At 36.1% G+C, this 57,671-nt stretch carries 53 protein-coding genes (1 of these 53 cut by a window edge); 26 read left to right on the top strand and 27 right to left on the bottom strand.

Features of this window, described 5'->3' with window-relative positions; translation table 11 throughout:
• Positions 1–87: 87 nt before the first annotated feature.
• The gene (locus J7604_RS26635; RefSeq protein ID WP_293903583.1) at positions 88–2,958 is read right to left on the bottom strand and encodes a T9SS type A sorting domain-containing protein; all 2,871 of its coding nucleotides are present in this window, start codon (positions 2,956–2,958) and stop codon (positions 88–90) included.
• Between the two features lie 463 nt (positions 2,959–3,421).
• Between J7604_RS26635 and J7604_RS26640 the strand changes: the two genes are divergently transcribed.
• A complete protein-coding gene (locus tag J7604_RS26640; RefSeq protein WP_293903586.1) occupies positions 3,422–3,907 on the top strand; it encodes a nucleoside 2-deoxyribosyltransferase in 486 nt (161 codons plus the stop codon).
• Here J7604_RS26640 and J7604_RS26645 read toward each other — a convergent pair whose 3' ends face one another.
• Positions 3,908–5,341: an MFS transporter gene (locus J7604_RS26645; protein ID WP_293903588.1), complete on the bottom strand. Its 1,434-nt coding sequence runs from the start codon at positions 5,339–5,341 to the stop codon at positions 3,908–3,910.
• A gap of 174 nt (positions 5,342–5,515) precedes the next feature.
• The gene (locus J7604_RS26650; RefSeq protein ID WP_293903590.1) at positions 5,516–5,776 is read right to left on the bottom strand and encodes a DUF493 family protein; all 261 of its coding nucleotides are present in this window, start codon (positions 5,774–5,776) and stop codon (positions 5,516–5,518) included.
• A gap of 67 nt (positions 5,777–5,843) precedes the next feature.
• On the opposite strand from J7604_RS26650, the gene J7604_RS26655 reads away from it, so the two are divergent.
• Both J7604_RS26655 and J7604_RS26660 read left to right on the top strand, forming a co-directional pair.
• A complete protein-coding gene (locus tag J7604_RS26655; RefSeq protein ID WP_293903593.1) occupies positions 5,844–6,824 on the top strand; it encodes a DUF2157 domain-containing protein in 981 nt (326 codons plus the stop codon).
• Entirely contained in the window at positions 6,821–8,020 is a 1,200-nt protein-coding gene (locus J7604_RS26660; RefSeq protein ID WP_293903596.1) for a hypothetical protein, read from the top strand. The genes J7604_RS26655 and J7604_RS26660 overlap by 4 nt, the downstream gene beginning before the upstream one ends.
• 85 nt (positions 8,021–8,105) lie before the next feature.
• Here the strand turns inward: J7604_RS26660 and J7604_RS26665 are convergent, their stop codons facing one another.
• On the bottom strand, positions 8,106–8,996 hold the full coding sequence (locus tag J7604_RS26665) for a HAMP domain-containing sensor histidine kinase (RefSeq protein WP_293903598.1): 891 nt from the start codon (positions 8,994–8,996) through the stop codon (positions 8,106–8,108).
• Positions 8,997–9,012: 16 nt separating this feature from the next.
• On the opposite strand from J7604_RS26665, the gene J7604_RS26670 reads away from it, so the two are divergent.
• Positions 9,013–9,153, top strand: coding sequence for a hypothetical protein (locus J7604_RS26670; protein WP_293903601.1), 141 nt, complete (start codon positions 9,013–9,015; stop codon positions 9,151–9,153).
• A 48-nt stretch (positions 9,154–9,201) separates the two neighbouring features.
• Entirely contained in the window at positions 9,202–10,662 is a 1,461-nt protein-coding gene (locus J7604_RS26675) for a cryptochrome/photolyase family protein (RefSeq protein ID WP_293903604.1), read from the top strand.
• 163 nt (positions 10,663–10,825) lie between these two features.
• On the opposite strand, the gene J7604_RS26680 is transcribed toward J7604_RS26675, so the two are convergent.
• A complete protein-coding gene (locus tag J7604_RS26680) occupies positions 10,826–11,515 on the bottom strand; it encodes a hypothetical protein (RefSeq protein ID WP_293903607.1) in 690 nt (229 codons plus the stop codon).
• A 42-nt stretch (positions 11,516–11,557) separates the two neighbouring features.
• Positions 11,558–13,255 carry an FAD-dependent oxidoreductase gene (locus J7604_RS26685; protein ID WP_293903610.1) on the bottom strand — a complete coding sequence of 566 codons (1,698 nt, stop codon included), beginning with the start codon at positions 13,253–13,255 and terminating at the stop codon, positions 11,558–11,560.
• A 630-nt stretch (positions 13,256–13,885) separates the two neighbouring features.
• On the opposite strand from J7604_RS26685, the gene J7604_RS26690 reads away from it, so the two are divergent.
• Positions 13,886–15,208, top strand: a complete 1,323-nt coding sequence (locus J7604_RS26690) for an ammonium transporter (protein WP_293903613.1) — start codon at positions 13,886–13,888, stop codon at positions 15,206–15,208.
• A gap of 104 nt (positions 15,209–15,312) precedes the next feature.
• On the opposite strand, the gene J7604_RS26695 is transcribed toward J7604_RS26690, so the two are convergent.
• Complete coding sequence (locus tag J7604_RS26695; protein WP_293903616.1) at positions 15,313–16,011, bottom strand: SIMPL domain-containing protein; 699 nt, start codon at positions 16,009–16,011, stop codon at positions 15,313–15,315.
• A 163-nt stretch (positions 16,012–16,174) separates the two neighbouring features.
• On the opposite strand from J7604_RS26695, the gene J7604_RS26700 reads away from it, so the two are divergent.
• From J7604_RS26700 to J7604_RS26715, 4 genes are all read left to right on the top strand, one after another.
• Positions 16,175–16,996, top strand: a complete 822-nt coding sequence (locus J7604_RS26700) for a M48 family metallopeptidase (RefSeq protein ID WP_293903619.1) — start codon at positions 16,175–16,177, stop codon at positions 16,994–16,996.
• An 83-nt stretch (positions 16,997–17,079) separates the two neighbouring features.
• Positions 17,080–18,135, top strand: coding sequence for a trypsin-like serine protease (locus J7604_RS26705; RefSeq protein ID WP_293903622.1), 1,056 nt, complete (start codon positions 17,080–17,082; stop codon positions 18,133–18,135).
• Positions 18,135–18,578 (top strand): hypothetical protein, encoded by a 444-nt coding sequence (locus tag J7604_RS26710; protein WP_293903625.1) that lies wholly within the window; start codon positions 18,135–18,137, stop codon positions 18,576–18,578. Before J7604_RS26705 ends, J7604_RS26710 begins: the two co-directional genes overlap by 1 nt.
• A 61-nt stretch (positions 18,579–18,639) precedes the next feature.
• A complete protein-coding gene (locus J7604_RS26715) occupies positions 18,640–18,990 on the top strand; it encodes a hypothetical protein (RefSeq protein ID WP_293903628.1) in 351 nt (116 codons plus the stop codon).
• Positions 18,991–19,022: 32 nt separating this feature from the next.
• Here J7604_RS26715 and J7604_RS26720 read toward each other — a convergent pair whose 3' ends face one another.
• Positions 19,023–20,930 carry a sensor histidine kinase gene (locus J7604_RS26720; protein ID WP_293903631.1) on the bottom strand — a complete coding sequence of 636 codons (1,908 nt, stop codon included), beginning with the start codon at positions 20,928–20,930 and terminating at the stop codon, positions 19,023–19,025.
• Positions 20,931–21,349: 419 nt separating this feature from the next.
• On the opposite strand from J7604_RS26720, the gene J7604_RS26725 reads away from it, so the two are divergent.
• The gene (locus J7604_RS26725) at positions 21,350–22,378 is read left to right on the top strand and encodes a rod shape-determining protein (RefSeq protein WP_293903635.1); all 1,029 of its coding nucleotides are present in this window, start codon (positions 21,350–21,352) and stop codon (positions 22,376–22,378) included.
• A 59-nt stretch (positions 22,379–22,437) separates the two neighbouring features.
• Positions 22,438–23,652, top strand: coding sequence for a polymer-forming cytoskeletal protein (locus J7604_RS26730; RefSeq protein ID WP_293903638.1), 1,215 nt, complete (start codon positions 22,438–22,440; stop codon positions 23,650–23,652).
• A gap of 101 nt (positions 23,653–23,753) precedes the next feature.
• Here J7604_RS26730 and J7604_RS26735 read toward each other — a convergent pair whose 3' ends face one another.
• A complete protein-coding gene (locus tag J7604_RS26735) occupies positions 23,754–24,299 on the bottom strand; it encodes an HdeD family acid-resistance protein (protein ID WP_293903641.1) in 546 nt (181 codons plus the stop codon).
• 287 nt (positions 24,300–24,586) lie between these two features.
• Here J7604_RS26735 and J7604_RS26740 point away from each other — a divergent pair, with 287 nt between their 5' ends.
• A complete protein-coding gene (locus J7604_RS26740) occupies positions 24,587–25,483 on the top strand; it encodes a hypothetical protein (protein ID WP_293903644.1) in 897 nt (298 codons plus the stop codon).
• A 74-nt stretch (positions 25,484–25,557) separates the two neighbouring features.
• Here the strand turns inward: J7604_RS26740 and J7604_RS26745 are convergent, their stop codons facing one another.
• Positions 25,558–26,058 (bottom strand): methionine-R-sulfoxide reductase, encoded by a 501-nt coding sequence (locus J7604_RS26745; protein WP_293903647.1) that lies wholly within the window; start codon positions 26,056–26,058, stop codon positions 25,558–25,560.
• A 139-nt stretch (positions 26,059–26,197) separates the two neighbouring features.
• On the opposite strand from J7604_RS26745, the gene hrpB reads away from it, so the two are divergent.
• The 4 genes from hrpB (at position 26,198) to J7604_RS26765 (ending at position 30,501) form a co-directional block, all read left to right on the top strand.
• Positions 26,198–28,693 (top strand): ATP-dependent helicase HrpB, encoded by a 2,496-nt coding sequence (hrpB, locus tag J7604_RS26750; RefSeq protein WP_293903650.1) that lies wholly within the window; start codon positions 26,198–26,200, stop codon positions 28,691–28,693.
• A 26-nt stretch (positions 28,694–28,719) separates the two neighbouring features.
• Complete coding sequence (locus J7604_RS26755; RefSeq protein WP_367113621.1) at positions 28,720–28,983, top strand: TraR/DksA C4-type zinc finger protein; 264 nt, start codon at positions 28,720–28,722, stop codon at positions 28,981–28,983.
• Positions 28,984–29,125: 142 nt separating this feature from the next.
• Positions 29,126–29,374, top strand: coding sequence for a hypothetical protein (locus tag J7604_RS26760; RefSeq protein ID WP_293903653.1), 249 nt, complete (start codon positions 29,126–29,128; stop codon positions 29,372–29,374).
• Between the two features lie 185 nt (positions 29,375–29,559).
• A complete protein-coding gene (locus J7604_RS26765) occupies positions 29,560–30,501 on the top strand; it encodes an SPFH domain-containing protein (RefSeq protein WP_293903656.1) in 942 nt (313 codons plus the stop codon).
• A gap of 94 nt (positions 30,502–30,595) precedes the next feature.
• Here J7604_RS26765 and J7604_RS26770 read toward each other — a convergent pair whose 3' ends face one another.
• From J7604_RS26770 to J7604_RS26780, 3 genes are all read right to left on the bottom strand, one after another.
• A complete protein-coding gene (locus tag J7604_RS26770; protein WP_293903659.1) occupies positions 30,596–31,522 on the bottom strand; it encodes an aspartyl/asparaginyl beta-hydroxylase domain-containing protein in 927 nt (308 codons plus the stop codon).
• A 282-nt stretch (positions 31,523–31,804) separates the two neighbouring features.
• Positions 31,805–33,832, bottom strand: coding sequence for a hypothetical protein (locus J7604_RS26775; protein ID WP_293903662.1), 2,028 nt, complete (start codon positions 33,830–33,832; stop codon positions 31,805–31,807).
• Positions 33,819–34,751, bottom strand: a complete 933-nt coding sequence (locus J7604_RS26780; RefSeq protein WP_293903665.1) for a type IX secretion system membrane protein PorP/SprF — start codon at positions 34,749–34,751, stop codon at positions 33,819–33,821. Before J7604_RS26780 ends, J7604_RS26775 begins: the two co-directional genes overlap by 14 nt.
• Positions 34,752–34,908: 157 nt before the next feature.
• On the opposite strand from J7604_RS26780, the gene J7604_RS26785 reads away from it, so the two are divergent.
• Together J7604_RS26785 and J7604_RS26790 are read left to right on the top strand one after the other, a co-directional pair.
• The gene (locus tag J7604_RS26785; RefSeq protein ID WP_293903668.1) at positions 34,909–35,508 is read left to right on the top strand and encodes a sigma-70 family RNA polymerase sigma factor; all 600 of its coding nucleotides are present in this window, start codon (positions 34,909–34,911) and stop codon (positions 35,506–35,508) included.
• Positions 35,483–36,613 (top strand): FlgD immunoglobulin-like domain containing protein, encoded by a 1,131-nt coding sequence (locus J7604_RS26790; RefSeq protein ID WP_293903671.1) that lies wholly within the window; start codon positions 35,483–35,485, stop codon positions 36,611–36,613. The genes J7604_RS26785 and J7604_RS26790 overlap by 26 nt, the downstream gene beginning before the upstream one ends.
• 2 nt (positions 36,614–36,615) lie before the next feature.
• Here the strand turns inward: J7604_RS26790 and J7604_RS26795 are convergent, their stop codons facing one another.
• Positions 36,616–36,855: a hypothetical protein gene (locus tag J7604_RS26795; protein WP_293903674.1), complete on the bottom strand. Its 240-nt coding sequence runs from the start codon at positions 36,853–36,855 to the stop codon at positions 36,616–36,618.
• Between the two features lie 129 nt (positions 36,856–36,984).
• On the opposite strand from J7604_RS26795, the gene J7604_RS26800 reads away from it, so the two are divergent.
• Positions 36,985–37,401: a hypothetical protein gene (locus J7604_RS26800; RefSeq protein WP_293903677.1), complete on the top strand. Its 417-nt coding sequence runs from the start codon at positions 36,985–36,987 to the stop codon at positions 37,399–37,401.
• 143 nt (positions 37,402–37,544) lie between these two features.
• Positions 37,545–37,790, top strand: a complete 246-nt coding sequence (locus J7604_RS26805; RefSeq protein ID WP_028979160.1) for a hypothetical protein — start codon at positions 37,545–37,547, stop codon at positions 37,788–37,790.
• A gap of 76 nt (positions 37,791–37,866) precedes the next feature.
• Here the strand turns inward: J7604_RS26805 and J7604_RS26810 are convergent, their stop codons facing one another.
• Positions 37,867–39,318 (bottom strand): potassium/proton antiporter, encoded by a 1,452-nt coding sequence (locus tag J7604_RS26810; RefSeq protein ID WP_293903681.1) that lies wholly within the window; start codon positions 39,316–39,318, stop codon positions 37,867–37,869.
• A 370-nt stretch (positions 39,319–39,688) separates the two neighbouring features.
• On the bottom strand, positions 39,689–39,862 hold the full coding sequence (locus J7604_RS26815; RefSeq protein ID WP_156026951.1) for a hypothetical protein: 174 nt from the start codon (positions 39,860–39,862) through the stop codon (positions 39,689–39,691).
• 441 nt (positions 39,863–40,303) lie between these two features.
• Here J7604_RS26815 and J7604_RS26820 point away from each other — a divergent pair, with 441 nt between their 5' ends.
• Positions 40,304–41,110 carry a LuxR C-terminal-related transcriptional regulator gene (locus J7604_RS26820; RefSeq protein WP_293903685.1) on the top strand — a complete coding sequence of 269 codons (807 nt, stop codon included), beginning with the start codon at positions 40,304–40,306 and terminating at the stop codon, positions 41,108–41,110.
• 9 nt (positions 41,111–41,119) lie between these two features.
• Here the strand turns inward: J7604_RS26820 and J7604_RS26825 are convergent, their stop codons facing one another.
• From J7604_RS26825 to J7604_RS26845, 5 genes are all read right to left on the bottom strand, one after another.
• On the bottom strand, positions 41,120–41,551 hold the full coding sequence (locus J7604_RS26825) for an energy transducer TonB (protein ID WP_293903688.1): 432 nt from the start codon (positions 41,549–41,551) through the stop codon (positions 41,120–41,122).
• A 9-nt stretch (positions 41,552–41,560) separates the two neighbouring features.
• A complete protein-coding gene (locus J7604_RS26830; RefSeq protein WP_293903691.1) occupies positions 41,561–42,022 on the bottom strand; it encodes an energy transducer TonB in 462 nt (153 codons plus the stop codon).
• Between the two features lie 30 nt (positions 42,023–42,052).
• Positions 42,053–42,442, bottom strand: a complete 390-nt coding sequence (locus J7604_RS26835; protein WP_293903694.1) for an energy transducer TonB — start codon at positions 42,440–42,442, stop codon at positions 42,053–42,055.
• Between the two features lie 105 nt (positions 42,443–42,547).
• Positions 42,548–43,117, bottom strand: coding sequence for a chalcone isomerase family protein (locus tag J7604_RS26840; protein WP_293903697.1), 570 nt, complete (start codon positions 43,115–43,117; stop codon positions 42,548–42,550).
• Between the two features lie 84 nt (positions 43,118–43,201).
• Positions 43,202–45,085: a 7TM diverse intracellular signaling domain-containing protein gene (locus J7604_RS26845; RefSeq protein WP_293903700.1), complete on the bottom strand. Its 1,884-nt coding sequence runs from the start codon at positions 45,083–45,085 to the stop codon at positions 43,202–43,204.
• 227 nt (positions 45,086–45,312) lie between these two features.
• Here J7604_RS26845 and J7604_RS26850 point away from each other — a divergent pair, with 227 nt between their 5' ends.
• Together J7604_RS26850 and J7604_RS26855 are read left to right on the top strand one after the other, a co-directional pair.
• The gene (locus J7604_RS26850) at positions 45,313–47,592 is read left to right on the top strand and encodes a glycoside hydrolase family 3 N-terminal domain-containing protein (protein ID WP_293903703.1); all 2,280 of its coding nucleotides are present in this window, start codon (positions 45,313–45,315) and stop codon (positions 47,590–47,592) included.
• A 188-nt stretch (positions 47,593–47,780) separates the two neighbouring features.
• Complete coding sequence (locus J7604_RS26855) at positions 47,781–48,170, top strand: hypothetical protein (RefSeq protein ID WP_293903706.1); 390 nt, start codon at positions 47,781–47,783, stop codon at positions 48,168–48,170.
• Positions 48,171–48,267: 97 nt separating this feature from the next.
• Here the strand turns inward: J7604_RS26855 and J7604_RS26860 are convergent, their stop codons facing one another.
• The 3 genes from J7604_RS26860 to J7604_RS26870 form a co-directional block, all read right to left on the bottom strand.
• Complete coding sequence (locus J7604_RS26860) at positions 48,268–48,582, bottom strand: 2Fe-2S iron-sulfur cluster-binding protein (protein WP_293903709.1); 315 nt, start codon at positions 48,580–48,582, stop codon at positions 48,268–48,270.
• 11 nt (positions 48,583–48,593) lie between these two features.
• Positions 48,594–49,598, bottom strand: coding sequence for an NAD(P)/FAD-dependent oxidoreductase (locus tag J7604_RS26865; RefSeq protein WP_293903712.1), 1,005 nt, complete (start codon positions 49,596–49,598; stop codon positions 48,594–48,596).
• Positions 49,599–49,704: 106 nt separating this feature from the next.
• Entirely contained in the window at positions 49,705–50,136 is a 432-nt protein-coding gene (locus J7604_RS26870) for a MarR family winged helix-turn-helix transcriptional regulator (RefSeq protein WP_293903715.1), read from the bottom strand.
• A 200-nt stretch (positions 50,137–50,336) separates the two neighbouring features.
• On the opposite strand from J7604_RS26870, the gene J7604_RS26875 reads away from it, so the two are divergent.
• Together J7604_RS26875 and J7604_RS26880 are read left to right on the top strand one after the other, a co-directional pair.
• A complete protein-coding gene (locus J7604_RS26875) occupies positions 50,337–51,014 on the top strand; it encodes a response regulator transcription factor (RefSeq protein ID WP_293903718.1) in 678 nt (225 codons plus the stop codon).
• On the top strand, positions 51,011–52,273 hold the full coding sequence (locus J7604_RS26880; protein ID WP_293903721.1) for a HAMP domain-containing sensor histidine kinase: 1,263 nt from the start codon (positions 51,011–51,013) through the stop codon (positions 52,271–52,273). The genes J7604_RS26875 and J7604_RS26880 overlap by 4 nt, the downstream gene beginning before the upstream one ends.
• 71 nt (positions 52,274–52,344) lie before the next feature.
• Here J7604_RS26880 and J7604_RS26885 read toward each other — a convergent pair whose 3' ends face one another.
• The 3 genes in view from J7604_RS26885 to J7604_RS26895 are tightly spaced (at most 21 nt apart) and all read right to left on the bottom strand, a layout consistent with a single transcriptional unit that may run on beyond the window.
• Entirely contained in the window at positions 52,345–53,478 is a 1,134-nt protein-coding gene (locus J7604_RS26885; protein ID WP_293903724.1) for an efflux RND transporter periplasmic adaptor subunit, read from the bottom strand.
• A complete protein-coding gene (locus J7604_RS26890) occupies positions 53,471–56,707 on the bottom strand; it encodes an efflux RND transporter permease subunit (protein WP_293903727.1) in 3,237 nt (1,078 codons plus the stop codon). The genes J7604_RS26885 and J7604_RS26890 overlap by 8 nt, the downstream gene beginning before the upstream one ends.
• Positions 56,708–56,728: 21 nt before the next feature.
• Positions 56,729–57,671 carry the 3' portion of a TolC family protein gene (locus tag J7604_RS26895; protein WP_293903730.1) on the bottom strand. The gene runs 440 nt beyond the window's last position, so 943 of the gene's 1,383 nt are visible here — the last part of the coding sequence; its start codon lies beyond the right edge, outside the window; it ends in the stop codon at positions 56,729–56,731.

Raw genomic sequence — 57,671 nt, forward strand, 5'->3', positions numbered from 1 at the left:
ATTAAGAATTATGTAATTCTAAACTTGCTTAAGTTGACGGCCATATCCTGAAGGAGAAGGACTTTAATTCCTCTAAGAATAACAGCTTTATCTCTTCTCAAACTTTCTAACTTCAATGCCTTCTGATGTTAATATGCTCAGAAAATAAACACCTATAGGTAATGAAGATACATTGATAGGAAGTGTATTAAGGCCTTTTTCTATAATATGATCTTTTGTTAAAATCTGTTTTCCTACAACATCTGATAATTCTATTAACACAGATGATTTTCCGTAAGTCACTATTTGGAGATACAATACCTCTGAAGCAGGATTTGGAAATAGGTTGATATAATCTTCATTGTCACCTTTCAGATGTATGATGAGACTATAAGTAAAAGTACCATCTTTTTCAACCATTTTAAGCCTATAATAAAAACTGCTACCTCCATTCACATCTTGAAACTGATAGTGGCCAAGGCCTGTTGCAGAAACAAACCCTTTTGAGTCAAAATTAAATCCATCACTACTGCTTTCAATTATAAAGCCTTCAACATTTTTTTCCAAAGCTGTGGACCAATACAAGTTTGCTACTCCATCCTGACTCACTCCTGAAAAAGATAAGAGCATTAATGGTAGCGGACAGCTCTTCTTAGCCCAGATAGGCATTCTTCCGCACGGAGCTCCATACTCAATCTCCCAATTAAAGAACGCTCCTGATTTCTTCTGATTTGGAAGAATGGTCATTACAACAGGAATGGAATAAGCTTCTTCTTCATCGCTGATTTTAAAAAAAGCTTTATCAATACCATCAATTCTTAATTCATAATTATTTCCTGGAGGAATATCAAAATTCAAGACAACTTTAGTCGGAACATCACATTGAATAGTGCCTGTTGCTGTTTGACCTGTTGCAACTCCATTCTGAAAAAGCTGAATGGTTATACTCCGAGTAAATGTATTGTTGTAACCGCAACCACCTGCATTCAATGCAGCTCTTACTTCCACTGACTTGAGTTTTATCGGAGCTAATACATTAAATTTCCTTAATTCCTCTTGAACGGTAATATCATTATTTCCTTCAGATATATAATATTCCTGGGCTGCTCCAGCTCCGGTAGGGCCCAAAACAGTAGTTACTTTAACAGTATCTACAACATAGAACACAGTATCCTTAGTGAGTCCCGAAACAGTATAGTTGGTTCCTACATGAATAAGTGTACCTCCGTTCTCCTCGGTAAACCAGCCATATTTCGCCGCAGCTTCAGGATTACCAACTTCAAGAGTGACAGTTGCAGGGCCAGCGTTATCACAGAAATATTGATTTACAGGAACTTCATTCCCGATTTTTTTAATCACCACTGTATCTGTTGAGGAACAATTGGCTGTAGTTACTTTTACTACAAAAGTTCCCGGAGCATTGGTTGTATAAACCGAATCTTTTTCTGCTGTTAACTCCACACCGTCTTTATACCAGATAAAGGAAGTTCCTGTCTTTTCTAATTTGGTATCAAGAACTGCTACCCCAGGATTACAAAGGGTTTGATCGCTACCAGCGGAAAACAGAATAACTTTGGGAGGTTGAGAAGAAATAGTAGAACAGGAAAAACCTGTTATGCCCGGAGATCCCGCTATAGCGCCATAACTAACAGAGTCTCCAGCTGTTAAACCCGGATTTCCGCCTTCTGAAACTACCTTTACTAAAGCGTTGCTAATAGAAGCAGCATTAAAACAAACGAGACCTCCACCGCCTCCACCGCCAGGACCATGTTCCGCGGCTGTAAGGCTTCCTCCGTTACCTCCTCGAGCTTGAATTGTAAGTGCTGAAGTACCGAAATCATTACATTCAATTTTAATAGAGCCACCGGCACCTCCACCGCCACCACCGTCATTTTCACCTTTTCCTCCTTGAATAAGATCGTAGTTAAAACCGATAAAACCATCAGAGATTATTTTGTTTCCATTGCCTTCAATCTTGTCAGCCTTTATCACAATGATACCACCGCCATCTCCACCTGAATTTCCTCTATGGTTATTCTCATGTCCTGCACCACCACCACCACCAAGGAATAGACGCAAGCCTCCCATCCTGTCAAGAGCGATACCACCAGACCCATTGGATATCACCCCACAAATTTCATTGGATATACCTATATAAGAGTTTCCTCCTCTTCCTCCGGCCCCCATATTGGAACCGCCACCTCCTCCTGCATTATGATTTAATCCACCGCCTCCTCCATTGGCAAGATTACCTGTACCTAATTCATACTGAGGATTTCTGAATTCAGTAATCCCTTCTCCTTTCCTCCCTGCCCATTGAAGGTTGGCACCATCAAGGAAAAATATACCATTTGCAAATTCATCACCTGGAGGCCCTCCCGTACCACATTCCGTAATATCTAGATTGCTGTTAGGATTCACCGCTCCTCTGAAGCCCATACCTGTAACATCTATACTTCCTGAAAGAGACAGAGTACCATTTACCTCCATAAACAAAACCCCACCCTTGTTTCCATCCCAGGGAGCGCATGTAATCCCTCCGGCAGGAACAGTATAATTTCCAGGAGCTATAAACTTCTTTACAAGCTGTACCTTTCCATCTACAAAATAATTTCCTCCAATGGTATTATCAAATGTAATGAGCTTTGTAGCCGCGTTGATCGCAGCAATTGAAAGGACTTCATGGAAACCTGTACTACCATAACTAATAATGTCTCCAAAAGTAGTATCCTGTGCCCAGCTTATATCAGCACCTTTCATCTGAATAAGAAGGACTTCATCCCCAACTGCAAATGATGTGACATCATCTACAATGACCTTATTACAAGGATTAAGACAGGGATTACAGGATGGAAAATCGACCACCTTAGCATATTGATTTAAAACCAATGGTTGAGCCGAAAGAGCTTGAATAAGCGATAGGGCTGATAGAAATATTAACAGACCGCAGTTTTTTAGAAAAGCAAAATGCTTGTTCATTAATCTTGAGCTTTATATATAAATGATTTTGATTGTGTATTCGAAGAAATGCGGCTTTTCTTCAATAAATACAAAATGATGAGATAATAAATAGATTAAATTATTCCTCTTTAATACTCTGAGGGGGGAAATAGTAATCAATTTACACACTAAAAATATTTAACTATTCTGATATTTAATATAACTATATCGAAAAATTTAAAATTTTTTTTCAACATTTTCCCTCGAACACTGTAACTATTTGATTAAAAGATTTTTTAATTATTAACCAAAGTAAGCTTTTCAAAGGTATAATTCAGGAATAGGGAATAATTAACCTCAAAGAATTCAGAGGAAGTTTGAATATTTATGCAGCATAGTTATACATGATAAATATTAACCTAAAAAAAATCCAGTTTTAATAAATCATAAAACATCAAAAAGATATTTGCATTATCTTGCTTCAACAATATAGATATACAGCATGAAAATTTACCTTGCCGGTCCTGACGTATTCAGGCAAAATGCAAAAGAACACTTCCATAAACTGGATACTTTTCTTTCTTCCAAAGGGCATAAAGCCTTGATTCCACTAGATAATCAGATTGACCCGACAAAAGCCGAACTTGAATGCGAACAAATCTTCAATGGAAATATCCAGATGATTGAAATGGCAGATGTTGTGGTAGCGAATATAGATCCATTTCGGGGAGCTTGCATGGATGATGGTACTGCATTTGAAATAGGGATGGCATTCGGTAAAAAGAAAAAGATTTATGCCTACTGTACCGAACCAGAATGTACAATTCCAGAAACGACAAAAAAGATGTTTGATATCTCCAAACAACCTGAATACAGCGAAGTAGAAGATTTTGGTCACTGTGTAAACCTAATGATTCATTATGCAATAGTACAATCAGGAGGTAAAATCTTCAGAACCTTTGAAGAATGTATTGAAGCTTTGAGTTAATTACACTTGCTCTCCTTCATTTTCAGGAATATTGAGGTAAGACAATATTGCAGCGCCAAGAACAAACAGTGTCAAAGCATAATAAACAAAATGCATTCCATAAACTTGAGCATGATTGCTTAACTCTTTAATACCTGATGAATGAGCAATTTGCTTTCTGAATGAATACCATATAGCCGCCGCTATTGAAACTCCCATCAGTAGCCCTAGATTTCTCATAAAAGCAAGTGCACTGCTTCCCACACCTCTAAGGTGGGCGGGAGCGGAATTTAAAGCTCTGGAGCTATTGGGAGATTGAAACAATCCAAAGCCAAGGCTAACCAAAGCGCTTCTCCATACAATCTGGTGCCAGTCCCAGTTTTCTGTAATAAATGTAAAGGAAAAATAACCTGCAGCTGTAATTATAAGACCAATTGTAGCTATAAAACGCGGACCGACTTTATCGGAAAGAAACCCTCCTATAGGAGCTATTATGCTGAGCGTCGCGGGACCTGCAAGCAAAATAAAGCCCGCCTTTTCAGGAGGGTAGTTCAAAATTTGCTGCAGGTAAAAAGGTAAAATAAAGAAGTTAGCTCCAGTGGATGTAAATGCCAGCCAGGCCGATATTATTGAATAACTATAATTTTTTCTTTTAAACAGGGCAAAGTTTAGCATAGGGACCGGGGCCTTTTTCTGCCAAAAGAAAAAACAGGTTAGAAGTATTACCCCTGCTATAAGATACATTATCACAGCCTTGTTGCTCCATCCATAAGCATCCAATGGCCCCAGATAAAGCCCAACCAGAAATAATATTGCTCCGCCAAGAAACAGTAGTGCTCCAGGATAATCGAAGTACTCCTTTTTCCTTTCAGCTCCTCCTGGAATATTTTTGAGCGTAAATATAATTGCGATGATCCCAAGTGGAACATTTACAAAAAAAATGCTTTTCCACCCTAATGATCCCAGTAAGATTCCACCCAAAACAGGACCAAGACTATTGCCAGTAGCGACTATCGTACCGATTAGACCTAAAGCCTTTCCACGGTCCTTGGGCTCAAAAACATTTGCAATGATCGCCGGCCCTACAGCAAACAACATGGAAGCACCTATCCCCTGAATTACCCTAAAGGCTGTCAAATACCATATACCTGGTGCAATTCCACAGAGCAAAGAACCAATAGTAAATATTGCAAATCCAGAGACATATACAGGCTTCGTTCCGATTATATCAGAGATCCTGCCCATGATCAGCAAGGTACTTGTAGTTGTAAGAAAATAAGATACCACAATCCACTGAACTGCATTACCAGCTTGAAGCTCTGTTTTAATTGTGGGAAGTGCAATATTTACAATACTTCCATCAAGTGTAGCCATTAACACACCAAATGAAACATTAGCGAGGATCAACCACTTATTTTTGTATTTATTTTCAGGTACTTTCCCGGTATCTATCATTTAAAAAGTATTCTACATATGATTATACACTATACTATAACTTCATAAATGGAGAAATAGCTAAACTAAAGGGAAAACCTAAAAAAAAACCTGATAAAAGCAAAAAACCGTCCCTTAATGGGACGGCTTTTTGCTTTTATGTTAAAGTCTTTCAAATAGTCAATGTTTTAAAATTTATAAGGCTACTACACCCTCAATTTTGGAAGCTTCTTTATAATAATGTATTACAGACTCTCCAGATTCAACAGCGAATGTAGATGTAACACTCACATAGTTTCCTTTTTGTGAATATTTTTTCTCTGTAATTCTTCCCTCAAAAATATCAACCAACTCTTTTTCTTTCTCGGTAGGAACAATAAACTTGAACATGTAAATGGATGGCCATGATAATTTTTCAAGCCTTTCCTGCAAACCTTTAAATTTCTTATCTTCCATAAATTTGGTAACTGGAACTATTAAAATTGCGTTCCAAAAAACATGCTAAAAATCGTAAAACTTTCTCATGCCTGAAAGAAAATTTATTTTAAATACTTTGCTCACAGATGGAATCATTTCCACCGAAAACAAAGAAAAGCTTGAAAACTATGAGCAAACCAAGCTTTTTTCACTCTTTTGGGAAGTAAAAACAGTTTTATACCTGGGAGTATTACTTTTCTCAGCAGGAGCTGGTTTAATTATTTATTTGAATATTGACTCCATCGGCCATATTTCAATTATTTCCCTTATAGGACTGGCATGCACGGCCTGCTTCTACATTACTTTCAAAAAAAGTGAGCCCTTTTCCTTTAATGAAATAATCAGTACCTCTCCATGGAATGATTATATATTGCTTCTCGGATGCTTGCTTTTTTTATCACTGGAAACATATCTGCAAGTCCAATACACCATATTCGGAACACAATATGGTACTGCCACTATTATCCCTACGCTCTTATTCTTCCTTCTTGCATACAGATTTGATCATAAGGGTGTTTTAAGTATGGCAGTTACCGGTCTTGCAGGTTGGGCAGGTATAGCAGTAACTCCAAGAGCAGTATTAGATGGCCTGGACAACTTCACTGACCATTCCTATATATGGACTGCTCTGGGTTTGGGTTGCTTTCTGAATGCCTTGGCAATTGGGTTTCAAAGGATCAATCTGAAGAATCATTTTGCATTTACTTATCTCAACTTCGCCATTCATATTCTTTTCATAGCAACATTGTCTGGTTTATTTTTAGAAACCAATCACCTTGTCTTTATACCAGTTTTATTTGTACTGGCAGGAGTTTATTATTTCCAGGCAAGAAAACTTGAATCTTATTATTTCCTGCTTTTCATTCTCATCTATTTATATATAGGTGTTACCTATATTATTTTTTATCTAATGTTTAAAACCGGAGCAGGCTTTGAATTAGTCTACTTTGGATTTTTCTATTTTATCGGCAGTTGTGCTATGGCAGTTTACCTAATCAAGAATCATAAAAGTCTGTTGAAAATATGATTATCTATAACAAAAAATCACTGGAAAATCTCAGACTTATTGAGCAGACTAAGATCTGGAAGGAAAAACAATTACTATCCGAATCATTATTTGAGAAGATAAAAGGTAAATATATAAATGATCTCTATACACCCAATTTCTTTATACGGACAGGCTTATTCCTCTTCACCGCAATACTGATTGGTGCAAGTCTTGGTCTTGTCACTCTTATAACATATGGTGATAGCGGCTCACAAACAGGCTTGTTGATCAGAATTTTGATTTATGCAATCATTACAGGATTCACCACCGAAATCGTAATTAAAGAAAAAAAGTTTTTCAGAGCAGGTGTTGATGATGCTTTGCAATATGCAACTGTTGGTCTTCTTATTTCTGTGATCGGAATTTTCTTTGATAATTTAAATCACAATAGTGAATCTTATTATGATAATACTGACTACACAATACAGATACTTGCATTTTCTTTACCCATCCTCATTTTCTTTGCAATACGCTATGTAGACCGCTTGCTCACAGCACTGGCATTCGGAATATTCATTTACATTGTCTTCTATATTGTATCTAATGCAGGAAATATAGGGAAAGCAATTTGTCCTTTTGTCATATGCATTATAAGTTTTCTAATATATCAGCTCGTTAAAAAATATGGTTATGTTGAAAGAAGGCTGCTTTGGAAAGATAATTTCAATATCCTAGAACTGCTCAGTTTACTTACCTTATATCTTTCTGTTAATTACTTCGTGGTAAGGGAACTTAATGCAATATTGAATAATGAATATTCAAGCACTCAAATACCACTTGCCTGGATATTCTACATTACTACAACTGTTATACCTTTGCTATACATTTATTTTGGTATAATAAAAAAAGACAGGCTACAACTTCAGCTAGGCATGATGCTGATTACATTGGCAGTATTTACATTTAAATATTATTTCAGTCTTGGCCATCATGAAATAACGATTACACTTGCCGGAATTATTATGATTGGTGTTGCATGGTTGGTAAATAAACTTTTGAAAACGCCTAAAGTGGGATTAACACTAGATAAGGATGTATTAGAAAAAGAATTCAACTTAACTGATGCAGAAGCTCTGGTAATTGCAGAGACAATGGGAAAAGACTCAGCGCAACAAGATGATTTTACATTTGGAGAAGGTAATTTCGGAGGTGGTGGTTCAGGAGGGAAGTTCTGATTAGGGAGCAACTTAAGATAAATTTAATATAATCCCTTTGCTTTACTCAAGGGGCATTATTCAGAAACAATTAACAGAATATAAATCAAAAAGTATTATTGGGGATAATAATCTTTACTGTTGTCCCATTTTTCTCTCCACTGGAAATAAAGAGTTCTCCCTGTAAATGCTCTACAGCGCTTTGTACAAGAAATAAGCCCATCCCACTACCTTCAGACTTTTCACTGCCTCTGAAAAACATTTCTGTAACAAGACTAAGCACTCCCTCTCTTATTCCATATCCATTATCTGTAATAGAAAAAGTAATATGGTCAAGTGTTATATCCATCACAAAGGTAATTTCTAACCTTTCATTTCTTCCGAAAACAATACTGTTTTCAAATATCTCTCTGAAGATGACATGCAAAATATCAGGATCTGAATTGAAATCCCTGTTTTCCGGAAGTTGAGTATGAATGACCGGAAAACGATGTGAGTGATTTTGGTAAAGTTTATCTTTAAACTCTGTGAAGAAAGTATCGAAATCTATTCTGGAGATAATGCTTTTCTCTGTTTTTAACCTCCCAAGGAATGAAAGTCCGTCCAGTAATCTGCTTAACTTGCGTAAAGTCAGTCTCATTAAATTGGACATTTCTTTAATCTCTTCCTGATCATTAGTAAGCTCTATAAGATTAAGTAGACCTTCAGAAGTGCTTACGGGACCTTTCATATCATGAGATGCCCGATATAACAATGCATTAAGTTGGTTATTGATTGCAAGCAGTTCTATTGTACGATCAGCAACTATCTTCTCCAAAAGAAGATTCTGTTCTTTAATTTTCTCTTTGGCAAACTTAAGTTCCTGATTAAGACCACCCATATTACGCAGCGTCATTCCGAACATATTCTCCTGAGTAGTGATATGTTCTTTAAGCCTTGCGTTTTCTTTTTGAATTTCTAAAAATTGCTGATAATCAAAAGTCTGGGTTTCCTTCATACATATCTTTAAACCAATGCTTCTAATTACTGGTTTTGTCAGGAAAAGGATTCAAAATAAATTAAAAAATGTGGATAAACTGGAGAAAAAAGAGGTGACGGACTCCCCCGTCACCAGTGTAAGCAGAGAGGAATATAATTCCGAATTGCAAAAGTAACGAATTAATCTGAATCCTATTGCCTCTTCACAACTTTTAAAAAACTCTATGAATCAAGCTTTTTTAATATTCCCACATCAGTTATTCGAAATTAATTTCAACAGAAAAAAGAACCAGTTATTTTGTTTAATTGAAGAGCCCTTACTTTTTACCCAATTTAAATTTCATAAGCAAAAACTTGTATTTCACAGGGCAAGTATGAAGGCTTATGAACAACAACTTATCTCAAAGGGATTCAAATGCATATATTTAGAACAGGTAAAATTTTCTGATACCGAAACACTATTTAAAGAATTGATTAAAAATGAAATTACTCAGATTACTTATATAGATCCCATAGACGACTGGCTTTCAATACGGATAGAAAAAAATGCAGCTATTTATAGTATCAAGACAGTTATAGAAAATTCTCCAATGTTTCTTAATACTACCAGAAATCTTGAAGACTATTTTTCCAATAATAGATTTCATATGGCCGATTTTTATTCTCATGAAAGAAAACGCCTGGACTTAATGATAGACAATGGAAAACCAAGAGGAGGTAAATGGAGCTATGACAATGAAAACAGAAAAAAACTTCCTAAAAACCATAGACCTCCGATAATTCATTTTCCTCACACGAATACATTTGTAAAAGAAGCTGTTGATTATGTAAAAAAAAATTTTGGCACCAATCCGGGAACTGCAACGCCCTTTTTATATCCCATTTCTCACGAAGAAGCTCAAACATGGCTGAACACCTTTATTAATCAAAGGTTAAATTTATTCGGCACTTACGAGGATGCAATCTCATCTAAATATCCATTTATTTATCATTCAGTCATTAGTCCACTTCTCAATTCAGGATTGCTAACTCCGGAAGATGTTTTGGCAAAAGTTATGGAACATCAAAATGAGATTCCGATAAATGCATTAGAAGGTTTCATTAGACAAATCATTGGTTGGCGTGAATACATGAGGGCTGTATATCTATTTAAAGGAAGACATATCCGGACAGAAAATTATTTTAATCATAAAAGAAAATTGCCCCCATCATTCTGGGATGCATCTACTGCGATCTTACCACTCGATCATACCATCTCAAATGTGCTTAGCAATTCTTATAATCATCATATAGAACGTCTTATGATAATGGGAAACTTCATGCTTCTTTGTGAAACAGATCCTGATGAAGTTTATAAATGGTTTATGGAGATGTATATTGATGCTTACGACTGGGTAATGGTACCAAATGTATATGGGATGAGCCAGTTTGCTGCTGGCCAGGTTATTACTACCAAACCATATATTTCTGGCTCAAACTACATATTAAAAATGAGCGATTATCCCCGGGGACCATGGACAGAAATCTGGGACAGTTTGTATTGGAGATTTATTGATTTACATAAAAAGAAATTTCAAAGTAATCCAAGAATGACTTTGATGTTAAGACTACTTGATAAAAAAGATAAACGAACTATTAAGGGGTATTATGATAAGGCTGATAAATTCTTAGAGGGCAAAGCTTAAAGCGGAAAGCGGAAAGCACAAAGCTTAAAGTAATTGCAAGGTCCCCCAATTAATAGATTTCCCTACTATATTAAGTTGTTTCAACCGGAAGTCCCCTTCCTTCAGATGAAGAATTTAACTAAATATACCTTTCGCTTTAAGCTTTCCGCTTTGTGCTTTACCCTCATGCTGGAACGAAGTTCATCTTCCCCTCACTGCTTCTCACACCCACCCGACTATACTGCAAATAAATGTACCATAAATCAAGGAATAAAGTAATTGCACATAAAGCCATCAACCCTTTATAACCGGGGATATTCCAGAAATGATTATAAATCATTGCTGAACATCCTGCAGTGCCAATCATTTTAAACCAGCCATTTGCATTGGAGATTCCAAATCCAGGTTGTCTTATAATCTGATAACAGTAAAATGCACTCATATATGTATTGATAAGATAAGCAGAAAAGGCACCAAAGCCGTCTGTGTCATGCTCAGGAATAAGGAAATATAAACCTATCATCCAAAAGGCAAGTCCGAAAGCTGTAATTACCACTGATTGCTTTTTAAATGGTTCAAGCTGAAATTGCTTATGACCATATTTGAAAATGCTGTAAATAATAAAGATGTCCATAAAGAACCATATCCTATACCCCCATTGGAATAGTTCACCTAGATTTGTATGAAAGCACCAACTCCAGAGCAACTCCCATGAAAAATTGGCAACCACCGCTGCTACCGGAATTTCGACCACTTTATGTTTAATGATATTTATAATTACAATGATGTAAACAAGAAACCAAAATATGCAGCACACCCCAAACAAGCCCAGGTCCAGAGGTGAGTACACTTCAAGATTTATTAGCTTTTCCATAATTATAAAAGATTTAAGTAGTTAATTAAACAACACATATAGTTATCGTCCTGATTTTTCATAAAACCAGAACCTTATTTTATGCAGTACTTTAATTATAAATGGCTGATGATGCGACCATGGCAATCCTTTTTTGTATCTCTGCAAATCTCTCCATCGAAGTATCGCAAATATTGCTGGTTCATGCAGGTCCCATATCTTGCACTTAGGAGCCTTTACACCGGAAGCATCCAGAATGCTATTAACTGCTCTCCTGGCAGCTTCATTAGCTCCCTCCATAGTAGCAAGATCTGTATTGGTTTTCACATAATCAGATGCAAGAAAAAAGTTGGGAATCTGAGTATATGCATATGGCCTCAAATCCCAGGTATTTGTGCAGTTGACCAACAACGGCTCTTCATTACGCATAGGGTTTTCAAACACAATATCCGGATCGATAAAAGAAGAATGCAGATAATCATCCTTTAACACTTCCTTACCATTTACATTCAGGCTTCTTTTTAACTGCTCCCAGATCTCTTTAATAATTTCCTCTTTTGTACATTCTTTGGCAGGCTTGTTATAAAGAATTCCTGGGGTATTCCAATCAGAAACATCTACGGATAATATACCTTTCACCTTTCCATCACCATGTTGTTTTATACTGAAGTTTTTCCAAAACTGACACTGATAAATGGAAGTAAGAGCCCATGGAGTATCTATATAAATAGAATGACCAGGAATTGATTCTATAGCGGTATTCAGGTAAAATTGGGTACCATTCATCCATGAAACATATTGACTGAGCGTTTTGAGGTAATTTAATGTAGGATCAATTTTTATAAGGTCCTGGTTAAGTAAGCTGGCCATTACCTCTACAGGCACTGCGGAAATGTAATAATCTGCAGTAAACTCTTGCTGCTTTCCATTGCAGGAAATGGTGACACTCTTAATTGCATTATCAGCACAATTAATGCTTTGAACCTTTGAATTGAATCTGTATTCAATGCCTTTCTTTTTCAGGTATTCAAGCCATGGATCTATCCAGACTTCATTGGTAGGACCACATAACACTCGGTCACAACTAATCCCCGGCTTCGCTATATCAAATAAAAGCTGGATAAAAATATCACCACCAGTTTTCGTACTTGCCTCTTCTGCTCTTGCCGCTACCAAGGTTCGAGTAAGGCCTTTGGCAAAAATACTTTGATAAGCAAGAGATTGCTGATCAGCATCAAGGTATTCCCACCAGCTTATCCTTTCATACTCATGTTTTCGTCTTTCTTTACAACTTGTCATTAGTTGCCAGACCTTTTTCGCAAAAAGAGCTTTTTCTTCTGTAGAGAGACCAAGGTTAAGATCCAGACCATCGGCAAGTATTTGAATAAACTCACCAAGAGATCGCGGAAATCTGGCTGGCATCAAAACAGGCTCCTTTCCAAACCTTGCCATTTGAATACGGGTGGTATCCACCAGATTATCAGCAACACCGTTTTTATTTTCACCATAGGGAATTTCCTTCATGGTAGCAACGATGTGCTTGTAAAACCGTGGAAAAAAGCGGAAACCATGTTCTCCTGGCAGATCTTTCCGTCCATCCGTTCCGGTGTTTAGCACAGAAAGACTTCGCGCCTTACCTCCGGGAATGTCCTTGGATTCAAATACTATAACATTAAATCCTCTATTGATTAATTCATGAGCAGCGCTCAACCCCCCAATTCCTCCTCCAAGAATGATGACACTTTTCTTTTTGGGATCCATAAAAATTCAGGTTTAAAATACTTCTAATACGATGGGCCCAATTGAAAAGGCAAGAGATTACTGGCATTCTCAATAAGAACTAGATGAAGAATTCGAATAAGTCGACAAGATTAAAAAGAATGACCTATTCCTAGACAATATTTCACATTATAATAAAAGCTAAAAAATACCCTATTTATATATACTAAGGAGTAAGAATAAGTTTAATGTATTTTAAATTATAATTCACTTTGACAAAACCGCTCCCAAAACAACTAATTGGATAAATTTTATACCTAAAACCCAAAAAATACACAAAACACAACAAACATACTTTCAAAAAATGGGTATGTCGTATATAAGAATTCAATTTTTCATCTTACCTACCTAAAAAAATGGCCAAATTGGCTAAAATTGGCATTTTTAATTAACAGAAGTTCAGTAATTTATTAATCTCAAAAAAATTCTACTTTAAAAAATTAGGTAGTAATATGGTTTTTTACTAGTTTTAATTAAAAGTAGGTCAAATTTTTGACACAAAAAGCAACAATAAATATATTTTATAAATTTTATACCCAAAAATTTTACTTGTTTTAAGAAAATTTACTAATTTTAGTTCACAATTAACCTTTACTAAATTTTAACTACCTTATGAAAAAACTATCAATTGTCCCATTTGCGGTATTGCTGGTTGTTACTGCACTGGCATTTGCTTTCCCGGGTGTTCCAAAATCAATCGAAACAGAAGGTCTTAACACAGGTGACATCGCATGGATGTTGGCATCCGCAGCGCTTGTACTCCTAATGACTCCCGGACTTGCACTTTTTTATGGTGGAATGGTTAACGCGAAAAACGTAATCTCTACCATGTTACAAAGTTTCATATGTATGGGTATCATCTCTGTACTATGGATTACAGTTGGTTTCAGCCTTGCTTTTGGTGAAGACATCGGAGGTTTTATCGGAGACCCTACCTCATTCTTTATGTTTCAGAATGTATTAGATGGGAAACCATGGCCATTAGCTGCAACTATTCCTTTGGTTCTTTTTGCCTTCTTCCAGTTAAAATTTGCGGTTATCACACCGGCATTAATAACAGGATCATTCTCTGAGAGAATCAAATTCACTTCTTATATCTTGTTTGCATGTCTTTTCAGCATGTTTATCTATGCTCCGATTGCACACTGGACATGGCATCCTGAAGGATTCCTATTCAAAATGGGAGTTCTAGACTTTGCTGGTGGAACTGTTGTTCACATCTCTGCTGGTTGTGCTGCTCTTGCTGCTGCTATCTATTTAGGCAAGAGAAAAGAACATGTCGAACCTGCTCCTGCAAACATACCATTTGTATTACTAGGTACAGGTTTATTATGGTTCGGATGGTTCGGTTTTAACGCTGGTTCAGCTGTTGGAGCTTCTGCACTTGCTGCTTCTGCTTTCGCTACTACAAACATCGCTGCTGCTGCTGCTGGTATTGCCTGGATCTTATTTGATTCTGTTAAAGGTAAAAAACCATCTGCAATGGGATTTTGTATCGGTGTAGTTGTTGGTCTTGTAGCTATCACTCCTGCTGCTGGTTTCGTAACAATTGCATCTAGTGTTGTAATAGGTGTCGGCGCTAGCTTAATCAGTAATATCGTTGTAGGCCTTAGAGCTAAAACCGGTATCGATGATACGCTTGATGTATTCCCTTGCCACGGTGTTGGAGGAATGAGCGGTATGCTTTTCACAGCTATTTTTGCTCATGTTGCAGTAAACTCTGCAAACACAACAGGTAACGGCCTGGCTTTCGGTGAAACTACACTTTTCGTAACTCACCTTATCGCTTTAGGTATTGTTGTAGCATTCTCTTTCGTAGGTTCTTATATACTTCTTGTAGTTACTAACTTAATCGCCCCTCTAAGAGTAACAGAAGAAGAAGAAAAAGAAGGATTGGATCTTTCTCAACACGAAGAAAAAGTACTTGTGGCATAATACTTCTGACTTTGATAAATCAAAAAGCTGCCCCGGTAACGTGGCAGCTTTTTTTTATTCTTTTTAAAAACCTCACAGCAGTATTTTACTTAGTAAACAAGAATTTATTTAATTTGAAATTTAACCTGAATACTTGCTGATATTTTTATTTTCTGGAACTGTAGCTCTTCATTTTTAAACTTACCATAACTCAAATCAAGACGTTCATTTGAATTGGCATACAATATCGGAGAAACAGATGCCCCCGAATCATTAACCCAAATAACCTTACCAGCTTGTTCCCCTAAAGCACTTAAAAGATAATTTGCCTTTTCTTTCGCAACTTTTATTGCTTTTATATTCGCTTCTTTTTTCAGACTATCCATTTTCGAATGGTAAACTTTCCAAATTGAAGCATCATAGATTTTCAATTTATCCAACTGCATAAAGACCTTGCCAACAGTAGTTGCTCCATCGACTTTTAAAGTGTAATCCTTTTGACTTAACAGTTCTTTAGATCTCCATTTGATCTTCACAAAATCCGCATTTGCATCAGACAAATAGAAATTATTGAGATTAATCCCTATTTCCTTTAAAGAATTTCTAAGTTGTGCTTCCTGATGTTCCACATCTATTTTTTCTTTTCCTTCATATCGTTCTTTTATAATGATACTCAGGTAAATTTCATCCGGAACAATCTCCATTTCAGCTGTTCCAACCACATCAATATGAGGCTTCTCTTCCTGTGCAATAAGGGTCTGACCTGATGTAATGTGACCAATGAATACTGCTATTGGCACTATATACAATCTTAAATTTTTCATTTTTTTATCATTTTTCAGAAAGGTAAAATGACAGAAAAATAAATTCCACAGGAAATTAGGGAACCTCCATTATGAATAAGTAAAATGGCCAGTTCAGTGAGGCAACACAAAAAGAATTATTTGCTTTACAGATTTTTCCTAAATTTATATTCGTTTAGATTTTATGAATCTTTTAAATACAACATCAATGTTTTTGTTAAAAAGGTGGTACTTACTTCTGTCTGTTATGCTCTTTTCCAGCTGCAATTCTGTAATGGAAATGATTCCACTGGATATTGATAAAAATCTGGGAGAACAATTTTCCTATCAGATCAATGAAAGTCAATCCGAATATCCCTTCCTTGATCCTGAAAAAAATAAGGAAGTTTATGCATATGTCGAAAACATCAAAAATCAGCTGATAAATTCTGATAAAATAAAATACAAAGATCAGTTTCCCTACACCGTAAAAATTATTCAGGACGACAATACACTTAACGCATTCTGTGTAGCTGGCGGCTATATCTACGTTTACACTGGCCTAATTAAGTATGTCGATTCTGAATCTGAACTTGCAGGCGTACTTGCTCATGAGATAGCGCATGCAGAAAACAGACATACTGTAAAACAACTAGCTGAATCTTATGGCACAGGGGTAGTAATCTCCATGATATTTGGTTCGGATTACGAAGATCTCGTTAATGTTGGCCAGCAACTTCTCTCTTTAAAATTTAGCCGTGGAGATGAAAAAGAAGCTGACGAATATGCTGTTGAATACCTTTACGACACCAAATATGACCCTAGAGGAGTTGGTGGATTTTTTAAAAAGCTTATTAAAGAGGAAAAAGATCATAACGAAATTCCGGACTTTTTAAGTACTCACCCAGCTTCCCAAAACCGCATCGATGATATTAATTCTAAATGGAAAGAAATGGGATCTAAAGAAGGAGACACAAGTACAGTAAAGCATAAAGAAATTATAAAACTACTAAACAACAAAAATTAAGGCTGACAAAATCAGCCTTTACTTTTTTTACAACAAAACATTTTTGTCATTTTAAGCTATTATAGAAACCAAAACCGACTAAGATGAAAAAATTTTTACCAATCATACTAGCCTGTATCGTATTTAACTCTTTAGTTTTTACTGCAACAGCACAGATTAAAAGAATCATCGGAGGAAAAAATGCAGCCAAAGGCGCTTATCCCTGGATGGTAGCTATCGGATATTCCGATGAACCCACACCCGAGAGTGCAATATACTGTGGTGGCACAATCATAAATAATGAATGGGTACTTACCGCTGCACACTGCGTCACTGACGAGACTACTTCGACTACTACTCCATATACACCATCCCAAATCAACGTTTTTACTGATTTTTATTCTCTGACGAAGCCTGAATCAGGTTACAAGAGAATCAATGTTAAAAAGATCATTATCCACCCTACATATGATCCGGTGACCGTAGACGGAGACCTGGCACTTATCCAGCTTGAAAATCCTGTAACGAATACTCCAGTTTCATTACCTGAACAAGATGACACTATATATACTAAAAACGGATTAACCAGTACTGTAATGGGTTGGGGATTTACACAACCTACATCTCTAGTGGCAGATACTTTACAGGAAGTGGAAGTAAAGATCATCACCAATGCTGTTTGCAACAGTGATGCTGTTTACGAAGGAGAAGTAACATCAAACATGCTTTGTGCAGGATTTCTTACCGGAGGTAAAGATGCCTGCGCCGGAGACAGCGGAGGTCCCCTCGTTTTTAAGTCTGTAAATGAAAATAAAACTATTCAGACCGGTATTGTAAGTTGGGGTGGGGCTTGTGCTGCACCTAACCAGCCAGGAGTCTACACCAGGGTTGCAAACTATGCAGACTGGATACTCTCTAATGCAACCATTACATCAATTGCACAGCCTAAAAGTGTAGGAACTGTAATCAATGGCTTTATGCACCTCAACTCTTCTGTATCTGAAGGAGAATATTCCATCTACGACGTTTCTGGACGCTTGCTTTGCAAAGGAGCCATTAGTAATAACGAAGTCAACCTATCTTCTCTTAAAGATGGCCTATACATTATTCTTGTACAGGATAGAAATCAAATGATCTCAGGTAAATTTTATAAAAATTAATGAGTAAAGTAATCTTTAAAAACTATTTAAAAGCATTCATACTATTCTTATTCGCTATAACAGCTTCTTGCAAAAAAGGACCTGCATCCACAGCAACTTCTCAGGAAAACAGTAAATACCCTGCGATACAGATAGTAAATGATTCCGCTTCGGGACTTAGAACCCCGGACTATGACATACTATCTTCAAAGATCACTAAAGACGTATTAACTATAACAGTTAAATATGGTGGTGGATGCAGGCAGCATAAGTTTGACCTAATAAGCAACGGTAAGCCTTCTGCCTCGGTTTTTGAATTGAATTTACTTCATCTTACAACAGACGATCATTGCAGAAGATTGTTATTAGATACCTTAAGGTTTGACCTTTCTCCACTCAGAAAAATATCAAAAAATTATTCGGTTAAGATCAATCCTTATCCTCAAATCATTCCAACCAATTAATTCCAGATTGAAATTGAAATTAATCCCTTGCAGGACTTGTTTTGATTACAAAGGATTAATTATGAAAACAAAATCCCGGGACATAGAAGAAATAGTAGCTGAGAAAGAAAGAGATGAACATCCCGGACTTTCTTCAGGATTAGGAGAAGAAGCCGGAGATTTTATGGCAGAAGCTTCTGAAGATGTAGGTGAAGAAATTCACAATGGACTGTCCTCCGGAGAAGGAGAAGAAGGAGGAGACTTTATAGGAACAGGAAAAATAAGAAACAGAAAGAATAACCCTCCAGATGGACAAGGCTCCGCAGGATCCTTACCCTATGAGATCGATTATAATAAAATCGACACAGGCACAACGGGATCCAATATTGTCAGAGATATAAACCTGGAAAAATCAGGAAGTGGAGAAGAATAATAGAACAGGTATAATTACCTGTTCTTTATATTTTAAGCAAAATCCAATTGTTTAATTAAAGGTATTTCAATTGTAAAGATACTCCCCTTGCCTTCAGCAGTTTCCAGACTTATTTTTCCACCCATCTTTTCAAGTGCCATTTTTACAATGTGCAGTCCTAAACCCGACCCTTCGGAAGTTGAATCAATCTTAAAAAACATTTCAAAAATCTTGTCCTTTAATGAAGAATCTACTCCAAGACCATTATCCTCAAAAACCATTGAAAGTTTTCTCCCGGATGACTTTATTATTACTTTAAAAAATGAATTTTCTTTAGAGGGGTCACTATACTTCAAACCATTCTCTACCAGGTTTTGAATCACTGATCTATAAAGAGATTTATCACCTTTCACAGGGTCCTGAACATTAATATCAATATAAACTGAAACATCGTGAAATAGCTCCAGATGTGAAAAGCTGTTGATAGACTCTTCTACCAGTACTTTAAAATCTATTTCTTCCTCCTTCAATGTTGCTTGCTGAATCCTAGTAAGGGAGATTAAATCAGCGAGAAGAAGGTCTAGCCTGGTGGTGCTTTTTAAAATATGCTCAAAATACTCTTTAGCCTTTGGATCTTCTACGTCCTTTGCTCCGACCTTAGTTAGACCAATGATAGACCTTAATGGCCCTTTTATGTCATGAGAAGCCTTAAATACAAAGGTATCCAGCTTTTGAGTTCTTTCCAGTACCTTTTGCTCTAAGTCCCTGTTGACCTTACTCCTGAATTGTTCCTTTTCCTTTAAGTGATATATAAGCTGCTCTTGCATATCTTGCTTTTCTTTAAGCAAAAGTTTAACTCTTAATGCCAATGCAAGTGAGAATATAATAGCCTCCATAGCAACACCGAAATTAAGGCTGTAAACATAGAAGATTGAAGGAGAAATAAATCTTAAATGGTCGAAAACATAGATCGTATACCCTAAGAAGAAAAATCCAAAGGCGATAACATACAAAAATGCAGGCTTATATTTTTGCCTACGCACAGCCTCTATACCAGCGGCAAAAGTAAACAGAAAAATAACCAGATCAGTAAAGGGGCAAATAAGTCTGTACAAAACCGGATGTACAAAACTTACCAGATACAATCCCATCCTTATAAAACTCCACATGACAAGCATATTGTCAAACCAGATGGACTCTGTCTCTGTTCGCAAAAAGGCTCTACAATAAAGTATTACAAATAGGATAACAAGCAATAAAGAAAAGTCAGGCAGAAATTGATTCAATACAGGCATTTCAGGCCAAAGGTACTGAAACCCCGTTCCATCCTGAGTAGAAGCATAAATAATGATACTCATCAAATAAAAGACATAATAGAGATATGCTTTATCTTTGACAGTTATAAACATAGAGATATTATAGAGTACCATTGAGATAAGCACTCCATAAAATAGGGCCAGAAGAAAGTATTCACTCACTGCATAACCTAAGAACCGTTTTGAATTTCGGATAACCCCAATGATTCCCACGGGACCATCAGATCTTACTTTCAGATAAATTACATTAGGCTTGTTCCTGGGAAGATTGACATCAAATGCAAAGTTTTTATGTTTATAGATCTTCTTATTAAAGTTGTTTTTATCGCCCCCTTCAAATTTTTCAAAACCACCATAAGGATTAGGAACATATAGCTCAAAATCATCGATTCTAAAATCAAAAAGTTCGATTGTCCAACCGGAAGTGGCCTTCCTGTTGATCACTGTAAATTTCACCCAATAATCTGCCTTTGAATTGAGGATAGTAGCAACCATAGCAGCATTATAGGGCTCAAATACCACATTGTGATGATCCACAATATCCCTGATTGTTACTTTTCTGCTGGTATCTTTAAAAATTTCAATTGCTCCTCCGGTAAAAACATAATCCATTTCAGGATCATTTTCACCTATCTCGATAGGCATCGAGCTATAACCTGCATATGAGATAAGATAAAGAAGGGTTAAAAGAAAAGACCTGAAAACAAACATATAAGAATCGGTGTTCCGATTACTAAATCATTTAATAAACAATCACTTGCTAAATCTCCCCCGATCTCCCACACCACAGACCTTTTAACTGTCAAAGCATATTTTGGTAACGGGGAGCGTAATTTGAAATTGTAACATCCCTAAAGGTTTTAATATATAAGTGGATGTACGCAAAACCAGTAAAAAAGTAAAAACCTAATATACAGGTTTAAGCGATTTTCAATAAAATTAAAGGTTTTATCTTAGTATTTCTATATATTTTTACATTTCTTCGATAAATAAACTTAATTTAAAGACATCACTTTTAGGAAATTCGCCGTTAAAAGGATTTATACAGCAGGGTAATAAACCATATGTTAAATTTAAATTTCAACAAAGAAAAAAGTTTCGCCATAGATCTTGGCAATAATAATACTCTTCTAACAGACAAGAATAATGTCTTATTATCAGAACCTTCCTACATTGTTTTGAACAGATACAACAATTCTCTTAAAGCTGTTGGTGGTGAGGCATATGATATGTTTGAAAAAACACATGAGAACCTAAAAGCTGTAAAACCAATGAAAGGGGGCGTAATAGCTGATTTTCATTCTGCAGAAAAAATGCTTGGAGGACTTGTTGATAAAATTTTCCCTAGCAAATTGCCTTTCAGAGGTTTTGACCATATAATATCAGGAATCCCTTATTATGCAACAGAAGTAGAGAGAAGAGCCTTACGGGATGCACTTGAGCAATTTAATTCCAGAAAGAAATATCTTATTTTCGAGCCCTTAGCTGCGGCAATGGGCATGGGATTGAATATTGAAGAACCCGACGGAAAGTTCATTGTTGACATTGGAGGTGGTATCACAGAAATCGTTGTGATTTCCTTATCAGGTATCGTATCCTTTAATTCAATCAGAACAGCTGGAGATACTTTTGACGAAGAAATTCAGGATCATTTCAGGAGGAATTATAATCTAGCAGTGGGACTTAAAACTGCAGAACAGATAAAGATCCGTATCGGGGCAGTTCGAGAAGATATAGACAATCCTCCTCCTCCACTCACTATCAAGGGAAAAGACCTTGTTACAGGTATTCCTATAACAAAAAAAATCGACTACAAAGAAATCTTTTCTGTTATTGATAAATCCGTTACAAAAATAGAGAATACCATCGTTCAAACCCTCGAAACTTGTCCTCCGGAACTTGCTTCCGATATCTATTACAATGGAATTCATGTAACGGGTGGAAATGCTTTATTAAGGGGGATGAAGGAAAGATTCGAAGCCCGCATTCAAGTGCCAGTCCATATCGATTACAATGCTTTTTTCTCGGTTAGCAAAGGGATTGCTCAAATACTTCAAAAACCTGAAAATTATAATCATGTGCTAATGGCTTAAGTCGAAGCCGTTGTGAACAATGCATTCTGAGCGTAGTTTTCATCTAAACTTTAATAAAGATGAAACTACTCTCTTTAATCATCCTGGTTTTCAACCTTACTATTTTATTCTTCCCTCTATTATCCCCTTACTCCAATCCTGCCCTTGCCGGTGATTATAAAAGTGGAAATGTCGTTATCATTGACACTTCCACAAGTAGGGATCAATATGTTTCCTCCAAAAAACTTGTTTCCAAAGCCGTTATAAAAGGAGACTTATATGCTGCTGCTCAAAGCATTTCAATTGAAGACACCATAAACGGAGACCTGGTAACTGCATCTGAAACAATAGATGTTAAAAGTGTATTGAACGATGATTTCAGAGCTGCTGCAAGAAACATCAACATCAACAGTACCATTAAAGGAGATGTGATACTATTCGGAAACGAAGTATATATCAGTAAAGGCAGTATAATATATGGTGATCTTACTATATATGCAGGAAGCATATTCTGTGAAGGAACCATCAAAGGTAATCTTATCATTAAAGGTGGGACCATATCTCTAGGTGGAAACATTGATGGTAATACTAGAATTGAAGGAGGGAAACTTAGAATCAATGGAGTATTGAATGGACGAGCTCAGATTGCAGCACAAAATTTTACAGTTGGTTCCAGTGCATTTTTTAAGGGTAATGTCAGATACTGGAAGGAAGGAGGACCGCTAAAAGTTTCCCCAAAAGTTCATTCTGCTCGCTTTGATTACGACAATTCTTTAGCAACACATAATCATAAGAATGATACTTCATACCGATCAGGACTCATCTTTTTGATCTGGCATATCCTTTTTGCGATATTGATGTTTATCCTTCTCACATACATTTGGCCCATATCTTTTCAAAGCACTGGAGTATACCTCGCTAAGACGCCAGTAAAAAGCCTGGGTTATGGACTTGTATACTTCATATTATTTCCATTCGCAATTTTTCTGCTATTTATAAGTATTATAGGCATACCAATCGCAGTGCTTCTATTTTTTCTTTACCTATTTAGTATTTCCTGCGGACTAGTCGTTACATCGCTTGCCATCGCCAATTTTGCCAATTATAAACTACAGAAACACTGGAGTAAATGGATGCTTTTATTAACCGCCATTATTGTCCTTATATTACTCCATGTGATCCTACTGATTCCATTTATAGGATTCCTGATCATTGCTCTTCTTACTTGTGCAGCTTATGGAGGATTGCTTTTAAAATTCATCGATAAGAGAAAACAGGCGAGGGTTAGTTTTTAATAAGAAAAAATCCATATAAAAAAGGAGCTCCAAGGAGCTCCTTTCAATCTAAAATCTTATATACATTACTATAAATAATATTCACTCTAGAAGATGCAACTCTAAAATGCAATCCTTTTATGAGTAATAGCATTAATAATATAATACAATCCAAATACCATAGCAAAGATTCCAACAACGAAAGTAAGTGCAATTGCCGAAGAAACTGGTGAATACAATATCCAGAAAGCAAACATAATAGCCAATATTCCAAATACCAATCCCACCCACCAGCTTTTCACTTCAGACCTGTAAGCAATGGAAGTAGATATCTGAAGAGCCCCTCCAAAGAATATCCAGAAGCCCACCATTATTGGAAATATTACAGCTGTCATAAATGGATACGACAATAATACTATTCCGAATATAATATCCAGAATACCTTCAGCAAGAGCCCAGCCCCAACCATTAACCCTATGATTGACAATAGCAGCAATAGTTGTAATAAAACCAGTCACTAACGTAGTAATACCAACATAAATTGCAAATGTAAGTATTGTCGCAATCGGGTAAAACAAAGCTACAACACCCAACAGAATAAGAACGAGTCCTTTTAAGGCAGCCATCCACCGTGCCCTTCTCTCATATCTCGATACAGAAGTCTCCATAATATCAGTTCTTAGTACACAATAATTTTTTCAATTAGTCACACTATATTATTATTAAAAATATGGACTTTAATTAAGTTCAGATATCAAGACAAATCTTCTCTGGGATAAATATAAACTGTCCTGTTTTTTAGGCATTCGGAACATTCGCATAAAAAATACCAAATAAAAATGCACAAAAATTAGTTCATAAAATCTTCAATAATTATCCCTTAGACAAATTGAGGAACGGAATAAAAAGTCATTGATGTTATCGAATTGTAAGTTTAAATTAAAACAAAACGACAATGCGATATATAATGGTTATTTTGCTGGCTGCGGGGATATGGAACGTTTCAGTAGCGCAGGAATATGTTTGTACAGAAAAAGAATCTGGTGAGTCCAGAATGTCAGGTGACAAATCTAAACCAGATGAACTCCAGTATGACGAATACGACTATAATATAAATGATGACCAGCTCGATGAGCAGGACAGACAATATGATTATAGCAGCACAGGTGAAAACTATAACGATGCTTATCAGTTCGAATCATCCGAAAGTGAAGACGTGGACATGAATGACGAAATGCTTGAAGACACTTCTGCAGCATGCCCAAGCGGTTCATCTATGCTGAATGATACTTCATCTTTTGAAGAATCAGCCAGTACTGCAGGAGGAGACACTTCTCTATTTATGGAAGAAGACTATGCAGATAACAGCGATCAGGCTATGACAAGCGAAGAGGAACTTGTAACTACAAGTGGCGAAATGACTGAAGCTACCGAAACCGTAACTTATAAGAAGAAAGAGAAAGAGCATCAGTCAAAATTCAGAAATATTGTGGAAGCTCCTTTCAAAGTCGCTACAACTATAGTCAGTGAAACAGGTGAAGGTATTGCACGTATTGCTTACTCACCAGTAAAAGGTATAACCAAGCTTTTCAGAGGTGAACCTAAGGATCAGTACAACAAAAAATATAGAGAAAGTGTCGTTGAAAATCCATCACAACCTGTTGAAAAAACAGAATATTATTATGAAGAAGAAGCAAAAACTCCAATGAATGAAGGATATGATGCTTCAAGCGAATATAATTTCGACAGCAACGACAATGTTGAAATTGAGCGCGATAGAAATAAAGATGTGGAAATAAATTCTGATTCTCCTTATCAGGATGAAAGCGATGTAGAAATTCATAATTATTAATACTAAGAAGAATTTCTAACAAGTAAAAAGCCCTCGAAAGTCGAGGGCTTTTTACTTACAAAAATATTTACCCTTTACTTCTCTTTAAATGGGACAAACTCCATAGATACAGAATTGACGCAATGCCTTAAATTTTTAGCTGTAAATCCCTCCCCCTCAAAAACATGACCTAGATGAGCTTTACAATTAGCACAAATAATTTCAACTCTCATTCCATCCGGATCAGGAATTCTTTCTACAGCACCTGGAATTTCATCATCAAAACTTGGCCACCCACAAAAAGAATCGAACTTATCTTTAGATCTATATAGAGGAGCATTACACCTTTTACAGATATAAGTTCCCTCTTCTTTGTTTTTGTAATATTTACCTGTAAAAGGTCTTTCCGTGCCTTTATGCACTATAACCCTTTCTTCTTCAGGATTCAAAGCATTAAACTGGGAAGAATCTTTAGCCACATGGAACTTTTCTAACCCCACAGATTTTTCATTTGTATTCATAGATTTATTCTGAGAACAGGATGAAACATAAAACAACAACATATTGCTAAGCAAAAGAAAAACACATTTCTTCATATCAAAAAGATGTTAATTACAATATAAAACTTTTTGAGATAGCTTTTCTTATGTCGTCTTTCTAATTTTAAAACAAAATAGTGCTTCTAAATATTGAATTGCATTTTGATTTTCACCTTCATTTAATTTAAAATAAAAAGTGAGTCCAATTGATCTTCCGATTCAGGAAATTATTCCGGATATAAAAGATAAATTAAATCTTAATACTACCCTGATATTACAAGCTCCTCCAGGAGCAGGAAAGAGTACAGTTCTTCCGCTTGCTTTGTATAATGAACCTTGGCTCAACGGCAAAAAGATCCTTATGCTGGAGCCAAGAAAACTGGCTGCCAGGGCCGTAGCCGCGAGGATGGCTCAGCACTTAGATGAAGATGTTGGAAAAACGGTTGGATATCGTGTACGTTTTGACAATAAGGTAAGTAAAGACACAAGGATTGAAGTACTTACAGAGGGAATTCTAACCAGAATGATTCAGCAGGACAATTCTCTTGAAAATGTAGGTCTTGTTATTTTCGACGAATTTCACGAAAGAAGCCTTCATGCAGACCTTGCCCTGGCACTTTGCAGAGAAGTACAGACTGTACTTAGAGAAGATCTGCGCATCTTGATCATGTCTGCGACATTAAATGGTGATCAGCTATCTTCTTTATTGGGCAAGGCTCCAATACTCTCCAGCAGTGGCAGGCAACACCCGGTTACAATTAATTATATTTCTCCTGATAATGACCTATCTATTCCTCAGCAGACATCAAAAGCCATAAAGAAAATATTATCGATTCATGACGATGGCGATGTACTTGTATTCTTGCCTGGGACAGGCGAAATACTTAAAACCTTAGACTCGCTAAGTGAAGATTTGAGAGGTATAAAAATATTGCCATTGTACGGTGACCTTCCTCTACAAAAGCAACAAGAAGCTTTATCTCCTGATTCCAATGGCTATAGAAAAATAATACTGGCTACATCTATTGCAGAAACCAGCTTAACAATAGAAGGCATAAAAATCGTTGTAGATAGTGGATTTTCAAGGGCTCCCAAGTTTGATCCCAAAACCGGTTTAACCAAACTCGAAACAATACCAGTCACTAAAGATGCTGCCGAACAAAGAGCTGGAAGAGCCGGAAGACTTGGGCCGGGAATATGTTATAGGCTATGGTCACAACCATCTCATCAATATCTTCAGGACCAGAGAACACCCGAAATCCTTGAAGCAGATTTAAGCCCCACCATGCTGGAACTGATAAACTGGGGAGTAAGGGACATTAACAATCTTTCCTTCCTCACTGCTCCACCGCAGGGTTCCGTAAAGCAAGCCAAAGAGCTTTTAAAAAATATTGATGCAATTGATGATCAGGAAAAGATCACTGAAAGAGGAAAAGAAATTATTAAATTACCAACTCATCCAAGAATTGCTCACCTTCTGATAGAAGGTAAACATAAAGGTCTCTTACCATTAGCTTCCGATCTTGCGGCCATTCTTGAAGAGAGGGATCCTTTGCGCAAAGAAGCTGGAAGCAACATGGTGATAAGAATAGAGGCTCTGAGAAGGTGGCGCAATAAGGAATATACAGATGCAGAAAAAAATGTCCTTGAAAGAATTGAACGTATAGCTTCTTCCTGGAGAAAAACATTTAATATCAATGCTGACAACTCAGCTGTAGATGCAACTTCTGTTGGAGAACTGATAGCAGATGCATATCCTGAAAGAATTGCTATTAAAAAAGATTCCGCCAATAATTCCTACAGACTGGCTAACGGAAGATCCGCAAGGCTTGGAGAATATGATCCTTTAAATACTGAAAACTGGCTTGCCATTGCACATCTCGATGCAGGTATCGGTGAAGGCAAAATTTTTCTTGCAGCACCAGTTAACCCTGACGATCTGGATCATCTTAAAAAGAACAAAAGAGCGGTAGGTTGGGATAAAAATAAGGGCATGATGATCGCCCGAAATGAGATTAAGATTGGAGAAATTATAGTCAGCTCTAGTCCGCTTAAAAACATTCCTGATGAAGAACTATCTGAAATGTTAAGTTCCGTTATCAAATCAGAAGGCAAAGATCTCCTTTCTTGGTCGGAAGAAACTGATGAATTAATGGCAAGGTTGTTGAGTCTTCACCTATGGAGGAATACAGAACCCTGGCCTGAAATGACCCGAAAGTACATTACAGATAATGCCGAAGAATGGATTGCTCCTTATCTTCAGAATCTCAGAAAAAAAGAAGATTTCAAAAAACTTGATGTAAATGGAATCATTTCAGGAATAGTTCCCTGGGATCTGTTTCAAAAACTAGATCATCTCGCACCATCACATATCAAAGTACCCAGTGGCTCACTTATCAAACTTCAATACAAGGAAGATGGAGCACCACCAGTACTAGCAGTAAGACTTCAGGAAGTCTTTGGATTACTTGATTCCCCTGTGGTTAATGAAGGAAGAAATAAAGTAATTCTGCATTTGTTATCTCCAGGATATAAGCCTGTTCAAATAACGCAGGATTTAAAAAGTTTCTGGCAAAACACTTATCAGGAAGTGAGGAAAGAACTAAGAATGAGATATCCAAAACATCACTGGCCTGAAGATCCCTGGACTGCTGAGGCTGTAAGGGGTGTTAAAAGAAGAGAACAAAAATAAAATATCCTTCGGAAGGAATTAAAACCATGCAATGTATCAAATGTCAGAAAACCATTCCGGATCTGCGTCTGAAGGCTTTACCAAATGCCAAAACTTGCCTTGACTGTTCGGAAACAGCAAGAGTAGCTGGGTTTCCAATTGTTTCAGGTAAAACCACCTATTCTGAATTACAGATTGTTTCTACAGAAAAAGCAGAAGAGTTATATCAAAAACAGAACCGTACAGGAGGTGTTTCAGAAGGTGTTACATTTAAGGATAACTCTATACCTAAGCTGAGCAATCTCGAGTAAATTTAGTTTGTATCAGTCACAATAATTTTGGGGAACGCGTTTAAAAATTTTAAAGTATACAGATTTAGAAAAATATAATTTTACATTTTTTTGTATAGGGGTAATTACCGAATACGTTGTCATAGCTATAAATACATTTGCTATGAGAAATATTAAAAAAACTGTTTATGGAATTCTTGACAAAGAAATTCTGATTCATTCAAAAAAAATTGACAGTACTTCATCTTTTACAAAAGATCTGAAATTAACCATTATAGATTTTAATCTTTTGTTATTCAACGTAGAAAATATTTTTAAAATAGATATAGGGAATAATGAAATAACTCCGGAGTCTACAATTGACGATCTGATTTATTGCATTAACACCAAGGTAAATAATAATCAGGCATAGGGCCCAAAGTCCTGCCTGGTAATAAGCTAAGCAGGACTTTTTATTCTTTTTTTGAGATAGGATTTGTACCTATTTTTGGTGAAATAATTTTAAAAAAGATTTAATTATTTTTTTGTAATTCAACAACTATTGACTTTTTATATTCGATATAGGATTTATATAAACCATTATTTAGTCTTACTACCATGATCTACGTTTTTATCATTTTCGCCATCCTGGTCCTCATTATTTTGTTTAGTTCTTTTGTTACTGTAAAACAAGGAACAATAGGTGTAATCACTGTTTTCGGAAAATATCGCCGAATCATGTCTCCAGGATTAAACCTGAAAATCCCCTTGATTGAAACCATACACAATAGAGTATCTGTCCAGAACCATTCCGCAGAACTTGAGTTTCAAGCGACTACCATTGACCAGGCCAATGTTAATTTTACTGCCATGTTACTATACTCAGTATTGGACCAGAAAGAAGAAACCATAAAAAATGTTGCTTTTAAATTTGTGGACCATACTAATTTCATGCAGGCACTGATACGCACGGTAGAAGGTTCAATCAGAGGATTTGTAGCAACAAAAAAACAATCTGAAGTGCTTTCGCTCCGGAGAGAAATTGTAGAAGATGTAAAAGAACAGCTTGATGTAACCCTTGAAAGCTGGGGCTATCATTTGCTGGACCTTCAGATGAATGACATAACTTTTGATGAAGATATTATGAAATCCATGGCTCAGGTGGTTGCATCCAATAATCTTAAAGCAGCTGCTGAAAATGAGGGTCAGGCATTACTCATTACCAAAACAAAAGCAGCAGAAGCAGAAGGTAATGCTATTAAAATTGCTGCAGAGGCAGAAAGGGAAGCATCAATGCTTCGCGGACAAGGAGTTGCCCTATTCAGACAAGAAGTAGCAAAAGGTATGACCCAGGCTGCCAAAGAAATGCAGGAAGCCAATCTTAACGCCTCACTCATTTTATTCTCGATGTGGACAGAAGCCGTAAAGCATTTTGCTGAACATGGTAAAGGAAATACAATATTCCTTGATGGATCAACAGATAGCATGCAGAGAACTATGAAAGAACTGTTGGCAATTTCAATGGGTGATTTTAAAAATGGGAAAAATACGGATAATTAAACCCTGAATTAAGCCCTTCAATAAAAAAAGCATAGGCTTAACCTATGCTTTTTTTATTGAACTCTTTTTAAAACTGCTGGCTTATATCTAATTACTAAAAGAAAATAAGATAAATAATAGAGCCGAAAAGAGCATATTTTACCCCATAATAAACAGTCTTGTTGTATGCCTTTATCTTTTTGCCAAGCAATCTTATCTGATATAGATATTTGAATACTTTATTCAGATTTCCGGTTTTATCTTCTTCCTTATTCGGAGAAGCAGCGGAAGCCATAATAAACCAACCGAAGAAACTATTGAGCCACCTTCCGATTTTTAATTTCATCGGTCTTTCAATATCACAGAAAAATATCAATCTGTCTTTATCTGTAGCGTTTTCCGCATAATGAATATAGGTTTCATCAAATAAAACATCTTCACCATCTTTCCAGAAATAAGGCTGGCCATCCAGAACAAGTTCGCACTTAGGTGAATTAGGAGTAATCAGGCCAAGGTGATACCTCAGGGAGCCAGCATAAGGATCACGATGCTCAGGAAGTTTGCTACCGGCAGGCAACACCACGAACATTGCTGCCTTTATGGAAGGAATATTTTTTACCAACTCTACAGTTTTCGGACAACACTCCAAAGCAGAAGGGTGAAAATCATTATACCATTTCAGATAAAACCTCTTCCACCCTCTTCTGAAAAATGAATTAAAACCAATGTCATTGTATTTATCAGAGCCCTTGATCAATGCGCTTCTTTCAAGACTCAAAGCTTCATCCCTGATAGTTTCCCAATTATTTTTTAAAGTCTGTAAATCTGCATACTTAGAGACCTCCAGGTATGGCCGAGCCGGTGCTGAGGAAAACACGTACATCAGAAAATTTATTGGGGCCATAAAGGTGGAGTGGTCCAACAGCTGACGAAAGAAAGTATATCTGACCTTTCCTCGATAATGAATGTACATAGAAGAAAATATCAGAACCAACAGAAATACTACTTTTCCATTGAAGATATATTGATACCAGTTTTCCATAAGACAAATGTTGTAGCTTCGTGATTAAAAATGATTTAGCTAAACAATTTTCCAGGAATAATGTTTACAAAAAAAGCAGATAGCTCTCACCATCTGCTTCATTTCAACCAAAAAAATTTATAATTACAAAACATTCACCCAATCCAAGCCAAAGACCTTATACAAGAAAAAATTCACAACTGTGATTGTATAAAAAATAAGTTCGCCGATTTAAGAATTAGGGCAAATATGATCATTCTACAATCAGGTACATGGAATGTAACCCCTCTTTTATAATTTTTTTTATTTAATTACAGTAACTACTATTTTCTGATTTTCACCGCATACAATAATATAATCTCCCATTGGTACAACTTCCCCATTATTTCCGGTACCATCCCATTCAGCAGGAGTTGGAATAGTTTTAATAAGAAGCCCGCTCATATCATAAATCTTTGTCGTCCCCGGAAATCCGATAAAATAAGAAGGCTGGGATGTTCCGGTAAAGGCAAGTACCTTTTCCGGACAAGGTTCCGCTTTCTTTACTGTAATTATATTATTACTACTTAATGCTTTGCAACCCTGGGAATCTCTGATTTCAAAATTATAGTTACCTTCTTGCACATTATTAAATATTCCGTTAGGGCTATTACTCACGACAAATCCATCTTTTATCAGATCATAGGTATACGGAAAAGCTCCATAAAGCGAATCAGGATTAAGCTTAACACTTATATTTTCATTACAAGGAGGATTAATGATTTCAACAGAGATATTTCCTACCGAAAAGCCGTCCTTAAATTCCACCGCAATATCATCAGAGTTTGAGCATCCATTTTGGTCCTTAACTGTTAATGTGTATATCCCTGTAGCCTGAACTTTAATCGAATCTGCCTTTTCACCAGTACTCCAGGTATATGACACACCTGAAGTATTTGATTTAATTATAAATGAAGATGCACATACTATAGTATCAGAACCAAGATTTATAGCAGGCATATCAGCTGCCTTAGAAAAATCTACAGTAATACTATCAATGGATTTGCACCCATCACCATCAATTAGAGTAAGATAATACTTTCCTGACTTATTAACTTGAATTGTTTGTGAATGATCACCTGTTTCCCATTGATATTTATAACCAGGAGGACCGCTCAGATTAAATGGAGATAGACACAAGACAGAGGTATCCTTTCCCAGATCAAATTGAACAGGTTTTTTCAATGTGATAAAAATAGAATCTAATACAGTACAAAATTCATTGCCCGTTTTTACTGTATACAATCCCGAAGTATCCACTGTAATAGACTTTTCTTGATTACCTGTATTCCATTGATAAAAATAGCCATCCGGAGCATTTAAAGTAATGGTATTTGTACAAATAACTGTATCATTACCAAGTATCTTTTTAGGCAAAAGATTCACTACCATAGTGTCTTGGGACAAGCATCCCATTGTATCTATCATCTTCACCCAGTATTCACCAGGCTTGTTTATGTTAATAGATTGTGAAGAATCTCCGGTATTCCAGACATAGATATTAGATTCATTGAAATAGAATGCACCTATTTCGCCTGTCTCTTCACAAATAGTAGTATCACTTGATTCAAGTAAATTTTTCCCTTCAGTTATCGTAATTGAAAAAGTATCATTTGCCAAACAGCTTTCTGTTACAGCTTTTACTTTATATTCACCAGGCCTGCTGTTTTCAGTATTGATGGTTCCTGTAAGAGAATCAATCGCTAAACCATACGGAGTGGAAGAAAAAGTAGGAGCTAAATTATCGATAATTATAGGAAACAAGTCTTCTTTACTCCTGCAGCTAACAATCTGAGGATAAACAACTGAAGGAAGGGCTACTGTCAGAGAAGAGACGTCCAGATAAACCGGATTTCCAAATGTAGATGAATTATATGAGCCCAATACCATATAGCAACCCATTTTAGGATTATAAACTCTAAACTGATATTCCTCTCCATTCAAAAAGCCATCATTATAAGCATCTTTACCATATACTCTAAGAACTGAGTCCCCAGGTACTCTGGCATATCCACCACATTTAAAAAAACCTGGGGACTTACTATAAAATGCACCGAGCAATAAGGTATCTCCCTCATACAAAGATTGAGTTGTATTTATTTCAATATCTTCGAAAATAGTAGTCTCTTGTACCGCCGTCCATGGTAATTTCTGGCTGTATCCTACTGTTGTCGCAAATAGTATGAGATAAATCAGTATTTTGAAGAATCCTTTACTCATTCTTTTATCATTCTTCTGTGTATTCAATACTACAGTCAAGCCATCCGATTGTAACCCTTTATTCCGAGTCATCTTCCTCCAACTTGTCTGGACTTCTTTTCTCTTTTATATAGAAGCCCAGTCCGATCTCGTACGTACGCAGATTAAGTCTGGCATGGGTGCTATATACCTGATAAGAAAAAAAGATGTTTAATTTATTGTCATTCAGATAAATTCCTTCGAGGCCCGCGGTTAAAGCCATGCCATTTTTATACTGATATACTGCTCCTGCAGAGAATAATCCGCCGAGGAGCGTACCAAAATATATCTGTGGGAAGGGTCTTTCGCTGTCATTTATCGGGTTGTTTACGTACCTGATCAGCAAAGCAGATTTTAATGAAATATAGTGATTTAAATGGAAAATTTTACCACAAACAACATTATAATGTCGTGAAAGCCTTGTCACCTCATTAATTGGTACCACTCTTCCATTAGTTAACTGATTTACTGAGGCTCCGCAAAAAAACTGGTCGTTATAAAGTAATATTCCTGCATTTCCAGTACTCGTCATGGAATTCGCACCCGCGGAAAGTTGTGTGGCCCCCACTGCATAATTGAATGCTCCCAACGCTAATCCTACTGAAAGATAATTTTTCTTACCAACAGGCATATGCCAGGCATAACTAACCATTACCTGATTTTTCTTGAAGTATTGGCCTTCTGAAATGCCAATAAAACTCAGACCTACATTGTGAATGCGATCATACTTCTGGTAAAATTTAGCCTGAGCATTCAAATAATTCATATGATTGGTTATTCCTTCATAAGCATACCCTCTGTGACCAACATTAATATCATATTTAAAATTTTCAGAACTCCTTGCAGGATTTGTCAAAGAATAAAATTCACAGAATTGATAGAGTTGAACAGGAAGAAATCTGTTCTCAGCCTGCTGTGCAATAGAATTTAAAGACCCAAAAGTTAAAAATAAAAATATTAGATAAATCCTCATTTAGCTAGTGCTTCCAAAGCACTTTAAAACTAGTCAAACTTTATGAAAATTTGTCACTAAATTCAATAAAATGAGTGGTAACTTTTATAAAAAAATTCCACAGAGGGGTTACAATTAATTCCTTAATTTGTAGAATGATCAGATAAAATCCGGTTCAGTGGCTTACAGCAACACCTACATCCTAGAATCTATTGCAGGGAAAGATAATTCACAAATATTATCTTATCTCTACAAGACTTATTTCCCGAGGATTAAAAAATTAATTATTGAAAATTCAGGAAATTCTGAAGATGCTGAAGATATTTTCCAGGAAGCCATTGTCATTCTATACAGACAGGTGAAACTAAACCGGTTTGATTCCACCTATGAAGTCGGAGCATTTATATATTCAGTGGCTCGGAACTTGTGGATCAATGAAGCAAAACGTAGAAAAGTAAAAGAAAAAGTATATAAAGAAGAATCCTCGGCAATAATCTATTCTGAGTCCGATACATTAGACCTGATGATATCAGAAGAAAGGTCTCAACTCTTAACCTCAGTACTTGGGGAGTTGGGTGATAGATGTAAAGAACTTCTTTCTTACACCATTTATCATAAAATGTCTATGAAAGAAATTTGTGAAAAAATGGGCTTTACTACTGAAAATGGAGCAAAAACCAGAAACTACAAATGCAAACAGCAGCTGATAAGCTTGCTGAAGAAAAATCCCTTAGTAAAAGAATTAATAAATCATGAGCAACCTGAGAGACAGTTTTGAGAAGATAGATGAATACCTTAACGGGGAGCTTTCCGGACACAATCTTATTGAATTTAAGGAGATGATGGAAAAGCACGAAAGTCTTGCCGAAGAGGTGCAATTGCAACAGCTTGCTAATGAAGCAATCGTAGAACTGAATCTGACTGAGCTCAGAAAAGATTTAAAACGCATCTCTTTGAAAGAAAGAACCACCAGTCGCTACAAACTATTTGGAAGCCTTGCAGCTGCTGTTGTATTGATTTCAGGTATTACCTACTTTACGCTGTCCCCTAATGCAGATGAATTTGAAGCTGCAAATCCCCCCCTTGTAAACCCGGCTTCAAAAGAATCACCTATATCCAAAAATGCTAAACTGTCAGAAAAAATAGTAGCTACTCCTAATCACTATACTTCTGAAATTGCAACTCAAAAACAAACAAATGTTGAGAAAAAAGAGCAGGTTGCATCTTCGTCAACATCGGATCCGCAAAGATTAAAAGATTCTATAATACAACTTCCTGCTACTATCACATATTCTAAGTCTAATAATCTGGACATAGAACAAAAGGCAGAGCAATCGAAGGAAAACAATAATCAAAACAGCGGCACGGTTCCTTGCAAAGCAGAAGCTATAGATGCTTTTATACATATTGAACCTGCTTGTAAGGACCAGAAAGGTTCAGGAAAAATTACAATTGACCTTGCTTCAGTAAAAGGTGGGAAACCTGGCTATAAGTTTTCACTTAATGGGGGCACCGAGTATCAAGAATTTCCGGTATTTGAAGAGTTAGCTTCCGGGTCAGTTCAGCTCTTAATCAAAGATGCACAAGGTTGTATATCAAAAAAACATTTGACAATACCTGAGAAAAATTGCTTTAAAGAAGTGATCATTTACCCATTAAAAGGCGAAACCTGGACAGCTCCTGTTATTTCAAAAGAAAATGTAATTACAATTAAAGATCTTCAAGGCAAAATTTTATTTGAATACAGCTATTCCGATAGTGATAACTTTACTTGGGATGGCAAAACAAACGATGGACAAGATTTGTCAATGGGACAATACTATTATACTATTAAAGGAGATAAAGGAAATATTATTAACGGATATATTTCCATACCTCGCTAACCTTACCACATCTCATCTATACTGCGGTCATAATTATGATAATATCTGTAATTATAAGGATAATAATTCCAACCATAACCGTAATTATAGTTCTGGTAACCCGGGTTTGAATAAGGGTAGAATGATCCATAATCATTCCAGTACGGATCATAATTATTATAGTAAGAATACGGATAATAATCATATCCATAGCTATTTGGATATGTTCTGCCAACATAAGTTCCCGAAGAACAAGCAATCATAAAAAATATTAACAAAGAAATAATGAATAACCCCAACCGCTTCATAACCTTTTGTAGTTTTAGCCCTTCTTTATTTTAACAACACAATAAAATTTTTTGTGCAATAATTCGTTAGCTAGATTAAATTTAATGACGTCAGAGACAAGCGTAAAAATGGAAAGTCAGGAAAGTCAATATGAAGATGAGTTTATATATATAAAAATCATTGATGGCATTATTTGCTGTGAGACCAAAAAAGAAATGGTTATCAATTACGAATTTGCCGAGCTTGCAATAAACAAAAGAATAAAGATCTGTGGAGACAAGTACTATCCATTACTCAACGATGTCCGCAAAGTAAAATATGTTACTAAAGATGCTATGCAACTGCTTAATTCGGATAAAGGTACATGTTATCTGACAGCGGGAGCATTCATCATTAAAAGTAAAGCTCAGGAAATCTTCGGGAACTTTTTCATAAAATTTAAAACTCATAAAGTGCCTGCAAGGCTCTTTACTGACAAGACCAAAGCACTTCAGTGGCTCGAACAATATAAGGTATCATAGATAAAATTTAATGAAATCTTAATTACCACATAAAAAAATGGGAATGGTTTTTGAAATTAAATTTTAATACTTATATTGAAGCAAGATCATAGAATCTCTTTAATATAATTATATTTTAACCGAATATAAATCAAAGCTTAGAGATGGATTTCGAAAAAATTTCAGCCGAACTCAACAATAAAACAGTAGTTGCTGTTTTTGACGAAAAAAGTGAATCGTACAAAAAGCTTGGGCTAAAATTTATTGGCAGACTGGTTGGTAGAACTAAAGTAAAAACCGGTGCCATTGCTCAAGGCGTGATCTCAATCACAATTCTTACCCAGGATTACATTACACTTACGATCCCCTGCACAGACATTAAGTCACTCTCCGAATGGTTAATGAAATAGTCTTTAACCATAGGTAAAAATTTTAAGGCCCGAAGCATTTTGATCCATCAAGTACTTCGGGTTCTTTATTTTCAAATCAAGAAAAATACTCTTTCAATTCGTGTACTTTCTCTTTCGCTACCAAAACCTGAATGATGTCTCCTGGCTCCAGCACTGTTCCTCCACTGGGCACAAAGTAATTATTGTCTCTTGTAATGGTGACAATCAGGTTCCCTTTCAACTGCGGAATCTGTACCAGAGATTTATTAATACTACCATGTCTTTCAGGTACACGAAGATTAATAAGTTTCATAGAACTATCTTGAGGATAACTGAATTCAACAGGTGATTTTATTTTTGTTTTTGATGGTGCGTCAAGTTTCAGCCATTTAGCTATTGGAGATATAATCCAACCTTGAACAATAGCTGAAGACAGCACAATAAAAAACACTACATTAAATATCCAACCAGCTTCTTTTATCCCTGCCAAAAGAGGAAAGGTGGCTAGGATCACAGGTACAGCTCCTCTGAGACCAACCCAGGAGATCAAAAACTTTTCTCTGTAATTAAATTCAGACTTCGCCAACGAAATAAATACTCCTAATGGCCTTGCTACCACTATAAGAAAAACAGACACCAGGATTCCGGTAAACATTACCGGCACCAACTTACTTGGAAATACAAGCAAACCAAGAGTAATAAACATTCCTGTTTGAGACAGCCAGGCAAGACCATCAAAAAATCTATATATAGCTCTTTTGTGTACTACTTCATAATTATTAACTACAACCCCCGCTACATATACAGCCAGGAATCCACTTCCCTCTACCTTTGCAGTAAAGGAATATATTAATACTGAAAAAGCCAGCACAAAAACAGTGTAAAAACCTTCAATAGGAAATCTTACTCTGTTTATAATTGCCACCATTAACCTACCTGCAGAAAAACCAATAAGGAAGCCAAGTCCCATTTGCAGAAAAAACAACTCAAAAAATTCAATATATGATGTGCTTCTATTGGTAATAAATGCAATAAGACTTATTGTAAGGAAAATGGCCATTGGATCATTCGTTCCAGATTCAAGCTCCAGCAATGGCTTTACCTTCCCTTTCAAGTTCAAATTACTGAAGCTTAATATTGAAAATACTGCTGCTGCATCTGTTGACGAAACTACCGCACCAAGCAACAATGCCTTGGCCCATTGAAGATCAAAAAGGAAATGAACAAATGCTCCCACAGCATATGTAGTAATTAAAACTCCAAGCGTAGAAAGACTTAGAGACGACCACATCACAGGTTTGGTTTTGGACCAGTTGGTATCAAGTCCACCAGAAAAAAGTATAAATATTAATGAAATAATTCCAACATTCTGGGCTATTGAGGCATTATCAAACTCAATACCACCAGGACCTTCAGAACCGGCAAGCATACCAATACCTATAAAGATTAATAATACAGGCATTCCAATTTTCTTTGACACTTTAGCAACAATTGTACTAATGATGATAAGGATAGATATACTAAGTAAAATTGTTTCCAGAGAATTCATGAATTAAATATACTAAGCTTTTGATGATTGTTATTATTTGAAAATGCTCTTTCGGCTTATATAAAATATAGATTGAATCTATCTGGCCCTCTAAAAGACATTCTCCAAAATTTCTATTGCATTCAAAAATTGAACTGAATAAAAACTATTAAACCAGAAAAACTTTAACTGATATGGCAAAAAAATCAAGATATCTTTAGAAGTAAAATAATATAGGAAATATACTTCCTGCACCATACCCAATAAGAGACCTGGAACTATGGCAACAAAATGAAAAGCAGAAAAAAATTGCTTTTTCAACCTAACCTATAAATGTTCAATACAATGGTAAAAAAACCTGCAGGTTATTCATTATTCTTCATCAACTAAATCATAAATATGATTCAGCTTTTTTATAGTGCCTATAAAAGCTTATTCTCTTAGCTCTTATTTCTTTCATCATTGCCATGTTTTCTTCAATAATCATGTCAATGTTTGCTTTTTTCTGCCTAAAACCCAAACTGGATCTAAGCCAGACTAATGTTTTTAAGACCATCTTTTTCATAATGTATTTTTACGATTTTAGAACGTGGACAGTTTCAATTTTTAATTGTTATATCCCAAGAAATCATCAATTCAACTATAGACTTTAAATATTCAACAAAAAAATGTACAGGTAAACTACCAATCTTTTATGTTTCAGATGTTTACTTTTTCCATGTGATTTAGTATTACAAAAATTACTTTATTGCTGGCCTCCAGCTTAACATTAGGATTTTTTTTATGAATTATAATAAGGTGGATAGGTAAAACAATTATAATTCTAATTTTAGGCACAAAAACTTTTCCTTTAAAGAATAGAATACTAGAAAGTTACAGTAATATATATAACTTTAAATCCTCTTTAATTGAAGTATGATTTAAAGTACAAATTAACCATACTTCAACAACTAGTTAGTTTAGTTTTTAATACGACAGTATAACATTTTTCAATTTCAAATAGCATATGGAAAAAACAGTTTCCGATTCAATCAACAGAAAACTGGTAGACATTACCAGGAAATTCTATAATTATCCTGATGGAAAAATTAAGGGTAATCAAAGAGATTTAAACATAGCTGATTTATTAAATATAAATTCAGCTACAATAACAGGTATATACAATCATGTCAGTTGTGGTTATGATTTTTTCAGTTCTAACACCAAGGCAATTTTAGGATTTGATCATAAAAAGTTCTTGCAAGGAAACATCCAATTTATACTTTCCTTATTGCATCCAGCGCAAAGAGATCTTTTCGACAATGAAATCCTTCCACTACTTTTTAAGTATTATCATTTGTATTCTCAGAAAAGAAAAGTCACTGACCTTAAATTAAGTTTTACTTTAAAGATGAGAAGAAGTGATGGCAACTATATTTGGACTTTATTAGAATTGAGGCCATTTAAAACCAACTCCAAAGGACAGCCCATTCATTCAATACTTTCAATATCTGATGTTTCTTTATTTAAAAAAGATGAAGTAAATGAGTTTCTTGTTTGCAAAAAATCAGACGCAGGCCTGTTAAAAAAAATCTTCTCTACCAGCTTTAGCTCTACAGGTGCCAAATACAAATTTTCAAAGAGAGAACTCGAAATCATCTCTCTTCTGGCAGAAGGAAAGACAAGCAAAAAGATAGGTGAAATTCTAAATCTCAGTGTCCACACAGTTTCTACGCACAGAAAAAATATGATTGAAAAGAGCAGTGTGCAGAACACCACTGAATTGATAAAACTGGCAACTATTAGGGGCTTAATAGAAAATTTTAATAGATAATAAGGACTCTTATTTTAAGGAATGGTGTTTTTCAGGAAGTCTGAATATTACTGGTAATATCTGGCATCCTGAAACAGCCTCTCCATCTATTGTGGCAGGATTCCAAGCCGGCATTAGTTTTATTACCCGCAATGCTTCCTCGTCAAAAAATATTTGCCCAGGCTCAGCTATTCTGGGATCCATTATATTTCCGTATATATCAATATCAAAGGTAACAAATACTGTATCTTCTAGCCCTTTTATCAAAGCCTCTTCCGGGTATTGGAGATTTTGCTTTAAATATATTTTCAGATTCCCTCTAAATGTGGCTGGCTTTTTCTTTTGTTTTCCTGCCGTTGATTTATATGCTTCTTTAGAATTCGAAAGCGTAATTTCAGTTGAATTATTAGCTGATGCTATTCCGGAAAATAGTATCAATGCCACAATCATCAGATTTCTCATAAATAACAATTACTTTTTACCTTTTTTAGACAGAAGAAATTCTACTGGTAACACCTTTTTACTATCAACGGGTTTGCCATCCGAATATCCAGGTTTCCAATCTGGCATTAACTGAAATACTCTCATTACTTCTTCATCAAAACCATTACCAAGTCCTCTTACAATACGAGGATTAATAATTTTACCAGTTGAGTCTATAGTGAATTCTACAAAAACTTTTCCTTCAAGCTTATTTTTCAATCCCTCTTCCGGATACTTAATATTTTCACGAAAAAACTTTTCCAGATTGTACGGACAAACTGGTGGTCTAAAATTATCAGTATCCTCAGATTTGTTCTTTTTTTTATCAGGATAAATTCTTTCTCCTTTGGAGTTAACTATTGAACTTTCATGGACAAAATCTGATTGAGCAGATGCTATTACATTAAATGTAAGCAAAAGAAGAATTATAAAAATATACTTAGAGATCATTTATAAAATTAAATCAATTTATGTGAATCATTAATCAGGTAATCGAAATATTAAAGGAAGCGACTTCTCACTCTTAACAGGTTCACCTTTTTTAGTTGCAGGATTCCAGGGTGGCATTATACCTATCACTCGTAAAAATTCATTATCTAATAATTCATGCACACTCTTTACAATATGAATATTTGAAATAATTCCATTTGTATCAACCATAAAAGTGGCGACAACTTTACCTTGAATTCCTTTATTTTGTGCTCCCCGAGGATATATTACATTTTCCCTAATATACTTCTCCAAATCTCCTTTAAATGAAGCAGGAATAATTGAATCCCCAGATACACTGTCAATCTTTGGAGATGTCTCTATTTGGCCAAATGCATTCAAAGGAAAAACAAGAGCCAGTAAAACAATTATCTTATACATATCTGTCAAAAAATTATATACAAATATAAACAGAAAAAGCAGGGCTTCCCCTGCTTTCTACCACCTTAACATACTTCAAACTTACAACTTAAAACTTATCAATTCTCAGCCCATCATGCCTTTTTTAAGCTTTGCATCCTGAGGATCATTGCCTAACCATATAGAATACAAAAGTTTTTTAAAATCGAGGCTTTTGACAAGAGCCTGCTCTTTATTGTTTTTATAAATCCTTAAACCTATACCAGGAAGATAAACCAAATCAAACACGTCGCCATTATTGACATCTTCTTTAAACGCATTCATTACTGTTTCAATATTAGCTTTATTCGTCCCCCAATTACCATTGGTCACACGGTCAAATTCCGAACGCATATTCTCTTCAAGTCTTTTGCTGGTTATGAGGTCAGAGACAACATGTATTCTGATGCTCATAGGTTCATCTGCCTGAATAATTTTATTGGCATCTTTACTTCTCTCTTTCAGATAAAGCCCACCTTCGAAAAGGTCCATGCAAAACTTCCTTCTTACTCCCCATCCGTTTAATACCAATTGCTGCTTTTCTGCCGATATATTTAAATTATCTGGCATTTTGTTATCCTTACCTTTGCTTTGAGCTTGTGGTACAATAGAGCATACCAATAATACCAGTATCAGCAGATTTTTCAGTTTTGACATAAAGAGGGGTTATTTTTTATTGATGCTCCTATAACCTCTTCGACATATCCATAAGTTCAATCTCGCACAAAAAGCTTCAACCTTTTAATCCATAATTAAAAGTTCCCAGTTTTCAATTTCTTTTATCTTAAGAGTCTTCCTTTTCTCATCCTGCCTTTGCTGTACTCTTTTTCTGAATTCCCAACAAGTATTTTTGCCAATCTCCAGCTTCACACTTAACTCATCCAAAGTATACTTAGCCGTTTTGAGATTTGTACAGTAAAGCAGATAAAAGGCCTTATTCAAAGGAATTTTAATCCCGTGAAAGAGAGTATTAGAAGTTGGAGATTCTATGTAATTACACTTTGTACATTTTCTTGAAAAAGTTTTTTCAGAAAACTTTCCATTGTTACACTTCCTGCAAACATACCCTTCTGCCCATTTCAACTCTTCTAAATATCTGAGACATGCACTCTGATCCGGAAAGGTTGTTAAAAATTCTTCAAGAGAAATCTCTTCTGAAACTATCCTTGCCTTGCGTTCTTCCTTCACCTTGGTCTTTAGTTTCCAGTTATCCAGATCAAGCTGAATATTCATTTCAGCCAGCTTTTTAGAATACAATTCCAGTTTATCATGAGCCAAAGACAATTCATCTGTCTTCTCCTGAAGTGCTCTTGTCCGCTCTTGTACTTTCATATCCAACTCCCTATTTACTTTGCCCGCAAGCAGATTCTTCTCTTCCAATTCAACAACTAATTGGCCTTTAAGATCATTGTTTTCTTTTAAATGAATGATGATTTGTTTGTCAGCCTCATTCTTTTCTTTCCTGATCATCTTGAGCCTGTCTCCTAGTGCAAATGAAAGAATCATAGCTTCAGCAAGAATCCCATAATTAAAAACATATACACTAAAAATATCTGGTTCTATAATTTTATTTAACCTGAGCTGAAGGATGATCAAGGATATAAAGACTACTGTATAACCCAGTATAAAAAATCTGGCTGCCTTATAACCTTTTATATAGATATAAATAGAAATTGCATAAATCAATACAAAAGGCACTATATATAGCTCTGGCAAAGAAAATTTAGAATTTCTGAACGCTTCAATACCAACATAACAAGTATATAATATTGTAAGAAAAAGTAATGTTTTATCAGCTTGAGGAAAGTTTATTTTCAGATTTAGAAAAGCTCTTGCATAGAATACAGAACTGATAAGAAATACCAGAGGGGCAATGTAATAATAGAGATAAAGACTATCTGAAGAAAAACCTTTCCAGAAAACCTCTACTCCCAGACCATCTTCTGTAAGAGATAGGAATATGCAAGCAACAACATAAACAGAATAAAATAAATAAACCCTCTCCTTATTGGTAATATAAAGCAGCAGGTTATAAATCAGCATTAGCAGAAGACAGCCATAATAAATACCAAGAAAGAAATACTCATATAACGCATAAGCGGTAAAGTAATGCTGAGACCTTATTTTAAATTCTAGTCCGGTATCATTAGGAGAATAAATCCTGGCATAAACTGTATAATTAGTAAGCGTAGACGGTAAGTCAAAGACGTAATTTTTATGAGGATAGCTTTTGGCCTTTTGATGAAGCAGACCTGAAGTATATTGCCTTATAACCCCCTTTTCATCCGGAATCCATACATCCAATAATTTAATGTTGGGCGTAAGACTTTCCAGCACCCATTTTTTATCCCTTGAGGCATTATTCTTAACATGAAATCTGATCCAATAAACAGAAGAAGGATTAAAGTTTCTTAAAACTCCACTTTCTGATTTAAAAAAGGTTCCTTTTGATGCTATTTCTTCAAATGTTTTTTCACCTGAAAAATCCTCCAACCATTCAGCTTCTTTTCCCTGAATGATCAAATCTTCTGCGTGATCTGTCAGATCAATTTTTGCATAAATTTCCCCCACTGATAAAATCAGACAAGTCAGAAAAATTATAAACCTGAAAACTCGACTGCTCATAAATTGCTTTTTTCTAAGATCGTTACTCCGGGATGACTTTTCATCACCATTTAACCATAAAAACTTGAATAACAGACACAAAACTAAGGTAATAAACCGTAATTTTATTCTTCAATAACGAAGATTACCCAGCCCAAAAATATAATTTTTTATAAAAAATCTTATTTATTTCTTATTTCTCTTCCTATTCTTTGCTATCGATTACATGGTAAAAAATTAATTATCCTATGAAAAGATTATTTAAAAAGTTAACTAAAGCTGGTAATCTAGTAGTTATGGCTTTAGCATTCAGTTATCAAAATACCCAGGCGCAAAGTCAGGATCAAAAGATTGATCATCTGATATCTCAGATGTCTATTGAAGAAAAAGTAGGTCAGATGACACAAATTGACCTGAACCTGCTTGCTGTCAATGGATACCAGAACACAGACGGTAGTCTTGATAAAGAAAAGCTTAAAAAAGCTATTCTTGAATACAAGGTGGGCTCCGTCCTTAATCCTGTTGGAAGAGCCTATTCTGTTGAGACCTGGCATAAGATCATTACAGAAATCCAGGACTTAGCGAAAAAGACGCCTAACAAAATTCCTGTGATATATGGAATAGATGCAGTGCATGGAACAACTTTTACCCTTAATTCAACACTTTTTCCTCATAACCTGGGACTTGCAGCTACTCGAAATGAGGACCTTGCCAAACAAGGAGGAAACATAACTGCAAGAGAAGTAAGAGCTTCCGGCATCAGATGGAATTTCTCTCCTGTATTAGACGCTGGCAGACAGCCATTATGGTCAAGATTTGCAGAAACCTGGGGTGAAGATGTCTACCTTACCAAACAAATGGGAGTTGCAACCATCAAAGGTATGGAAGGCGATGGTCTTAAAAATCCTACAGCTGTAGCATCATGTATGAAGCACTTTATCGGCTATTCTGCTCCAAGAACAGGTAAGGACAGAACACCGGCTCATATTCCTGATATTATTCTCAGAGAATATTATCTGCCTCAATTTAAAGCTGCTATTGAAGCTGGTGCATCCACAGTAATGATTAACTCGGCAGAAATCAATGGCATACCAACCCATGCAAATGAATACCTTCTGAAAGAAGTGCTAAGAAAAGAACTTGGCTTTAAGGGATTAGTCGTAACAGACTGGGAAGACATTATAAGATTGCACAACAGACATATGATCGCTGCTAGTCCTAAAGAGGCAGTTAAGATAGCTATTAATGCAGGTATTGACATGAGTATGGTACCTAATGACTATAGCTTCTTCACCTATCTGACCGAACTTGTAAAAGAAGGACAAGTAAGCATGGAAACGATTAATGCATCTGTTAAAAGAATATTAAAGCTTAAATATGATCTGGGATTATTTGACAATCCTTATCCTGAAAAATCAGCTGCCTCTTTGTTTAACCTTCCTGAATATGGTGCAGCAGCACTGCAGGCTTCAAGAGAGTCTATAACGCTCTTAAAAAATGAAACCCTTGGAACAAGTCCGGTATTGCCTTTAAAGAAAAATGCTAAGATACTCCTTGCCGGTCCCGGAGCTGATAACCTTCCAAGTCTTCACGGATGCTGGTCTTATTCATGGCAAGGTAACAATAGCAAATACTATCCTTCCACAACCAAAACAATTCTTCAGGCAATAGAAGAAAAAACAGGTAAAAACAATGTTACCTTTTACGGTTCAAAAGAATATAATAGCGAGGTCAATTTTGCTACAGAATCTATTTTTAAATATGCATCATCGTTTGACTTCATTGTTCTTTGTCTTGGAGAAGATGCATATGCTGAACAGCCTGGAGCCATCGATGAATTAGCGCTTCCTGCAAATCAGTTAAATCTTGCCAAAGTAGCAATTAGCACAGGCAAGCCAGTAATTCTTATCATGACTCAAGGCAGACCTCGCGTGATCAATACTATAGTTCCTGGTGTAAAAGGAATTATACAAGCATATTGGCCAGGTACCAAAGGTGCTGATGCAATAGCAGACGTATTGTTTGGAGATTATAACCCTGACGGCAGATTGCCATTTACTTATCCTGCAGCCACAGGAGATCTGGTTTTGTATGATCACAAGTTTACTGAAAAAATTCAGGAAACAGCTCAAGGGTTTGAATACAATGGATACAAACCACAGTGGCCTTTCGGTTTCGGCCTTAGCTATACGACTTTTGAATACAGTCCTATTAAGGTCAACAAGAAAGAGTTTACAGGAAATGAAACAGTAAAAATTTCAGTGGAAGTGAAAAACAGTGGGCAGATGAATGGAAAACATACTGTAGAATTATATTCGAGAGACCTGTTTGCCAGCGTCACACCTGACAACAAGCGCCTTAGAAAATTTAAAAAGGTTGCAATCAAAGCTGGAGAAACTGTCACTATAGAATTCGAACTAGACAAAAATGATCTGGCATTTGTAAATAAAAAGCTGGAGACTGTAACTGAGCCTGGTGAATTTGAGTTAATGATTGAAAATCAAAAGGTGTTAATTTCATATAAATAGACTGAATTGAGTGTTTCTTATCCTGTTCGTCTTTACATTTCAAGATTTGGTATATTCTTTGTAAAAGTCGAAAGAAACAGGCACTAATTTCGTGTTAATGGTTTAGTAGATATGAATAAACAAACGGGCAATACCCGGATTAAAATTTTATTAATAAGTAAACTAAACCTTTGAAAACTATGACCACCATGAAATTAAAAGTAATCTTCAGTGCACTTATAATGAGTGCTGTCCTATTTGTTTCACAGGCCAATGCTCAGACTGACGGGCCTAAACATCCCCATAAAGGAGGAGAAAGATTTAGCCCAAAGAAACAAACTGAATGGATGAAAACAGAGCTGTCATTATCAGACGATCAGACAGCTAAAGTTGAAACCATCAATCAGAAATATTCTGACAAAAGAAAAGCAATGCATGAAGAACATCGTAAACAGATGAAAGCATTGAAAGATGAACAGGATAAAGAATTTCAAAGCGTACTAAATAAAGACCAGTATGCTAAACTCGAAGCCAAAAAAGCAGAGATGAAAGAAAAAAGAAAGCAAGCTCACAAAGAGCGTAAAGGTACCAACAAATAGTTTGAATTTTTGACGAAGTACAAAATTTGTTGTGTTTAAGTGTGAAGCCCCGCAAGCGAAAGCAGCGGGGCTTTTTTGTTTTATATATTAGTCACAACTACTCACCCTTCAACTTAAACATCATTCCATTCAAATGGCTTCCTATTCTTATTTGACAAGCCAATCTACTCGTAGAAGAAGCATCTGGCAAAGTATCAAGCATATCCAGTTCTGTATCAGAAGGCTCTCCTAATTTTTCCAAACCTCTTTCCACCTCCACATGACATGTAGCACAAAGTGCCATTCCACCACAAGTAGCCAACACAGGATAATCTGAAGCCTTTAAGACTTCCATTAAACTCAGGTTGATATCTTCAGGAATCTCTACCTCCTGTATATTACCTTGTCTATCTTCTATTTCAAATTTTATCATTAGAGTAAATATTAAAATGCATTGACACCATTAACAGTTGTGTATTTAAAGCTAAGCTTCTGATCAGGATAAACATATTTGAAAGCACTTTGGGCCATCAATGCTGCTTCATGGAAACCGCACAGAATAAGCTTCAGCTTACCCGGATAGGTATTAATATCACCTATCGCAAAAACACCGGGAATATTCGTGCTATAATCAAATGTATTTACTTCAATTGCATTTTTATCTATGTTCAATCCCCACTCTGCAATAGGTCCAAGCTTTGGACTCAAACCAAATAAAGGAATGAGATAATCCGTTTTAAGTTCGCTTACTTCTTTATCCTTCCCAATCACAGTGGCAGATTCAAGAACATTATCTCCTTTCAGCTCTTTAAGGTGAGTGTTTAATAGCAATTTAATCTTACCAGCTTTAGCAAGCTCAAAGACCTTCTCAGCACTGTCTGGTGCACCTCTGAAAGATTCATTTCTATGAACAAGCGTTACCTCTGATGCTACGTTTGACAAAAAGATAGTCCAGTCTAATGCAGAATCACCTCCACCCGCAATAATGATTTTCTTATCACGAAAGCGTTCAGGATCTTTGACCATATAATAAACACCTTTCCCTTCATATTTTTCAAGTTTTTCAATCTCAGGTTTTCTTGGCTCAAAACACCCCAGACCACCCGCAATTACGACAGTCTTGCAGGAAATGATAGACTCATCAGAAGTTTTGATTTCGAAAGTCCCATCTTCCTTCTTTGCAAGTGTCTCAACCCTTTCACCCAACGTAAAGGTAGGTTTGAAAGGATCAATCTGTTTTTTGAGATTATCAACGAGATCCTGAGCCAAAACCTCAGGAAAGCCAGGAATATCATAAATTGGCTTCTTAGGATAAATTTCCGATAACTGTCCACCTATCTGCGGAAGTACATCGATAAGGTGACATCGCATCTTTAATAAACCGGCTTCAAAAACAGCAAAAAGTCCGACAGGTCCGGCTCCAATGATGCATATATCTGTGTGTATCATAAAAATTATGAATTAGGTGGATGAATTACTTATAAACAAATATGCTTAACAATAATTAGCACAACAACTATTTTAGTAAAAAAATTTCAAACCTAAATAACTTATTCTATTCCAAGTTATTATATATTGAATTAAGAATTCTTTTAAAGTCTTCAAAATCCTTATCTGAAAGACCTTCCCAGGCTTTTAGCCTGATTTCCGAAACCGGAGGCATCAATTCCTTAACCATTGCAAGACCTGACTCTGTAAGGTGAACAATGAAAGATCGTCTATCCTTGGCATGCATTTTACGCTCAGTTAGCCCTTTTTCACAAAGAAGATCGATTATACGAGTGAGCGTAGGAGTATCTTTAAAAAGAAGCTCTGCCAGTTCCTTTTGATTCAAATCATTATGTTCATATAAATGTCGAAGGACAAGCCACTGATCCAGAGTGACATTAAAGCTTTTCTCATTAAACTGCTGCTGCGCATATTGTTTGACTCTCCGCGCTGTGCGGTCGAGGAGAAAGGAGTACATATTACAGAGGTAGTCTTCCATTTTAGTATTTTTCAAATCACAAATACTCAAAATTATTGCAAAAACCAATTTGATTACAATTCTTCAGGATTTTTTTTACAAATCAATTTGTTGCATTTGTTTCTAATTAAGTGAATTTGAGAAAAAGCTTAATCTTGAAAAGATTACCTATTCCCATTTTACTCCAGAATCATTCACTACTTTTATAAAAACGTTGCTTTATGAAAATTCTGGTTATTGAAGATGAAAAAGCACTTGCAGGAAGCATTACTTCTCAACTGGAGAAGGAAGGATACCTCTGCGAAGCTGCCTACGACTATCCAAGCGGACTGGAGAAGATAATGATATACAACTATGACTGTGTTGTAGTTGATATTAATCTTCCGGGAGGAGATGGTTTTTCTTTGGTAGACAATCTAAAAAAATCTTCTTCCTCTACAGGCATAATAATTATTTCTGCAAGAAACTCTCTGGATGATAAAGTACGGGGCTTAAACACGGGCTCAGACGATTACCTTGTAAAGCCATTTCACTTTTCTGAATTAAATGCGCGCATAAAATCTCTTCTTAGAAGAAGAAATTTCAACGGCAGTAATGAAATCGTATTTCATGAAATCAAAGTTGATCTTAACTCCAGAAAGGTATATGTGAACAATAATGAGATTGTTCTTTACAGAAAAGAATTCGATCTGTTAATGTATTTTCTTTCTAACAAAAATCATGTGCTCACGAAAGTTGCCATTGCAGAGCATTTGTGGGGAGACAACATAGACTCGGCGGATTCATTGGATATTGTGTATTCACACATTAAAAACTTAAGGAAAAAGCTTCTGGATAAAGGCAGCAAAGATTATATCCAGTCGGTTTACGGTATCGGATATAAATTTGGGGAAAAATGAAACTTCTTACCAAAACAACAATCTACTATATATTAATCTCTTTAATAACCTATCTTCTTATTGCAGGAACATTCTACATTGCTGTAAAGCATTTGATCTATAAAGAAGTGGAAGAAAGGTTAAGAGCGGAGCAGCATGATTTCGAAGCCTTCGTAAAAAGGCATGGTGGTTGGGATGAAAGCTCTTATTTTGTGGAAAATAAAATTGAAATAACAAAACTCCGCAACTTTGATCCTGTGCAAGCTGAGGATTCTTTCAAGGATACAATTTTTTATGACAAATTTGCCAGAGAGAATGTACCGTTCCGTGAACTCACTTTTTATAATAGTTTTAAAAACGACTGGTATAAAATAAGCATTCGTAAGTCACTGATAGAAACTACTGAACTTATCAGATATATCACACTCACTATGCTCTTTCTATTAAATATAGGCCTTTCCAGCATGTTTATCTTTTTCAGAAAAATGTCAAAAAATATATGGATGCCTTTTTACAATACTCTTGATAAGGCTAAAAAATTTGATATCAAAGATGACAAAGATGTTCAGGTTTCAGAAACAAAAATCTATGAATTTAATGAACTGAACGATGTTATTAAAAAGATGACAGGTAAAATGCGTAAAGACTATCTGAGTCTTAAAGAATATACCGAAAACGCTTCTCATGAAATTCAAACGCCACTAGCGATTATCAATAGCAAAGTTGAAAACCTTATCCAATGTGACAATCTCACAGACAATCAGGTTTTGTGGATAGAAGAAATTCAGAATGCATGCTTAAAAATTTCTAAGATGCACAAAGCCCTTCTGCTTCTTTCAAAAATAGATAATGGGCAATACAATGCTTCAGAGCAGATAGATTTTAATGATATGATCCGCGGCAAACTGGAAGAATTTGAAGCTTTATATACACATAAAAATATCAGTATAAGTTTTATCAATAAAGGAACATTTCTGTCAAACATACATGCGGATCTTGCTGATATATTATTAACAAATATTATCAAAAACTCCATAGTCCACAATGTATCTCATGGTGCTGTAAATATTGAAATAAAAAACACATCCATTGAGGTTTGCAATACCGGTCAACCGCTTATTACTGTTCCTGAGAAGTTATTTGAAAGATTTAAGAAAGATAAGGCTAGTGACTCTCTCGGCCTTGGTCTTTCCATTGTAAAGAAAATTGCAGACCACTCAGGGTTGAAAGTGGAATACAGATATGGCAATTCGTTGCATAAGATGATATTATCGAAATAAAGTTTTAAGTTTTAAGTTTTAAGTTGTAAGAATCCTTCGAGTTCCTTTACTTATAACTTAAAACTTAGTACTTATAACTTACCATTCACCCTCAACTCCTGCCCATCTCTTATCTCCTCAGAACCTTCTTTTAGAATAACATCCCCTTTACTCAGGTCACCGAAAACTTCAACGAGTGTATCGAGTACAATCCCCTTTTTCACAGGCACCCATTCTGCTTTGTTCTTATTATTTCTTATCACAAATACTTCTTCACTTGAATTTACAACTGCCGACTTTGGAACAAATAATGTTGCTGATGATCTCACAACAGGTATCTGAACATCCGCATACATCCCTGCTTTTAGCTCTTTAGTAATATTATTATAATCAAACTCTGCCATCATCACTCTGTTTTTATCCAGCACACTTCCTGCACTTCTTCCAAACTTTGCTTTAAAATCCTTATCAGGAACTGCACTTACCTGAAAAGTGACCACACCTTCTTTGCTAACAGTATTGGAATACAGTTCCGGAACTGCAAGTGTAAGTCGAAGTCTGGAGTTATCTTCCAGAACAAAAAGTGGTTTAGAATTTCCATCTGTCGCCCCTGTCAATGCACCAGGACTTATATTTCTTTCTATAATTACACCATCAAATGGTGCAGTAATAGAAAGATAATTGACCAATTCCTGTTTAGTCCTGTAATGCGAGCGTGCTGCATCCAGATTACCTTTTGCATTGAAAACGGATGCACTGTCTGCAAACATTTTTGCTTGAGCTTGATCCAGTTCATTTAAGGCGACTGCTCCTCTTGTAGCATTCGCCTTTATCAAACGATTATATGTTAGAGATGATGCAATCAGCCTGGCTTTTGATTCCTCATAAGCACCTTCTGCTGCTGAAAGCTGACCTTTAGCCTGATCAAATTCAGCAAGTACTTCAGGAGCATCTAATTCAGCAAGAATCTGACCTTTGCGTACCTGAGAACCTCTATCTACCTTCAGCTCTTTTACAAAACCTTTTACTTTCGAATAGATACTAACCTTATTCCAGGGATGTAATTCTCCTGGTAATAGCAGCGGCTTTTCAGGCTGAAGACTCAATACTTTTGAAACCGCAACCAATGCAACTTCATCTTTGTGCACAGACTCATTCTTCCGTTCTTCCTTGCTACATGCTGATATTAATGTAACAATTGCTATACTAAAAGCTATTCTAAACATGTTCATATATTCCTTTTTGATATAATTTATAGTAGGTACTTTCCGGATCTTCCGGGTCAAGAGAGATTGAATTAAATGATGCCTTTTTTTGCAATGAAACAAAAATTGCAGGCAAAATAAACAGAGAAGCAAGTGTTGATGCTAACAACCCTCCAATAACAGCCTGTCCTAACGGAGCAACCTGATCACCTCCTTCTCCTAGTCCGCTAGCCATGGGAATCATACCTGCAATCATTGCAATACTTGTCATGAGTATAGGTCGGATTCTGCTATTTGCAGCCAACATTGCAGCATGCGGAGCATCTTTTAATTCCAATCTGACCTGCTCAGCATTGGTAATCATCAAAATCGCATTTGCCACAGAAACACCCACAGACATAATCAATCCCATATATGATTGCAAATTAAGAGTCGCCCCACAAGCCATCAACATTAGAAGAGCTCCCGCAACCACAGCAGGAACAGCCGACAGAATAAGTAAGGCCAGTTTAAATGATTTAAAATTAGCAGCTAGCAAAAGGAAGATAATGACAACGGCCACAAGCAGTCCCAATTGAAGACTATTCAATGTATCATTTAAAAGTTTAGTTTGCCCTTTAAGTTCCACAACCAAACCTCTCGGAAGACTACCAGCTTCTTTAATTGCCCTTTGAACTTCTTTCCCTGCTCTTCCCAGATCTGCTTTATGGAGATTTGCAGTAATTGTTACAAGTCTGTTGGGACCAGACCGATCAAACTGACCAGGGGTTGATACTTCCGAAAATGTTGCCACATCTGAAAGCACAGGATGTAATTGATCACTAAGAAGAGGAATGTTCCCAATATCTTCAACAGAACTCATTTCCGTTTCCGGAATCTGAACCTGTACCTGATAAGCCAAACCTTTCTTATAATCCATCCAAAGGTTTTTATCAGTGAACCTACTTGAAGAAGTCGCAGCTACAAGTGACCTTGAAATTTGAGTAGATGTAAGGCCGAGTTGTCCGGCACGTTCTCTATCAATATTTACCTTAAGTGTAGGATATGACATAGGCTGAGCTATCTGAACATCTCTCAAAAATGGAATAGCTTCCATATTCTTCAAAATTTTCCCTGCAAACTTATTCGCTTCTTTGATATCTTTAGATGCTACAATAACTTCTATTGGATTCGGAGAGCCCTGACTCATTATTTTATCAACCAGTTCTATTGGCTCAAAAGATATTCTTATATCCGGAAGCTGCTCTTTAACCTTTGTTCTAATACGCTCCTTTAAATCATACATATTTATATTAGCATGTTCAGAAAAAGCTACCTGCATAACAGATTCCTGAGGACCACTATTAAAAACAAAGATATTAGAGGTACCATAGCTTGAAGGTACGGTCCCGACAAAAGCTGAAGAAATTTCCACGTTATTTGCTCCTACTTCATTCTGAATTAATCTTAATACTTTCAGAGTTATTCTTTCCGTTTCTTCCACCCTTGTTCCATCTTTGGCTCTGATACGAAGTTGAAATTGATTACTGCTGGCTTTCGGAAGTATATCTGTTCCAATAGCATACATGCATAGCCCGATTAACAAGATGGTGGCCGAAAAATATGCTAGAGTCCATTTTACTCTATTCTTTAAAATTTTTCCCAATGAACGAATATACCTTTGCTTGAATCGTTCAAATGCGGAAGCTTTTCTCGGCCTTTCAAATCCGTCATTGATCATTGTTTTGATCTCTTCAGGATCCAGCGCTAAAGTATTTCCCTCATGACGTCCATGATGTTTGAGCAGCCAGTTTGATAAAACCGGCACCAAAGTTTGTGAAAGTATAAATGAAGCAATCATCGCAAAGCCCACTGCAAGGGAAAGGGGTAGAAACATCGACTTAGGCACTCCTACCATTATAAATGCCGGAGCAAATACGGCGAGTATACAAAACAAAATTAATAATTTCGGAAGAGCAATTTCTTTACAAGCATCCCAGATGGCAACTGCCTTAGGCTTATTCATCTCCAGATGTTGATGAATATTCTCAATGGTGACAGTAGATTCGTCCACCAGAACACCAATTGCCAATGCCAGGCCACTTAATGTCATAATATTTATCGTTTGTCCAAATAAATTCAGCAAAATGACTGCTGATAGAATCGAAATCGGAATTGTCACAACGACAATAATCACACTACGCCAGTCCTTAAGAAACAACAGTACCATAAGTCCTGTAAGTACTGCTCCCAAAACACCTTCACTGATTAGGCTTTTCAGAGCATTCAATACATAACCTGACTGATCAAATTCATACCTTACATTTACATCTTCAGGCAAAGCATTTTGAAGAGAGGGTAAAGCAGCTTTTATGTTATTTACTACTGTTAAGGTAGAGGCATCTGATTTTTTTACAACAGGAATATAAACTGCTCTTCTACCATTGACCAAAGCATAGCTTACAGTAATATCAGATCCGTCTTCTACAATGCCTATATCACGAATGAAAACAGTCGGTCCAGCACCTACTCTTATTGGGATATTCAAAAAGTCTTCAGGGCGCTCAATCAAAGAATTCACAGGCGTCATAAGCGTTTTCTTTCCTATTCTGAGGTTACCAGCAGGAGAAGGCTGATTGTTAGCAACAACAGCTTTAATTATTTCCTCCGGAGTTAATTTATAACTCCTTACAAGATTAGGATCAATTTTGATAACAATGGATCTTTGATTTCCACCTAAAGGAGGAGGACTGGAAACGCCTTCTATCTTAGAAAACATCGGACGGACTCTTGAACTTGCAAGGTCCTGAATTTCGTTCAGAGAACTGGTTTTACTTTCAAAAACGATTTGTCCAACCGGTACCGAACTTGCATCAAACCGTATTACTTGCGGAGGCACTGTTCCTTCAGGCATATAAGCTTTTGCCCTCGAAACATTATTGGCTACCTCTCCTGCAGCCTGAGCCATATTGGTCCCGGGATAAAATTCAAGTTTTATAAGACACAATCCCTGTATGGTTTTCACATCAACATTTCTTATTCCAGAAACATAAAGAAAGTGATCCTGATACCTGGTTGCTATAAATGCATCCATCTCTTCTGGTGCCATACCACCATATGGTTGCACAATATAAATAGTCGGCAAATCCAGATTCGGAAATATATCAACCGGAATTTTAAACAACGAGAGCATGGAAAAAAATCCTATTCCTATCACCATTACCAAAATGGCAATCGGGTTTCTTAGTGCTGACCTGATTAGTTGAAACATGTATCCTGGTTAGTTTAAAATTTATTTCACCTGATTTAAAAACAATGAAAGATCTCCAGCCGCTGCGGCTTTCATGAGCAAAGCCCGCCATGCATTGCTATAGGCAATAAAGTTATCGGCCTCTGCTCTATTGAGAGTTACAAGGCTTTGGGTGAACGTCGGCAAATCAGTCAACCCGGAGCTATACCTAGTCTGCGCCTGTTCAAAGGCTGCCCTTGCTGCTTCCAGCTGAACAGGCGACAACTGAGCCTGCTTTAATGCTACATTAAACTGCATCTCAGAATCCTTCAATTCCCGGCTCTGACGCAAGACCTGGGCATCATATAAAAGTTGATATTTATCATACTGAAACATTTCACTTTTATAATCTCGGTGAATTTTAAAGTAGCTTGTAAGATTCCACTTTAATGCCACACCAGCCAGATAATTGAATACCTGATAATCCACACCACTTGAAAAATCAGTTCTGTATTCATTTGTTTTTCTTGAGATGCCGGAGCCTCTGGCCCATGTTGTCCCGACAACAGATAAAGAAGGATAAAACGATCGTTTTATTGAAATACTTCTTGCTTTGCTTAAATCTCTGAAAGATTGATATAACCTGAGTGATGGAGCATTTTTCAGATTATCCTTATCTGTTACAATCTGATTAGGTAACTCTTTGAAAAAATTCATAGTATCGATAGAAAGAGTGTCTTTCAATTCTCCCCCGCTCAATTCCTTAAGCTTAAGCCCATAGGATAGCTCATTTCGCTGGCTCTCTAAAAGTAAAAGTTCTGCTTTGGTATATTCTGCATGCGCAAGTGAACTGTCTACTCCAGGCTTTAGACCCGCAGAAACCTTTGCATTAACAGTATTCATATAATCAGCCGCCCTTTGGAGATTATACTCCTGCACTCGTTTCAACTGTTGATTGATAAGTAAAAGAAGATATAAATCTGCGATTTTAATCTGATGCTGAAAC

The organism is Sporocytophaga sp. (genome assembly GCF_017745095.1).
Classification (GTDB): Bacteria; Bacteroidota; Bacteroidia; order Cytophagales; family Cytophagaceae; genus Sporocytophaga.

Bases quoted from the DNA above. Each gene is read 5' to 3' on its own strand.
- J7604_RS26705 (WP_293903622.1), top strand. From the start codon at position 17,080: ATGAAAAAATTTTTACCAATCATACTAGCCTGTATCGTATTTAACTCT.
- J7604_RS26635 (WP_293903583.1), bottom strand. From the start codon at position 2,958: ATGAACAAGCATTTTGCTTTTCTAAAAAACTGCGGTCTGTTAATATTT.
- J7604_RS26715 (WP_293903628.1), top strand. From the start codon at position 18,640: ATGAAAACAAAATCCCGGGACATAGAAGAAATAGTAGCTGAGAAAGAA.
- J7604_RS26775 (WP_293903662.1), bottom strand. From the start codon at position 33,832: ATGACTCGGAATAAAGGGTTACAATCGGATGGCTTGACTGTAGTATTG.
- J7604_RS26645 (WP_293903588.1), bottom strand. From the start codon at position 5,341: ATGATAGATACCGGGAAAGTACCTGAAAATAAATACAAAAATAAGTGG.
- J7604_RS26855 (WP_293903706.1), top strand. From the start codon at position 47,781: ATGAAATTAAAAGTAATCTTCAGTGCACTTATAATGAGTGCTGTCCTA.
- J7604_RS26880 (WP_293903721.1), top strand. From the start codon at position 51,011: ATGAAACTTCTTACCAAAACAACAATCTACTATATATTAATCTCTTTA.
- J7604_RS26875 (WP_293903718.1), top strand. From the start codon at position 50,337: ATGAAAATTCTGGTTATTGAAGATGAAAAAGCACTTGCAGGAAGCATT.
- J7604_RS26865 (WP_293903712.1), bottom strand. From the start codon at position 49,598: ATGATACACACAGATATATGCATCATTGGAGCCGGACCTGTCGGACTT.
- J7604_RS26730 (WP_293903638.1), top strand. From the start codon at position 22,438: ATGAAACTACTCTCTTTAATCATCCTGGTTTTCAACCTTACTATTTTA.
- J7604_RS26720 (WP_293903631.1), bottom strand. From the start codon at position 20,930: ATGCCTATCGAGATAGGTGAAAATGATCCTGAAATGGATTATGTTTTT.
- J7604_RS26770 (WP_293903659.1), bottom strand. From the start codon at position 31,522: ATGGAAAACTGGTATCAATATATCTTCAATGGAAAAGTAGTATTTCTG.
- J7604_RS26850 (WP_293903703.1), top strand. From the start codon at position 45,313: ATGAAAAGATTATTTAAAAAGTTAACTAAAGCTGGTAATCTAGTAGTT.
- J7604_RS26690 (WP_293903613.1), top strand. From the start codon at position 13,886: ATGAAAAAACTATCAATTGTCCCATTTGCGGTATTGCTGGTTGTTACT.
- J7604_RS26670 (WP_293903601.1), top strand. From the start codon at position 9,013: ATGCTTCTAATTACTGGTTTTGTCAGGAAAAGGATTCAAAATAAATTA.
- J7604_RS26825 (WP_293903688.1), bottom strand. From the start codon at position 41,551: ATGAGAAATCTGATGATTGTGGCATTGATACTATTTTCCGGAATAGCA.
- J7604_RS26665 (WP_293903598.1), bottom strand. From the start codon at position 8,996: ATGAAGGAAACCCAGACTTTTGATTATCAGCAATTTTTAGAAATTCAA.
- J7604_RS26695 (WP_293903616.1), bottom strand. From the start codon at position 16,011: ATGAAAAATTTAAGATTGTATATAGTGCCAATAGCAGTATTCATTGGT.
- J7604_RS26815 (WP_156026951.1), bottom strand. From the start codon at position 39,862: ATGAAAAAGATGGTCTTAAAAACATTAGTCTGGCTTAGATCCAGTTTG.
- J7604_RS26800 (WP_293903677.1), top strand. From the start codon at position 36,985: ATGACGTCAGAGACAAGCGTAAAAATGGAAAGTCAGGAAAGTCAATAT.
- J7604_RS26640 (WP_293903586.1), top strand. From the start codon at position 3,422: ATGAAAATTTACCTTGCCGGTCCTGACGTATTCAGGCAAAATGCAAAA.
- J7604_RS26870 (WP_293903715.1), bottom strand. From the start codon at position 50,136: ATGGAAGACTACCTCTGTAATATGTACTCCTTTCTCCTCGACCGCACA.
- J7604_RS26885 (WP_293903724.1), bottom strand. From the start codon at position 53,478: ATGTTTAGAATAGCTTTTAGTATAGCAATTGTTACATTAATATCAGCA.
- J7604_RS26820 (WP_293903685.1), top strand. From the start codon at position 40,304: ATGGAAAAAACAGTTTCCGATTCAATCAACAGAAAACTGGTAGACATT.
- J7604_RS26860 (WP_293903709.1), bottom strand. From the start codon at position 48,582: ATGATAAAATTTGAAATAGAAGATAGACAAGGTAATATACAGGAGGTA.
- J7604_RS26755 (WP_367113621.1), top strand. From the start codon at position 28,720: ATGCAATGTATCAAATGTCAGAAAACCATTCCGGATCTGCGTCTGAAG.
- J7604_RS26805 (WP_028979160.1), top strand. From the start codon at position 37,545: ATGGATTTCGAAAAAATTTCAGCCGAACTCAACAATAAAACAGTAGTT.
- J7604_RS26810 (WP_293903681.1), bottom strand. From the start codon at position 39,318: ATGAATTCTCTGGAAACAATTTTACTTAGTATATCTATCCTTATCATC.
- J7604_RS26685 (WP_293903610.1), bottom strand. From the start codon at position 13,255: ATGGATCCCAAAAAGAAAAGTGTCATCATTCTTGGAGGAGGAATTGGG.
- J7604_RS26745 (WP_293903647.1), bottom strand. From the start codon at position 26,058: ATGAAGAAATGTGTTTTTCTTTTGCTTAGCAATATGTTGTTGTTTTAT.
- J7604_RS26790 (WP_293903671.1), top strand. From the start codon at position 35,483: ATGAGCAACCTGAGAGACAGTTTTGAGAAGATAGATGAATACCTTAAC.
- J7604_RS26675 (WP_293903604.1), top strand. From the start codon at position 9,202: ATGAATCAAGCTTTTTTAATATTCCCACATCAGTTATTCGAAATTAAT.
- J7604_RS26890 (WP_293903727.1), bottom strand. From the start codon at position 56,707: ATGTTTCAACTAATCAGGTCAGCACTAAGAAACCCGATTGCCATTTTG.
- J7604_RS26795 (WP_293903674.1), bottom strand. From the start codon at position 36,855: ATGATTGCTTGTTCTTCGGGAACTTATGTTGGCAGAACATATCCAAAT.
- J7604_RS26740 (WP_293903644.1), top strand. From the start codon at position 24,587: ATGCGATATATAATGGTTATTTTGCTGGCTGCGGGGATATGGAACGTT.
- J7604_RS26660 (WP_293903596.1), top strand. From the start codon at position 6,821: ATGATTATCTATAACAAAAAATCACTGGAAAATCTCAGACTTATTGAG.
- J7604_RS26840 (WP_293903697.1), bottom strand. From the start codon at position 43,117: ATGTCAAAACTGAAAAATCTGCTGATACTGGTATTATTGGTATGCTCT.
- J7604_RS26835 (WP_293903694.1), bottom strand. From the start codon at position 42,442: ATGTATAAGATAATTGTTTTACTGGCTCTTGTTTTTCCTTTGAATGCA.
- J7604_RS26725 (WP_293903635.1), top strand. From the start codon at position 21,350: ATGTTAAATTTAAATTTCAACAAAGAAAAAAGTTTCGCCATAGATCTT.
- J7604_RS26735 (WP_293903641.1), bottom strand. From the start codon at position 24,299: ATGGAGACTTCTGTATCGAGATATGAGAGAAGGGCACGGTGGATGGCT.
- J7604_RS26680 (WP_293903607.1), bottom strand. From the start codon at position 11,515: ATGGAAAAGCTAATAAATCTTGAAGTGTACTCACCTCTGGACCTGGGC.
- J7604_RS26650 (WP_293903590.1), bottom strand. From the start codon at position 5,776: ATGGAAGATAAGAAATTTAAAGGTTTGCAGGAAAGGCTTGAAAAATTA.
- J7604_RS26760 (WP_293903653.1), top strand. From the start codon at position 29,126: ATGAGAAATATTAAAAAAACTGTTTATGGAATTCTTGACAAAGAAATT.
- J7604_RS26830 (WP_293903691.1), bottom strand. From the start codon at position 42,022: ATGATCTCTAAGTATATTTTTATAATTCTTCTTTTGCTTACATTTAAT.
- J7604_RS26710 (WP_293903625.1), top strand. From the start codon at position 18,135: ATGAGTAAAGTAATCTTTAAAAACTATTTAAAAGCATTCATACTATTC.
- J7604_RS26700 (WP_293903619.1), top strand. From the start codon at position 16,175: ATGAATCTTTTAAATACAACATCAATGTTTTTGTTAAAAAGGTGGTAC.
- J7604_RS26655 (WP_293903593.1), top strand. From the start codon at position 5,844: ATGCCTGAAAGAAAATTTATTTTAAATACTTTGCTCACAGATGGAATC.
- J7604_RS26765 (WP_293903656.1), top strand. From the start codon at position 29,560: ATGATCTACGTTTTTATCATTTTCGCCATCCTGGTCCTCATTATTTTG.
- J7604_RS26845 (WP_293903700.1), bottom strand. From the start codon at position 45,085: ATGAGCAGTCGAGTTTTCAGGTTTATAATTTTTCTGACTTGTCTGATT.
- J7604_RS26780 (WP_293903665.1), bottom strand. From the start codon at position 34,751: ATGAGGATTTATCTAATATTTTTATTTTTAACTTTTGGGTCTTTAAAT.